The 50,621-nt window shown below is 63.4% G+C and carries 52 protein-coding genes and 7 pseudogenes (1 of these 59 only partly in view); 15 read left to right on the top strand and 44 right to left on the bottom strand.

The genetic code is table 11. From position 1 onward, the window contains the following. Positions 1-71 carry the 3' portion of a cytochrome bd-I oxidase subunit CydX gene (cydX, locus tag KQH60_RS13455; RefSeq protein WP_237576930.1) on the top strand. The gene continues 52 nt to the left of window position 1, outside the view, so 71 of the gene's 123 nt are visible here — the last part of the coding sequence; the start codon falls outside the window, past its left edge; its stop codon occupies positions 69-71. 108 nt (positions 72-179) lie between these two features. Here the strand turns inward: cydX and KQH60_RS13460 are convergent. The 7 genes and pseudogenes from KQH60_RS13460 to KQH60_RS13490 form a co-directional block, all read right to left on the bottom strand. Continuing rightward, positions 180-998, bottom strand: a pseudogene (locus KQH60_RS13460) (hypothetical protein). A 45-nt stretch (positions 999-1,043) separates the two neighbouring features. Continuing rightward, entirely contained in the window at positions 1,044-1,847 is an 804-nt protein-coding gene (locus KQH60_RS13465) for a MetQ/NlpA family ABC transporter substrate-binding protein (protein WP_237576931.1), read from the bottom strand. Between the two features lie 155 nt (positions 1,848-2,002). After that, on the bottom strand, positions 2,003-2,554 hold the full coding sequence (locus KQH60_RS13470; RefSeq protein ID WP_237576979.1) for an SCO family protein: 552 nt from the start codon (positions 2,552-2,554) through the stop codon (positions 2,003-2,005). A 116-nt stretch (positions 2,555-2,670) separates the two neighbouring features. Further along, positions 2,671-3,576 (bottom strand): heme o synthase, encoded by a 906-nt coding sequence (cyoE, locus tag KQH60_RS13475; RefSeq protein WP_237576932.1) that lies wholly within the window; start codon positions 3,574-3,576, stop codon positions 2,671-2,673. A 7-nt stretch (positions 3,577-3,583) separates the two neighbouring features. Then, positions 3,584-4,693: a heme A synthase gene (locus KQH60_RS13480; protein ID WP_237576933.1), complete on the bottom strand. Its 1,110-nt coding sequence runs from the start codon at positions 4,691-4,693 to the stop codon at positions 3,584-3,586. 41 nt (positions 4,694-4,734) lie between these two features. Next, on the bottom strand, positions 4,735-5,352 hold the full coding sequence (locus KQH60_RS13485) for a cytochrome C oxidase subunit I (RefSeq protein WP_237576980.1): 618 nt from the start codon (positions 5,350-5,352) through the stop codon (positions 4,735-4,737). Positions 5,353-5,458: 106 nt separating this feature from the next. Then, positions 5,459-6,160: an SURF1 family protein gene (locus KQH60_RS13490; RefSeq protein WP_237576981.1), complete on the bottom strand. Its 702-nt coding sequence runs from the start codon at positions 6,158-6,160 to the stop codon at positions 5,459-5,461. A gap of 72 nt (positions 6,161-6,232) precedes the next feature. Between KQH60_RS13490 and KQH60_RS13495 the strand changes: the two genes are divergently transcribed. Next, the gene (locus tag KQH60_RS13495; protein WP_237576982.1) at positions 6,233-6,442 is read left to right on the top strand and encodes a twin transmembrane helix small protein; all 210 of its coding nucleotides are present in this window, start codon (positions 6,233-6,235) and stop codon (positions 6,440-6,442) included. A gap of 68 nt (positions 6,443-6,510) precedes the next feature. Here KQH60_RS13495 and KQH60_RS13500 read toward each other — a convergent pair whose 3' ends face one another. The 6 genes and pseudogenes from KQH60_RS13500 to KQH60_RS13525 all read right to left on the bottom strand — a co-directional run bounded on the left by KQH60_RS13500 (position 6,511) and on the right by KQH60_RS13525 (position 12,400). Then, positions 6,511-7,368, bottom strand: coding sequence for a cytochrome c oxidase subunit 3 (locus tag KQH60_RS13500; RefSeq protein ID WP_237576934.1), 858 nt, complete (start codon positions 7,366-7,368; stop codon positions 6,511-6,513). Between the two features lie 74 nt (positions 7,369-7,442). Then, on the bottom strand, positions 7,443-7,670 hold the full coding sequence (locus KQH60_RS13505) for a DUF2970 domain-containing protein (protein WP_237576935.1): 228 nt from the start codon (positions 7,668-7,670) through the stop codon (positions 7,443-7,445). 228 nt (positions 7,671-7,898) lie between these two features. Continuing rightward, positions 7,899-9,509, bottom strand: a complete 1,611-nt coding sequence (ctaD, locus tag KQH60_RS13510; protein ID WP_237576936.1) for a cytochrome c oxidase subunit I — start codon at positions 9,507-9,509, stop codon at positions 7,899-7,901. A gap of 84 nt (positions 9,510-9,593) precedes the next feature. Further along, a pseudogene (gene coxB, locus KQH60_RS13515) lies at positions 9,594-10,778 on the bottom strand (cytochrome c oxidase subunit II); the annotation flags it as partial. Further along, entirely contained in the window at positions 10,772-11,185 is a 414-nt protein-coding gene (locus tag KQH60_RS13520; RefSeq protein WP_237576937.1) for a DUF2244 domain-containing protein, read from the bottom strand. The gene KQH60_RS13520 and the pseudogene coxB, both read right to left, overlap by 7 nt. 174 nt (positions 11,186-11,359) lie before the next feature. Next, positions 11,360-12,400: a methyltransferase domain-containing protein gene (locus tag KQH60_RS13525; protein WP_237576938.1), complete on the bottom strand. Its 1,041-nt coding sequence runs from the start codon at positions 12,398-12,400 to the stop codon at positions 11,360-11,362. 262 nt (positions 12,401-12,662) lie between these two features. On the opposite strand from KQH60_RS13525, the gene KQH60_RS13530 reads away from it, so the two are divergent. Together KQH60_RS13530 and trmL are read left to right on the top strand one after the other, a co-directional pair. Beyond that, positions 12,663-13,370 (top strand): ComF family protein, encoded by a 708-nt coding sequence (locus tag KQH60_RS13530; protein ID WP_237576983.1) that lies wholly within the window; start codon positions 12,663-12,665, stop codon positions 13,368-13,370. A gap of 76 nt (positions 13,371-13,446) precedes the next feature. Beyond that, positions 13,447-13,917 carry a tRNA (uridine(34)/cytosine(34)/5-carboxymethylaminomethyluridine(34)-2'-O)-methyltransferase TrmL gene (trmL, locus tag KQH60_RS13535; protein WP_237576939.1) on the top strand — a complete coding sequence of 157 codons (471 nt, stop codon included), beginning with the start codon at positions 13,447-13,449 and terminating at the stop codon, positions 13,915-13,917. 29 nt (positions 13,918-13,946) lie between these two features. Here the strand turns inward: trmL and KQH60_RS13540 are convergent, their stop codons facing one another. The 5 genes from KQH60_RS13540 to KQH60_RS13560 form a co-directional block, all read right to left on the bottom strand. Then, positions 13,947-14,132 (bottom strand): macro domain-containing protein, encoded by a 186-nt coding sequence (locus tag KQH60_RS13540; RefSeq protein ID WP_368669354.1) that lies wholly within the window; start codon positions 14,130-14,132, stop codon positions 13,947-13,949. 43 nt (positions 14,133-14,175) lie between these two features. Next, complete coding sequence (locus KQH60_RS13545) at positions 14,176-15,180, bottom strand: NAD(P)H-dependent glycerol-3-phosphate dehydrogenase (RefSeq protein ID WP_237576940.1); 1,005 nt, start codon at positions 15,178-15,180, stop codon at positions 14,176-14,178. Positions 15,181-15,270: 90 nt separating this feature from the next. Beyond that, positions 15,271-15,756 (bottom strand): protein-export chaperone SecB, encoded by a 486-nt coding sequence (gene secB, locus KQH60_RS13550; RefSeq protein ID WP_237576941.1) that lies wholly within the window; start codon positions 15,754-15,756, stop codon positions 15,271-15,273. Between the two features lie 147 nt (positions 15,757-15,903). Beyond that, positions 15,904-16,164, bottom strand: coding sequence for a glutaredoxin 3 (grxC, locus tag KQH60_RS13555; RefSeq protein ID WP_237576942.1), 261 nt, complete (start codon positions 16,162-16,164; stop codon positions 15,904-15,906). Then, the gene (locus KQH60_RS13560) at positions 16,161-16,583 is read right to left on the bottom strand and encodes a rhodanese-like domain-containing protein (RefSeq protein ID WP_237576943.1); all 423 of its coding nucleotides are present in this window, start codon (positions 16,581-16,583) and stop codon (positions 16,161-16,163) included. The genes grxC and KQH60_RS13560 overlap by 4 nt, the downstream gene beginning before the upstream one ends. 123 nt (positions 16,584-16,706) lie before the next feature. Here KQH60_RS13560 and gpmA point away from each other — a divergent pair, with 123 nt between their 5' ends. From gpmA to KQH60_RS13575, 3 genes are all read left to right on the top strand, one after another. Then, positions 16,707-17,453, top strand: a complete 747-nt coding sequence (gene gpmA, locus KQH60_RS13565) for a 2,3-diphosphoglycerate-dependent phosphoglycerate mutase (RefSeq protein ID WP_237576944.1) — start codon at positions 16,707-16,709, stop codon at positions 17,451-17,453. A 94-nt stretch (positions 17,454-17,547) separates the two neighbouring features. Further along, complete coding sequence (locus KQH60_RS13570) at positions 17,548-19,122, top strand: S41 family peptidase (protein ID WP_237576945.1); 1,575 nt, start codon at positions 17,548-17,550, stop codon at positions 19,120-19,122. Positions 19,123-19,222: 100 nt separating this feature from the next. Then, positions 19,223-19,996 (top strand): molybdopterin-synthase adenylyltransferase MoeB, encoded by a 774-nt coding sequence (locus KQH60_RS13575; protein ID WP_237576946.1) that lies wholly within the window; start codon positions 19,223-19,225, stop codon positions 19,994-19,996. 12 nt (positions 19,997-20,008) lie between these two features. Here KQH60_RS13575 and ptsP read toward each other — a convergent pair whose 3' ends face one another. The 7 genes from ptsP to glnK all read right to left on the bottom strand — a co-directional run bounded on the left by ptsP (position 20,009) and on the right by glnK (position 27,542). Further along, complete coding sequence (gene ptsP / locus KQH60_RS13580; RefSeq protein ID WP_237576947.1) at positions 20,009-21,754, bottom strand: phosphoenolpyruvate--protein phosphotransferase; 1,746 nt, start codon at positions 21,752-21,754, stop codon at positions 20,009-20,011. A gap of 245 nt (positions 21,755-21,999) precedes the next feature. Then, entirely contained in the window at positions 22,000-22,269 is a 270-nt protein-coding gene (locus KQH60_RS13585) for an HPr family phosphocarrier protein (RefSeq protein WP_237576948.1), read from the bottom strand. Between the two features lie 81 nt (positions 22,270-22,350). Beyond that, positions 22,351-22,869, bottom strand: a complete 519-nt coding sequence (locus KQH60_RS13590) for a PTS sugar transporter subunit IIA (RefSeq protein WP_237576984.1) — start codon at positions 22,867-22,869, stop codon at positions 22,351-22,353. Positions 22,870-22,940: 71 nt separating this feature from the next. Then, positions 22,941-23,891 (bottom strand): glutathione synthase, encoded by a 951-nt coding sequence (gene gshB, locus KQH60_RS13595; protein WP_237576949.1) that lies wholly within the window; start codon positions 23,889-23,891, stop codon positions 22,941-22,943. Between the two features lie 70 nt (positions 23,892-23,961). After that, a complete protein-coding gene (gshA, locus tag KQH60_RS13600) occupies positions 23,962-25,251 on the bottom strand; it encodes a glutamate--cysteine ligase (RefSeq protein WP_237576950.1) in 1,290 nt (429 codons plus the stop codon). Between the two features lie 378 nt (positions 25,252-25,629). Beyond that, positions 25,630-27,132 (bottom strand): ammonium transporter, encoded by a 1,503-nt coding sequence (locus KQH60_RS13605; protein ID WP_237576951.1) that lies wholly within the window; start codon positions 27,130-27,132, stop codon positions 25,630-25,632. Between the two features lie 71 nt (positions 27,133-27,203). After that, positions 27,204-27,542 carry a P-II family nitrogen regulator gene (glnK, locus tag KQH60_RS13610; protein WP_237576952.1) on the bottom strand — a complete coding sequence of 113 codons (339 nt, stop codon included), beginning with the start codon at positions 27,540-27,542 and terminating at the stop codon, positions 27,204-27,206. A 392-nt stretch (positions 27,543-27,934) separates the two neighbouring features. Between glnK and KQH60_RS13615 the strand changes: the two genes are divergently transcribed. Both KQH60_RS13615 and KQH60_RS13620 read left to right on the top strand, forming a co-directional pair. Then, positions 27,935-28,192 (top strand): accessory factor UbiK family protein, encoded by a 258-nt coding sequence (locus KQH60_RS13615; protein ID WP_237576953.1) that lies wholly within the window; start codon positions 27,935-27,937, stop codon positions 28,190-28,192. Positions 28,193-28,245: 53 nt separating this feature from the next. Further along, the gene (locus KQH60_RS13620; protein WP_237576954.1) at positions 28,246-29,778 is read left to right on the top strand and encodes a YifB family Mg chelatase-like AAA ATPase; all 1,533 of its coding nucleotides are present in this window, start codon (positions 28,246-28,248) and stop codon (positions 29,776-29,778) included. A 436-nt stretch (positions 29,779-30,214) separates the two neighbouring features. Here the strand turns inward: KQH60_RS13620 and KQH60_RS13625 are convergent, their stop codons facing one another. Next, the gene (locus tag KQH60_RS13625) at positions 30,215-30,760 is read right to left on the bottom strand and encodes a hypothetical protein (protein WP_237576955.1); all 546 of its coding nucleotides are present in this window, start codon (positions 30,758-30,760) and stop codon (positions 30,215-30,217) included. A 199-nt stretch (positions 30,761-30,959) separates the two neighbouring features. On the opposite strand from KQH60_RS13625, the gene KQH60_RS13630 reads away from it, so the two are divergent. Beyond that, a complete protein-coding gene (locus KQH60_RS13630) occupies positions 30,960-31,475 on the top strand; it encodes a TlpA disulfide reductase family protein (protein WP_237576985.1) in 516 nt (171 codons plus the stop codon). A gap of 275 nt (positions 31,476-31,750) precedes the next feature. Here the strand turns inward: KQH60_RS13630 and lipA are convergent, their stop codons facing one another. The 3 genes from lipA to KQH60_RS13645 all read right to left on the bottom strand — a co-directional run bounded on the left by lipA (position 31,751) and on the right by KQH60_RS13645 (position 33,949). Continuing rightward, entirely contained in the window at positions 31,751-32,767 is a 1,017-nt protein-coding gene (lipA, locus tag KQH60_RS13635) for a lipoyl synthase (protein WP_237576956.1), read from the bottom strand. A gap of 34 nt (positions 32,768-32,801) precedes the next feature. Continuing rightward, entirely contained in the window at positions 32,802-33,500 is a 699-nt protein-coding gene (lipB, locus tag KQH60_RS13640; protein ID WP_237576986.1) for a lipoyl(octanoyl) transferase LipB, read from the bottom strand. Positions 33,501-33,622: 122 nt separating this feature from the next. Next, on the bottom strand, positions 33,623-33,949 hold the full coding sequence (locus tag KQH60_RS13645; protein ID WP_237576957.1) for a DUF2917 domain-containing protein: 327 nt from the start codon (positions 33,947-33,949) through the stop codon (positions 33,623-33,625). Between the two features lie 157 nt (positions 33,950-34,106). Between KQH60_RS13645 and KQH60_RS13650 the strand changes: the two genes are divergently transcribed. Further along, on the top strand, positions 34,107-35,048 hold the full coding sequence (locus KQH60_RS13650; RefSeq protein ID WP_237576958.1) for a transcriptional regulator GcvA: 942 nt from the start codon (positions 34,107-34,109) through the stop codon (positions 35,046-35,048). A gap of 125 nt (positions 35,049-35,173) precedes the next feature. On the opposite strand, the gene KQH60_RS13655 is transcribed toward KQH60_RS13650, so the two are convergent. The 8 genes from KQH60_RS13655 to KQH60_RS13690 form a co-directional block, all read right to left on the bottom strand. Beyond that, entirely contained in the window at positions 35,174-35,443 is a 270-nt protein-coding gene (locus KQH60_RS13655) for a DUF493 family protein (RefSeq protein WP_237576959.1), read from the bottom strand. A 106-nt stretch (positions 35,444-35,549) separates the two neighbouring features. Beyond that, the gene (locus tag KQH60_RS13660) at positions 35,550-36,761 is read right to left on the bottom strand and encodes a D-alanyl-D-alanine carboxypeptidase family protein (RefSeq protein WP_237576960.1); all 1,212 of its coding nucleotides are present in this window, start codon (positions 36,759-36,761) and stop codon (positions 35,550-35,552) included. Between the two features lie 172 nt (positions 36,762-36,933). After that, entirely contained in the window at positions 36,934-37,578 is a 645-nt protein-coding gene (locus tag KQH60_RS13665; protein WP_237576961.1) for an alpha/beta hydrolase, read from the bottom strand. Next, a complete protein-coding gene (locus KQH60_RS13670; protein ID WP_237576962.1) occupies positions 37,575-37,919 on the bottom strand; it encodes a ferredoxin in 345 nt (114 codons plus the stop codon). Before KQH60_RS13670 ends, KQH60_RS13665 begins: the two co-directional genes overlap by 4 nt. A gap of 74 nt (positions 37,920-37,993) precedes the next feature. Then, the gene (locus KQH60_RS13675) at positions 37,994-38,647 is read right to left on the bottom strand and encodes an ABC-type transport auxiliary lipoprotein family protein (protein WP_237576963.1); all 654 of its coding nucleotides are present in this window, start codon (positions 38,645-38,647) and stop codon (positions 37,994-37,996) included. Between the two features lie 53 nt (positions 38,648-38,700). After that, a complete protein-coding gene (locus KQH60_RS13680) occupies positions 38,701-39,660 on the bottom strand; it encodes an MlaD family protein (RefSeq protein ID WP_237576964.1) in 960 nt (319 codons plus the stop codon). Between the two features lies 1 nt (position 39,661). Further along, positions 39,662-40,600 carry an ABC transporter ATP-binding protein gene (locus tag KQH60_RS13685; protein WP_237576987.1) on the bottom strand — a complete coding sequence of 313 codons (939 nt, stop codon included), beginning with the start codon at positions 40,598-40,600 and terminating at the stop codon, positions 39,662-39,664. Positions 40,601-40,634: 34 nt separating this feature from the next. Further along, positions 40,635-41,798 carry an ABC transporter permease gene (locus tag KQH60_RS13690; RefSeq protein ID WP_237576988.1) on the bottom strand — a complete coding sequence of 388 codons (1,164 nt, stop codon included), beginning with the start codon at positions 41,796-41,798 and terminating at the stop codon, positions 40,635-40,637. Positions 41,799-41,871: 73 nt separating this feature from the next. On the opposite strand from KQH60_RS13690, the pseudogene KQH60_RS13695 reads away from it, so the two are divergent. Beyond that, positions 41,872-42,789 (top strand): annotated as a pseudogene (locus KQH60_RS13695) (biotin--[acetyl-CoA-carboxylase] ligase); the annotation flags it as partial. Positions 42,790-43,035: 246 nt separating this feature from the next. Then, positions 43,036-43,893, top strand: coding sequence for a type III pantothenate kinase (locus tag KQH60_RS13700; protein ID WP_237576965.1), 858 nt, complete (start codon positions 43,036-43,038; stop codon positions 43,891-43,893). Positions 43,894-44,196: 303 nt separating this feature from the next. Here the strand turns inward: KQH60_RS13700 and rfaE2 are convergent, their stop codons facing one another. From rfaE2 to KQH60_RS13735, 7 genes and pseudogenes are all read right to left on the bottom strand, one after another. Beyond that, positions 44,197-44,676 (bottom strand): D-glycero-beta-D-manno-heptose 1-phosphate adenylyltransferase, encoded by a 480-nt coding sequence (gene rfaE2, locus KQH60_RS13705; protein WP_237576966.1) that lies wholly within the window; start codon positions 44,674-44,676, stop codon positions 44,197-44,199. A 4-nt stretch (positions 44,677-44,680) separates the two neighbouring features. Next, positions 44,681-45,559: a ferritin-like domain-containing protein gene (locus tag KQH60_RS13710; RefSeq protein WP_237576967.1), complete on the bottom strand. Its 879-nt coding sequence runs from the start codon at positions 45,557-45,559 to the stop codon at positions 44,681-44,683. Positions 45,560-45,813: 254 nt separating this feature from the next. Then, positions 45,814-46,824: a MerR family transcriptional regulator gene (locus KQH60_RS13715; RefSeq protein ID WP_237576968.1), complete on the bottom strand. Its 1,011-nt coding sequence runs from the start codon at positions 46,822-46,824 to the stop codon at positions 45,814-45,816. Positions 46,825-46,892: 68 nt separating this feature from the next. Continuing rightward, positions 46,893-47,249: a hypothetical protein gene (locus tag KQH60_RS13720; protein WP_237576969.1), complete on the bottom strand. Its 357-nt coding sequence runs from the start codon at positions 47,247-47,249 to the stop codon at positions 46,893-46,895. Between the two features lie 194 nt (positions 47,250-47,443). Further along, the gene (locus KQH60_RS13725) at positions 47,444-48,799 is read right to left on the bottom strand and encodes a PhaM family polyhydroxyalkanoate granule multifunctional regulatory protein (protein WP_237576970.1); all 1,356 of its coding nucleotides are present in this window, start codon (positions 48,797-48,799) and stop codon (positions 47,444-47,446) included. A gap of 132 nt (positions 48,800-48,931) precedes the next feature. Continuing rightward, a pseudogene (locus KQH60_RS13730) lies at positions 48,932-49,288 on the bottom strand (enoyl-CoA hydratase/isomerase family protein); the annotation flags it as partial. A gap of 122 nt (positions 49,289-49,410) precedes the next feature. Beyond that, positions 49,411-49,925: pseudogene (locus KQH60_RS13735) on the bottom strand (fumarylacetoacetate hydrolase family protein); the annotation flags it as partial. 64 nt (positions 49,926-49,989) lie between these two features. On the opposite strand from KQH60_RS13735, the pseudogene KQH60_RS13740 reads away from it, so the two are divergent. Further along, positions 49,990-50,160 (top strand): annotated as a pseudogene (locus tag KQH60_RS13740) (IclR family transcriptional regulator); the annotation flags it as partial. Positions 50,161-50,166: 6 nt separating this feature from the next. Then, positions 50,167-50,621, top strand: a pseudogene (locus KQH60_RS13745) (hypothetical protein); the annotation flags it as partial.

Raw genomic sequence — 50,621 nt, forward strand, 5'->3', positions numbered from 1 at the left:
TCATCAACGCGATGTGGCTCGAGTCGCATCGCGAAGCACAAAGACTTGCAGAGCCTAACACGAAGAAGTAACGCGCTGAAATGGCCGGTGGCGGCCGAAGGTTTTCACCAATCCCGTGCACCTCGCCCAAAGTCGCCGCCGCGGCCGCGACTTTGGGCGAGGCCAACACCTTTTTAAGCCTATTCGACAACGGCTTCTCCTTCGACGTACGTGGCCACGAGCGTCAGTTCGCGATCGATCACCACTAGGTCGGCCCATGCGCCCCGCTCGATGCGACCACGGTCGACCAGCCCCAAATAGTCCGCCGCATGACGCGATAGACGTGCCGACACGTCAGCGATCGGCAAACCGATCGAGACGAGATTGCGCAGCGCTTGGTCCATCGTCAGGGTGCTGCCCGCCAGCGTGCCATCGGCCAGCCGCCTAGACACTATACGAGCCAAGCGAATGGCCGAGTTGAACGCGCACCCCGCGCGTGGCGAGTTCGCGTACGATGTCCATGTGCCCGGCGATTTCGGGCGCCAGCGTGACGACGCGGATGGGGTCCAACGCCAAATACTCGATGACTTCGTCGAGCACCGCGACCGTGGCTGCCACCGGCTGGACACCGAGCTTGCCAGGATTGATGTACGGACCCTCCAGATGCACGCCCAGCAGTCGCGCGGCGCCCCCGCCTGCCGCTCGCGCGCTAAAGTACCCAGGCCGGCAATCACGGACTTCAGCTGCTCTCGTGGCGCGGTCATCGTCGTGGCCAGCAAGCTTGTCGTCCCATGGCGCGCATGGGCACGGGCAATCGTGTTGACCGCCGTGCCGCCATCCATCACGTCCGCCCCACCGCCACCGTACACATGCAGGTCGATAAAACCAGGCAGGATGTACGGCTGGTCATTGCGGGCGGGATCTGTGTGTTCGCCATCGATCGTCGCGATGCGTCCGTCGGCGAACTCTAATCGGCCGAGCAGCCAGCCGTCAGGGGGCAAGCTGTTTCCGCAGAGCATGAAAGCCGTGTACGGGCCTCTGGCAGCCGGCCGCGCGTTAGCGCCTTAAAACGCGGGCAGGATCGCGCCTTTGAATTGCGTCTTGAGGAACCTGCGAATGTCGTCGGACTCGTACACGGCCACCAGCTTCTTCACCCACGGCTGATCCTTGTCCTGCACGCGCACGGCGATCAGGTTTGCATACGGTCCCTTCAAATCTTCGAGCGCGATCGCATCCTTGGTCGGCGAGAAGCCGGCGCTCACCGCGTAGTTGTTATTGATCGATGCGGCAGCCAGGTCATCGAGCGAGCGCGGCATCTGCGCGGCATCCAACTCGACCAGCTTGATCTTCTTTGGATTCTCAATCACATCCAGCGGCGTCGCGTTTACGCCACCCACGCCCGCGCCGGCCTTCAGCTTGATGATCCCGTATTTCTGCAGCAGCAACAGCGCGCGGTTGCCGTTAGACGGATCGTTCTGGATACCGACTTTAGCGCCTGCCGGCAGGTCCTTCAACGACTTAAACTTCTTCGAGTAGAAACCCATCGGCGACACATAAGTCAGGCCCACGTTCACAATCTTGTAGCCGCGCTGCTTAATTTGGCTGTCCAGGAACGGCTGGTGCTGGAAGCCGTTCGCGTCCAGGTCGCCAGCATCGAGCGCGGCATTCGGCTGCACGTAGTCATTGAATTCGATGACCTTGATCTTCAAACCGTTCTTCGCCGCCACCTTCGCCACTTCCTGCCAGATCTGCGCGTCCGGGCCGCTCATCGTGCCCACGCGCAGCACCGGATCGGCTCGCGCAACGTTCGACAATGCAGCTGCCATCGCGACGATGGGCAGTGTTTTCAGTAGTGTTCTGCGTAGCATGAATACCCCACGTCAATTTTAAGAACACGATGGTCGCATGGCTACGCGGATGAAGTGAACTACCGAATACGCATACGCTTATGCTTTTACGGGAAAGATCATCGGGCTACCGCGGCTACCGACTGCTGACTCCAACTTTCGAGCGCCGGACCCGCCTAGTCGAGCAACAACTTGAGGTCATGCACCCATGGCCCGGGACCTTGGCCATCTCGCGCGTACAGGCGCAGCTTGCCGGTAGGATCGAACACGTAGCTTGCGGCAGTGTGATCCATCGTATAATCGGCACCGTCGTTGCCCGGCACTTTCGCGTAGTACACGCGAAACGACTGGGTCACCTTCGACAGCTGCGCGTCATTGGCAGGCCGCAGGCCGATGAATGACGGGTTGAACGCCGCGACGTATTGCGCGAGCAACGACGCACTGTCGCGCTGGGGGTCGAGCGTGACGAACAGCACCTGCACGCGTTTTGCCTGGTCGCCCAATTGCTGCATCGCTTGTGCGAGCTCGGCCATCGTCGTCGGGCACACATCGGGGCAGTGCAGGTAGCCGAAGAACAGCACGACCACCTTGCCTTTGAAATCGGCCAGTGTGCGTACGTGGCCGTTGGTATCGGCAAGCGCGAAGTCGGTGCCGAAGTGGCTCGCGCCGGTGATGTCGACGTTCGTGAATGCCGGCTTGTCGCCGCAGCCCCCCAATGCGAACGCCATGCTGGCCACTACTGCGGCCACCGCGCGTCGCAACTTGCCGAGGTTCGCGCGAGCCGCTTTGCATGGATTGGATACCATCCGGGTCGCCGCCCAATGTAAAAAAACGCGCGCTGACATCAAAAGCCGATCCAACTGCGCGCGTAGTGATCAATCAGCAACGCAACGAACAACAGCGACAAATAGACGATCGAATACCGAAATGTTTTACGCGCGATCTCGTCCGAATAGTCGCGATACATCTTCCACGCGTAGCTCAAGAACAATACGCCGAGCACGACCGCGCTGGCAAGGTATAGCACCCCGCTCATGTCGGAGACGAACGGCATGAGCGTAACGGCAAACAGCACGAGCGTGTACAACAGGATATGCAGCGCGGTAAAGTGCACGCCATGGGTGACGGGCAGCATCGGCAATTTCGCGCACTCGTAGTCCTGGCGACGATACAGCGCCAGCGCCCAAAAATGCGGCGGCGTCCATACGAAGATGATCAGCACGAGGATCCACGCGTCGCCCGGCACCGCGCCCTGCACCGCCGCCCAGCCCAGCGCGGGCGGCATCGCGCCCGAGGCGCCGCCGATCACGATGTTCTGCGGCGTGGCGGGCTTTAGCAGCATCGTATAGATGACCGCGTAGCCGATGAACGTCGCGAACGTCAGCCACATCGTCAACGCATTCGTAAACGTGTACAGCGTCCACATGCCCAGCCCACCGAGCACTGCGGAAAAGGTCAGGATTTGTGCCGGCGTGATCTCGCCGCGCGCCGAAGGGCGCCATGCGGTACGCCGCATCCTCGCGTCGATACGTTGCTCGACCAAACAATTGATCGCGAACGCCGCGCCAGCGAACAGCCAGATGCCGACCGTGCCGCCGACCAGCTTCTGCCACGGCACCCTGCCGGGCGTAGACAGAAACATGCCGATCACCGCGCAGAACACGGCGAGTTGGGTGACACGCGGCTTGGTCAACGCCAAATACTGTGCGATGCGGCTACCGGACGAGGGACGCAGTGTTGTACTGTCCATTCGTGAATCACGCGGTGACGGCGCTCGATTCCGCCGATGAGGCGGCAACGGCGCGGCTGGAGGCAATATGCCAGTTTAACATGACAACGAGCAACAGCAGGATCGCCGCGCCGCCGTTGTGCGCGACGGCGACGGGCAGCGGCCATTGCAGCACGATGTTGGACAAGCCGGTCAGGAACTGCAGCACCACGACCGCCAGCACGCCGTCGGCAAGCCGTGTCAGTGCCTTCACGCGCCGTATGCACCACGCCCATCCGAGCAGATAGGCGATCACAATCATCGCGAATGTGCGATGCGTCCAGTGAATCGCCACGAGTGCGTCCTGGGTAATCATCTCGCCATGGGCATTCAGGCCGAGGGACCGCCACAAGTGGAATCCCTGTGCGAAGTCCATTGACGGCATCCATTGCCCGTTACAGGTTGGAAAGTCGGTGCACGCGAGCACGGCATAATTCGTGCTCACCCAGCCACCGAGCGCAATCTGCACGAGCAGCAGCGCAAGGGCGACAAGCGCGGCCGCAAAGCTGCGGCCGGTGGCCGGCTCCCGCCGTGGTGCGGGCGTCATGCGCGCGGCGAACAAGCCGAGCGCCGCCAGCAGCCCAAGGCCAAGCAGCAAATGCGTGGTCACGATGACCGGCTGCAGCTTCAACGTCACGGTCCACGCGCCGAATGCCCCCTGCACCAACACCCACGCCAACAACGCAGTCGGCCACCACGGCGAAGCTGGCAAGGGCTGGCCACGCCAGCGCCGCATCCATGCGATCGCGGTCATTAGCACGATCAACAGCCCAATGGCCATCGCAAAATAGCGGTGGATCATCTCGATCCAAGCCTTCATCACGCTAACCGGTCCGCTTGGCATCGCCGCATAGGCAGCAGCGATCGACGCATGCGCGGCAAACGGCGACGAACTTGCATAGCAGCCAGGCCAGTCCGGACAGCCCAGGCCCGAGTCGGTCAAGCGCGTGAAGCCGCCGAACATCACCAGATCCAGCGTCAAGAACATCGTTAGCCAGGCAAGCTTGCGATAGCGGTCCGAGCGGACCCGCCACAGGATCCAGCTAAGAGGCAACAGCGCGAGCGCCGCGCCGATTAGCGCAAGTTCAATGACAAACATGGCAATTCTGTATGGACGTCATGAAAAAGCGGTCCGCCCGTTTAGCCGATTCTCGACCATTTGAGCAGTTTGGTTAGGTCATGCTTGATCCGCGACGGGTCCGGATCACGCGGAAAGCGCATCATCAAGTTCCCGTTCGGGTCGACCAAGTAAATGTGTGCGGCGATCGAATCACTGGCCCGATCCGGATCGGGCGGCAGCCACGCGGCGAGTTGCGCCGGCGGCACGATGAGTTTGCACGTGTCTGAATACGCGTTGGCAACGCGCTCCGGTATCGCGCCGTCGTCGGTCCGCAGCCATACAGTCCGTACTCGCTCACGTTCAGCACCTTGCGTCGCGCGCACTTGCCGCATGAAGTACAGCTTCTTCGCACAGGCGTCATCGCAGGCGCTCGGATCGACCGAAATCAACAGCCACTTACCTTTCAGCGAATCGAGCCGCATTGGATGACCGGTTTCGTCGCGCACGACGAGATTGTCCGGAATCGGCCGTTGCGGCTGGATTAATTGGCCGTAGCTGCCCGAGCCACCGGTGGACTTGAACACGTAGTACATCAAGTACGACGCGATAACGGGCGCGGCACAAACCGCGGCCAGCAGCAGCAGCATCCACCGCGCGCGCTGCCTGCCGCGGCGGGATGCGGGCACGCCGGTGGCCATCGGGCCATGGCGCTTACCCGGTACGTCGAGACCGGGTTTTGATCGAGAAGAATCCGTCAACGCTACACTCCTTCACACTTCGTTCACGACATCGGTTGGCACGCGACTACACGTTGCGGGCGGCGCGGCGCGCCGCATAGAGCCCGAAAGCAAGCGCCGCCAACGCCATGCCCCACCACTGCACCATATAGCCGTAGTTGCGCTCGACGCCGGTATCCGGCGCCGGCCAGTCACGTACCAGCCCGTCCGCCGTATCGTTGGTCTGTTGCAGCACGAATGGCTCCAGCGGCAAACCGATCTCCGCTGCGTACGATGCCACATCCAGGTTTTGGCGGATTAACTGGTGTGGCGCCGATCCACCTTGCCCAAGTTCGAACGCGCGCGACGCGTCTGCCCGAGCGACGCCTTCAATCGTCACAACGCCGGACGGCGTGCGATAGGGCGCGATCACGCCGCGCTGCTGCACGTTGCGAGGCAACCAGCCCCGATTGACCAACACATAGCCACCTGTCTCCAGCTTCAACGGCATGACGACATAGAAGCCAGGCTGGTCGTTGTACAGCCGGTTGTCCAAATAGACCGTCGAGTCCGGCACGAACCGACCGCGCGCCACGATGCGGTGGAACTCGACCTCCGCCAGGGCTGGCCTGCGATCGTCCAGCGATATCGGGCTCGCCTGCTCGAACCGCTCGATACGCGCCTGCAGCGCCTCTTTCTGGTGCGCGCGGTCGCGCTGCCAGAAACCGAGTCGCACCGTGACCGCGACGACGATCAGCACGATCAGCGCGGGCCAGAAGCGAATTTTCAGCATGCGGGCTCAACTCCGCCAGACACCGAACGGGGTGAGATAATATTGAAACAGTCTTTTCCGGCCTTCTTCATGCATATCCTCGTTGCAATCGCGTTCGCGCTGATCATCGCCAGCATGGCATGCGCACTGTACTTTATGATGCACGATCGCGGCACGACCAAGCGCATGGTGTGGTCGCTGGCTACGCGCGTCGGCCTGTCGATTTCACTGTTCCTGTTCATCCTGCTTGCGCATTGGATGGGCTGGATCGAATCAACCGGCATTCCATACGGGCGATAAGCTTCTTCACTTATCGCATAAAGTAAAACGCCGCCCTCGGCGAGGGCGGCGTTTTGTCGCAGCGGGCACTACATCCAGTAGACGACCACATACAGTCCCAGCCACACAACGTCGACGAAGTGCCAGTACCACGCGGCGCCTTCAAATGCAAAGTGGTGATCCGGCTTGAAATGGCCCCGGATCAGCCGCACCAGCACAACGGCCAGCATCAGCGCACCCATTGTCACATGGAAGCCGTGGAATCCGGTCAACAGGAAGAACGTCGAGCCATAGACACCGGAGGTCAGCTTCAGATTCAGTTCGTTGTACGCGTGAAAATACTCATACCCTTGCATAAACAGGAAGATCACGCCGAGCAGGACCGTCGCAGCCAACCACACGATCGCCTTGTTGCGGTGATCGTCGCGCAACGCATGGTGCGCCACCGTCAGCGTCGCACCGGACGTGAGCAGCAACGCGGTGTTGATCGTCGGGATTGGCCACGGATGCATCGACTTGAAGTGCGCCACCAGGTTCGACGGGCCGTTGTTCGGCCACACCGCGGCAAAGTCAGGCCACACCAACTTCGCGTCGAGGTTGCCTAGGTCGTGCAGCGCGAATTGCCGCGCGTAGAACAGCGCGCCGAAGAACGCCGCGAAGAACATCACTTCGGAGAAGATGAACCAACTCATGCTCCACCGATACGACGTGTCGACACGTTTGCCATACAGCCCTACTTCGGACTCGCCGATCGAGTCGCCGAACCAGTGCCATAGCACGAACAGCAACCATACCAGACCAAGTGCGAACGTGAATGGCGCGAACGACACGCCATTAATCCAGCCGGCAAGCGAGCCGAGCATGGCCAGCAAGCCCACCGCCGCGGCTATCGGATGCTGCGACGGATTCGGTATGAAGTAATACGGGCTTTCATTTTGTCCGCTCATTGTTGATTCTCCACTTCAGTCCAGTTCTTTCTTGATGGCCCTGTCTTGTTCGCGCAGCATGCCGGCCAACGCCGTCAGGAAGCCGTTTGTGTCACCCAATGGATGATCACCAGCAAGATCCCGATGAACACCGCGGCGCAAGCCAGACCCGCGACGATCAGATGCAATGGGTTCAGGCCCGCCAGATCCCGTTCATGGTCCTTGCCCTTGCGTACGCCGAAAAACGACCACAACACCGCGCGTATCGATTGAGCGAAACTCGCGGCGGCGCGTCGCTTTAAGTCCTGCTGTCGATCAGGCATCGTCGCCCTCCCGCTTGTTTACGCGACCCAATGCTTGAGCACGACACTCACGAAGAAGACGACAACGATGCCAATCAGCACGGTCAGCAACCGCAGGTTGGCCGCGCGCTGCCGCGCCGGCATACGTCTTCTTTGTGAATTGCTTGCCATCATTTTGAGCCCCGGCTTGCGCCGGGGCCTGTCATGCCTGCCGCGCCGTCAGTGCAACACAGTGGCGCGACCAGCGGGTTATTCGACCCTCGGCGGCGTTTCAAACGTATGAAACGGCGCCGGACTCGGCACGGTCCATTCAAGGCCGACCGCGCCATCCCACGGCTTCTCGTCCGCCTTCACGTGCTCGCCATGGCCGCGATAGGCAGGCAACGCGACCGCCAGCAGGAAGTACACCTGCGCCAGTCCGAAACCGAAGGCACCGATCGTGGCGATCTGGTTGAAGTCGGTGAATTGCGCCGGATAGTCCGCGTAGCGGCGCGGCATACCGGCCAGTCCGAGGAAGTGCATCGGAAAGAACGTGATGTTGAAGAAAATCATCGACGCCCAGAAATGGATCTTTCCGCGTGTCTCGTTATACATCCAGCCGGTCCACTTCGGAGACCAGTAATACCATCCGGCAAACAGCGCGAACAGCGATCCGGCAACGAGTACGTAATGGAAGTGCGCGACCACGTAATACGTGCCATGAAGCGGGACATCGAGCGGCGCCATCGACAGGATCAATCCGGTAAAGCCACCCATCGTGAATACGAAGATAAAGCCGATGGCAAACAGCATCGGCGCCTCGAACGAGAGCGCGCCACGCCACATTGTCGCGACCCAGTTGAACACCTTCACGCCAGTGGGCACCGCGATGAGCATCGTCGCGTACATGAAAAATAGCTGGCCGGTGACCGGCATGCCCGTCACGAACATGTGGTGCGCCCATACCATGAACGACAGGATCGCAATCGACGCTGTCGCATACACCATCGAGCTATAGCCGAACAGCGGCTTGCGCGAGAATGCCGGTACGACCTGCGAGATGATCCCGAACGCCGGCAGAATCATGATATAGACTTCGGGGTGACCGAAAAACCAGAAGATGTGCTGATATAGCACCGGATCACCGCCGCCGGCTGGATTGAAAAACGCCGTACCAAAATGCCGATCAAACAACAACATCGTGATCGCACCGGCCAATACCGGCATCACCGCGATCAACAAGAATGCGGTGATCAGCCAGGTCCAGCAGAACATCGGCATCTTCATCAGCGTCATGCCGGGCGCGCGCATGTTCAGGATCGTCACGATAATGTTGATCGCGCCCATGATCGACGACGCACCCATGATGTGCACCGCGAAGATGCCCAGATCCATGCCCGGCCCCATTTGCACTGACAGCGGCGCATACAACGTCCATCCCGCGGCGGTCGCGCCGCCCGGCGAGAAAAACGAGCCGACCAGCAGTACCGCGGCAACCGGCAGCAGCCAGAAACTGAAGTTATTCATCCGCGCAAACGCCATGTCGGCCGCGCCGATTTGCAGTGGCACCATCCAATTCGCAAAGCCGACAAACGCTGGCATGATTGCGCCGAACACCATGATCAGCCCGTGCATCGTCGTGAGCTGATTGAAGAACTCGGGCCGCATAATCTGCAGGCCTGGTTCAAACAACTCCGCGCGGATCAGCAGCGCCATCACCCCGCCCGACAGAAACATCACGAACGAAAAAATCAGGTACAGCGTGCCAATGTCCTTGTGATTGGTCGCGAACAACCAGCGCCGCCAGCCATGCGGTTGATCGTGCGCATGGTCGTGTGCGTGATCGTGACCTGCCGCGACGTCGTGTCCGATCGTTGACATAACACTTCTCCTAAAACGAATTCCGGGGCCGAATCAACGGTTGCATGCGGGACATCAGGTGCCGTTGCCGGCTGCCACAACGGCGGGCATTTTGCCGCTGCGCGCGTGTGCAACTTGCCGTGGTTGCAATACCACACCATTGTGGTTGCCCCACGTATTGTTCACAAACGTAATGACCGACGCAATTTCGACGTCGTTGAGCGTCGGGCCCCATGCCGGCATTTGTCCCTTTCCATTCAGCACAACGTTCAAGTGTCCAGCAATCGGGCCTTTGACGACCGTGCTGCCGTCAAGCGCTGGGAACGGCCCAGTGCCCTTGCCGCTCGGTTGGTGGCAAACCGCGCAGTTGGCCGCATACACCTTTGCACCCTGCTCCTTCAGTTCATCCATCGTATACGTTTTGTTCGGCTCGTTTGCGGACGCGCTCATTTTCTTTTGCTCGTCGGCGACCCATTTCGCATAGTCTTCCGCACTCTTGACTTCAACAACAACCGGCATGTACGCGTGCTCTTTACCGCACAGCTCGGTGCAAAAACCACGATATGTACCGACCTTTTCGGCCTTAAACCAGGTTTCGCGCGTAAAACCGGGAATCGCGTCCTGCTTGACACCGAACGCAGGCACATACCAAGAGTGCACGACGTCCGCGGCCGTCGTGATAATCCGAATTTTCTGGCCCACCGGTACAACGAGCGGATTGTCGACTTCCTGCAGATAGGTATCGGAAATCGGCTCTTTGCCATTGATCATTGAGCGTGGCGTCGTCAGTGTCGACAGGAAGCTGATGCCCTCGCCCGGCCCCTTCACGTAGTCATAACCCCATTTCCATTGGTAGCCGGTGACCTTGATCGTCAAATCCGCGTTGGATGTGTCTTTCATTGCGACAACCGCCTTCGTCGCAGGCAGCGCCATCAGCACGACGATCAGGAACGGCACGACGGTCCAAATAATTTCGACGGTGGTGCTTTCATGAAAGTGGGCAGGTTTAAAGCCTTTCGATTTGCGGTGCACGATAATCGAATAGCACATCACACCAAACACGCCGACGAAGATCACCGCGCAAATGATCAGCATCAGCGTATGCAGACCGTAGAGCTCCTCGGCGATCTTGGTAACGGGCGGCTGAAAATTCAGTTGGTTAACCGCCGGGCCACCCGGCATGTCATTGACCGCCTGAGCCGTGCCTGCAACGAGCCACGTACTCGCGGCAAGCATGCCCACGAGGGCTCGCTTGATTGTTTTCATAGCTTCCTTAACCAAAATTACCATTCAGACTCGCCTCTCGCCCCACTGCCCCGGTGCCCACACGGCGCGCACTGCTTGAGCCACGCGCGCAACTCACGCTCGAACTCGGCGCGACGCTCGAACGCAAGATGCCGCCCAACCGATACCGACACCCGACCCGATGCCACGGTCACGCATTGGCGCGGCTCGCCGCCCGACTCGATCCGGACCCAGCAAGGGTTGAACTCGAACTGCGTGATGCTGCCGGCGCTCACCCGTCGGATCAAAAGACGGTCCGGGTACAGACGAATGTATTCGTAATCGACCGCATGGCGCGCGTAAATGATGAACGCAACACCCGCCGCGAGGAGTTCGATGCCCGTAAAAGGCAGCACCCGCCACGCGCCGCTGAGCGCGACGGCCAGACCAATATTGCGGCCCCTAAGTGACAAACTGACGCATTATAGGCGGGTTCATGGCCATCCACAAGCAACGCCAAACCGGCTCGAACCTTTGCCCGACAAGCCTCTGCGCCATTTTGACGCAGTTTGCGATAGTCATTTTCAGCAGCGATTTCCGAGTTAACGAAGTACCGTTCTTGCCGCCTACGCGCGCATACTGAGGCATCAGGAAGACGTCCTGCGCACACCGCGCGACATATGGCCGATCTCATCGACGCGCACGATGCCATGGCCTTCAGGCGTCACGCGAGCCATGGCCTTCCACGCATGACCGTAGACCACCTCGAAGGTGAGCGGTATCGTGCCGTCGGGCTGCCGTTGTGCTTCCAGCGCGTCGAGCAGACGGCGATACGTGCCGCGCGACATCAGGCCACGTGGCACGTCGCCGCGCCGCGTACCTTGCGGCGGCATCGCCCCCCAGCGGCGCACATCTGCCAGCAGCGATTGCGGGGACGAGTACGTGATAGTGAGCGTTTCCATGTCCATCACCGGAATCTCGAAGCCGCTGGCGACCAGCATGTCGCCGCAGTCATGCATGTCGACGAAGTCGAGCACGTGCTGCGCCGCGCCGTCATCCGCGAGCGCCCATGCACCACGCAACTCGCGCAGCGTATCAGGACCGAGCGTGGAGAACATCAGCAGCCCGCCAGTTTTCAGTACCCGCTGCCACTCGGGAAACACTTGATCCGGACGCGCATGCCACTGCAGCGCCAAATTTGACCATAGCAAGTCAAAGCACTCCGGCGCAAACGGCAGCGCGCCGAAGTCGGCCTGCACCCGGTCGCGCGGTTGAGCACGGCCCGACGCGAGATGACGCAATGCGGCCGGCAGCAGGCGACGCCAGCCGCCTGCTGAGGCGGGCTGCCCGGACGCCGCGTCGGCGCCGCCGCTACCCGACGAGTGCGCGGCGACGAGCATCGCACGCGAGAGGTCCGCGCCATAGACGCTGGCCTGCGCAAAGCGCGCGCGCAGCGCCTCGAGGTCCTCGCCCGCGCCACACCCTGCGTCGAGCACCCGCGCCGGCTGCAGCTTGATGTACTGCAATCGCTCATGCATGCGCTGCGCAATCTCGCGCGGCAAGAACGCTACGTCGCGGAATTGCGCAGCACGACGATCGAAACTTTGCCTGAGCTGACGCAATCCGGTGGCGCGCTGCGCGCCCGCATCGGTGTCTTGGTCCGCCGGACGGTCGTGATCGGTTGGCATGAGCATAGGCTTGCGGGAAGGGCCGCAGTATACTCGTTCGACCGCCCTGAGCCAGTCTCCCGTTCCGTTTTTGATGAAACAGTCTACCCCGTTGCCCACGCCGGCCCGCGACCGGACACCCGTCAACGATCACCGCACCGTCAACGATCACCGCAGTGACCGACGACGCAGCCACGCGTGGCCCGCCGCGACGGCGGTACGCGTCGCCCACCCAAGCCGCCCCTCCGGGGCGCCGCGCGCCGGCCGCTGGCAGCGCCGCTGGATAGCCGCGCTGCGCGGCTTATGCCACGGCACTTGGCGTCATGCACTGCCGACGCAGTGCGCGCTCTGCGGCAATGTGTCGCACGACGTACTGTGCGACGCCTGCGATGAAACTTACTGGAATGAGGCACGGCTGCGCTGCCCGCGCTGTGCGCTGCCACTACCACGTAACGTTGCAACGCACTGCTCGTTTTGCGCCCAGGTACGACCCGCGTTCGACGCCACCGTGACGCTTGCCGACTATGCGCCACCGCTCGACCAGTTAGTGGCCGACTTGAAATTTCGCTCTCGCATCGAACTTGGACACGATTTTGCACGCCGGCTGGCACTCGCGTCGCAAGACCTGCTCGAGTTGCCCGATGCGTTGATCGCCGTGCCACTTTCAGCGTCAAGGCTTTCATCGCGCGGCTACAATCAGGCTTGGGTGATCGCACGCGCGCTCGCCCAGCGCCTCGGCGTGCGCGCCGATCCGCGCGCCGTCGTGCGTGTGCGCGACACTGGGCAACAAGCGCTGCTCGGTGCAACCGCCCGGCACGCGAACCTGGCTGGCGCGTTCGCGCTGCGCAAGACGGTCCGCGACCAGCACGTGGGCATCGTCGACGACGTGATGACATCCGGGACGACGCTCGATTCGCTCGCGCGCATGCTCAAGGATGCCGGCGCACGACGCATCACCAATTTCGTCGCGCTACGCACGCCGCGCGCGTAATCGGCGTCAAGCGGCCACAATCACGACCGGCGGTCGTCCATTGACGCCCACGCCAGCCACCTCATTGACCCATGCCATGTTCAACGTCGTTCTAGTCGAACCCGAGATTCCGCCGAACACCGGCAACATCATTCGCCTATGCGCGAATACCGGCGCCACGCTGCACCTGGTCGAGCCGCTGGGCTTTCCACTGGACGACGCGAAGATGCGCCGCGCCGGCCTCGATTATCACGAATACGCGAAGATGCGCGTGCACCGGGACTGGAACGCACTGCTCGCCACAGAGCAGCCCGACCCAGCCCGGATGTTCGCATTCACGACCCGTGGCGCATCGATGTTCGGGGACCGCGCGTGCCATCCGGGCGATTGGTTTGTATTCGGCGCCGAGACGCGAGGCCTGTGTGACACAGTGCTGCAGCACTTTGCCGCCGACCAGCGCGTACGCCTGCCGATGCGCGCCGGCAACCGCAGCCTGAACTTGTCCAATACGGTGGCCATCGTAGTGTTCGACGCGTGGCGGCAGCATGGCTTCGAGGGCGGCGCCTGAATGGCGCGATAGTCGTCGCCGGTTGTCTCTTAGCGCGCGAGCTCCGCCTCGTAAAGCCGCAGCATGGCCGCGCGGTGAATCACGCCATCGACCCCGCCCCCGCCGAGCAGCAACGTATTGGCCGCGTTGACGATCGCGTCAGCCTTCAGGGTCGTGATATCGGCTTGCCGCGCTTGGAGCACGCAACCACCGATCAACAGTGGTGCTGACTGCATGATAGCCTTCTACGTGCCGTGCCCGACAAACGAGCGCCACCGTTCAGCGCGCCTCGGCCTTCACATCCCGCCGCAACAGCGCGTCGACCGCGGCGCGGGGTGCCACGCCGTCGAACAGCACGCCGCAGACGGCTTCGGTGATCGGCATCTCGATCCCGTGCTGCCGCGCGATGGCCAATACCGCGCGCGCGCATCGTACCCCTTCAGCGACATGCCCCAATGCGGCCAAGATCTCACCCAGCGCGCGTCCGGCCGCCAGTTGGAAACCCACGGTACGGTTGCGCGACAGATCGCCGGTCGCGGTCAGGATCAGATCACCCAGCCCAGTCAGACCGGTAAAGGTATCGTACCGTCCACCGAGCGCGACGCCGAATCGCGTCATTTCCGCCAGCCCGCGCGTGATCAGCGCAGCCCGCGCGTTCAGGCCGAGCCCGAGCCCGTCGGCAATGCCGGTGGCGATCGCCAGCACGTTCTTGACCGCGCCGCCCACTTCGACGCCGACGACATCGTCTCCAATATAGACGCGCATCGAGCCATGATGGAACGCCTCGACGGTGCGCCGCTGGCATTCGGCGCTCACGCTGGCGATGGTCAGCGCGACGGGCAGGCCCTGGGCCACTTCCCGCGCGAAGCTTGGGCCGGACAGTGCACCGCAACTCGGGTGCGCGCCTAGCACATCGGCCACAAGTTGATGCGGCAGATGCATCGTGTCCACATCGAAGCCTTTACACAACCAAACAAGGTGTGCTGGCACGTGGCCCGCATCGCGCATCGCGGTGCAGGCGGCGACCAGCCCCGCGACCGGCGTGCCCAGCACGCACAGCGCATCGTGCGCAAACGCATGCCGCAGCGCGATCCCCAGGTCGGACTCGTAGCCCAGCGCGGGGTCCAACGTGATGCCTGGCAGGTAACGGCGATTCTCGCGCGCAGCGGCAAGGTCGGCCACGAGAGCCGGATCGCGCGCCCACAACAGCGTGTCATGACGCTGCGCGAGGTGACTGGCCAGCGCGGTGCCCCATGCACCGGCGCCGAGTACGGTCACTTTCATTGCCGGCACCTCGCACCCGCCATATCGTTGCAATCCATCCAGATACTCGATTCCACTGCGATCGGCCGTGCGTCGATCATCTGCACCGCATCAGTGCGTGGTCGCGGCGCCTTCGTTGGCCGCGCCGTTGCCTGGCTGGCCATGGACCTGCGCCAGGCGCTGCTCGTACAGTGCCTGAAAGTTGATTTCAGCCAGGTGGATGGGCGGAAAGCCGGCACGGGTGATCGCATCGGCGATGTTTGAGCGCAGGTACGGAAAAATAATCGTCGGGCAGGCGATGCCGATTAGCGGATCGATCTGCTCGTTCGCAATATTACGTATATCGAAGATGCCGGCTTGCTTGGCCTCGATCAGGAAGGCAACCTTGGTGGCGACCTTCGCCGTCACGGTGCCCGTCACGATCACCTCAAACACACCGTCAGCAAGCCGCTCCGCCTTGACGTCGACTTCGACCTCAACACCGGGCATTTCCTGTTCCAGGAAGATCGCCGGCGAATTCGGCTGCTCGAGCGACAAATCCTTCAAGTAAATGCGCTGGATATTGAAGAACGGCTGGTTGTTCTGCGGGTCGGACATGAACTTTCCTTCGGTGAAAGGGGCGGGTGCGCACGGCATCGAACCACCGCACGTCGCCCAAATGGCGCGGCCCAGCGAACGGGGCGCGTGTGTAACGGCCTGCCGGCGCCGCAGGGCGTCGGCAAAGGTCTTATGCTCAAACGGGCGTCAGACTGCCTCGAGCAGCGGCAGCAGCCCACCGGCACGGTCGAGCGCGGACAGGTCATCATAGCCGCCGACGTGGGTCAGGCCGATGAAAACTTGCGGCACGGTACGCCGGCCGGTGCGCTCCATCATTTCGGCCCGACGTTCAGGATCACGATCGATCAGCACTTTCTCGATGTGCTCGACGCCGCGCGACCTCAACAGGCGCTCGGCCATCTGGCAATATGGACAGACCTGCGTGCTGTACATTACCACCTTGCTCATTTCGCCGCTCCTTGCTTGATGACCGGCATGCCGGACTGCCGCCACGCGTTGACACCGCCTTGCAACGTGAACACTTCCGCGTAGCCGGCTTCCTTCAGCACATCCCGCGCCCTAGTTGATGGCCCGCCATTTTGGCAGACTAGCAGCACTGGCGTGTTCTTGTTCTTGACCACCTGCGCGACTTTACTCTTCAACTCGTCCAACGGCAGATGACGTGCCTGCGGCAGGTGGCCCTGCGCAAATTCATCGGCACCGCGCAGGTCGATGACGATCGCATTGCGGCGGTTGATCAGTTGCGTGGCATCCGCGGCGGACAAGCCGCGGTCGCGCCGCGTGATGACCGGCCACAGCAGCAGCCCCCCGGAGATGAGGGCGATGGCGATCAATACAAGGTTAGCTGGCTCGGTGAAAAACTTCACGGATGGAATTCGCACAAAGAAGATAATCTGACATTATAAAATATCCGTCCGATGCACTGACGCGCGCCGTTGGATCGGCGTGCGCCGGCGGCTTACCGCTTCCTGACTACCGTTCACATTGACATGTACAAGCTCGTCCTCATCCGCCACGGCGAATCAACGTGGAACAAGGAAAACCGCTTCACTGGCTGGGTTGACGTCGACCTCACCGACAAAGGCGCGGCTCAAGCCCGGCAAGCCGGCGTGCTGCTCAAGCAGGCCGACTACACGTTCGACATCGCGTATACGTCCGTGCTCAAACGCGCCATCCGCACGCTGTGGCACGTGCAGGATGAAATGGATCTGATGTATATCCCCGTCGTGCACGCGTGGCGCTTGAATGAGCGGCACTACGGCGCGCTGTCCGGGCTGAACAAGGCTGAAACGGCAGCCCAGTATGGTGACGAACAGGTGCTGATATGGCGGCGCAGCTACGATACGCCACCGCCGGCGCTCGAACCGTGCGATCCGCGCGCGCCGTACGATGACCCGCGCTACGCTAAGGTGCCGCGCGAGTCGCTGCCGCTCACGGAGTGCCTGAAGGACACAGTCGCGCGCGTGCTGCCGATCTGGAACGAATCGATCGCGCCGGCCATCAAGTCGGGCCGCAACGTGCTGATCGCCGCGCACGGCAACTCGATCCGCGCGCTGGTCAAATACCTGGACGACATCTCGGACATCGATATCGTCGGACTGAACATCCCGAACGGCGTGCCGCTCGTCTACGAGCTGGACGAAGCGCTCAAACCCATCAAGCACTACTATCTAGGTGACGCGGAGGCGATCGCCCACGCACAGGCCGCGGTCGCGAACCAGGGTAAAGCGGCCTAATTTTCCGAACCGTGCCGCCGGTGGCTTGTACAACGGCGGTTATACTTGCTCTCCGATTAGCGCGCCCCAACACGCCACCGCAACTGTTCACTTTATGCGCAAGACTCTGAAGAACGCAGGTCTGATCGCCGCCGGCCTCGTGACCGGCATGTTCGCCACGCTCCAATTCTCGGCGTCTGCCGAGACCAGCATGACTGCGCCACTGCCGCTAGATCAGTTGCGGCTGTTCGCCGAAGTGTTCGGCCAGATCAAGCACGAGTACGTCGAGCCGGTTGACGACAAGAAGCTGTTGACCGCGGCGATCAAGGGCATGGTGTCGAGCCTAGATCCTCACTCATCGTACCTGGACAAGACTGACTATCAGGAACTACAGGAACAGACCAAGGGGCGCTTTGCGGGGCTGGGCATCGAAATTTCGCAGGAGGACGGCCTGGTGAAGGTCATCTCGCCGATCGAGGATACGCCGGCGTTTCGTGCCGGCATCCGCTCAGGCGACTTGATTACGCGGGTCAACGACAAGCCAGTGCGCGGCATGACGCTGGACCGGGCGGTCAAGCAGATGCGCGGCGAGCCGGGCACCAAGGTCACGTTAACCATCTATCGCAAGAGCGACGAGCGCACGTTCCCGATCACTGTCACCCGCGCGATGATCAAAGTGCAGAGCGTGAAGGTCAAGATTGTGCAGCCAGGCTATGCGTGGGTGCGCATCACGAGCTTCCAGGAGCGCACGGTGCCGGACTTGGCAGCCAAGCTCACAGACATCGCACGCCAGCAACCACAGCTCAAGGGCCTGATCCTGGACTTGCGCAACAACGGGGGTGGCCTGCTGCAAAGCGCGGTCGGCGTGGCCGGCGCGTTCCTGCCCCCGGATTCGGTGGTCGTGTCAACCAATGGCCAGATCGCCGATGCCAAGCAGACCTATCGCGACACATTCGATAACTATCGATTATCGACCTTTAACAGCGACCCGCTGAAGAACCTGCCTGCGATCTACAAGACGGTGCCGATGGTGGTGCTGGTCAACGCGTACTCGGCATCGGCCTCCGAAATTGTCTCCGGCGCACTGCAGGACCAGCATCGCGCGCTGATCATGGGCAAAACCACGTTCGGCAAGGGGTCGGTGCAAACGGTGCGTCCGATGACCGCCGACACCGCGCTGCGCCTGACGACCGCGTACTACTACACGCCGAGCGGCCGTTCGATCCAAAATAAGGGTATCCGTCCCGACATCCCGATCGACCAGTTCGCGGACGGCGATCCGGACGATGCCCTGGTCACGCGCGAGGTCGATTATTCGAATCACCTGGCCAACACGCAGGACCCGAACGAGAAGGCCGAGCAGGAAAAACGCGAGCAGAACCGGCTCGATCAATTGCGTCAGCTTGAGGAGCAGAATTCGAAGAAGACGCAGGAACAGCGCGAGAAGGAACGCAGCCGTCCACCGATTGAATTCGGCAGCAGCGATGACTTCATGCTGCAGCAGGCGATGCACCAGCTCAAGGGCGAACCAGTGCAAGTTTCCAAGTCGCTGACCGAGCGCAGGATGGCCGAAAGCAAGCCGCCCCGCTCCGCGTCCGCGCCGATTGCGGTGAAGCCCGCGCTACCCGCGGTGCCGGGTACCGACAAAGCCCCGGCATTGGCGCCTGCCGGCGCTTCCGCGCCACGCTAGTCCTCTCGGGCGCGCGTTATCGGCCGGCATCGCGCGCGCCGGCGGCGTGTCGGCGGTGATGTGGCCGACATGCCGCGTATGAACTCTGATGAATGTTGCAATGAACGACGACCAACTGCTGCGTTATTCGCGTCACATCCTGCTCGACGAAATCGGTATCGAGGCACAGCAGCGCTTTCTGCACGCGCACGTGTTGATGATCGGGGCTGGCGGCCTCGGTTCGCCAGCCGCAATGTACCTCGGTGCAGCGGGCGTCGGCACGCTGACGCTGGTCGATGCCGACACCGTCGATCTGACCAACCTGCAACGACAGATCCTGCATTCGAGCGACACCGTTGGACAGGCCAAGGTCGCGTCGGGACACGCAACACTCGCACGCATCAATCCCGACGTACGCGTGAACGCGATCCACGCGCGCGCGGACGACGCGCTGCTGCAGCAATGGGTGCGGCGCGCCGACGTCGTGCTCGATTGCAGCGACAATTTCGCGACCCGTCATGCGGTGAACCGCGCATGCGTCCGGCATCGTGTGCCGCTGGTATCCGGCGCGGCGTTGCGCTTTGATGGGCAGATCAGTACGTTCGATGCGCGCGATCCGGCCTCACCCTGCTATGCGTGTGTGTTCGCGCCAGATCAACCGTTCGATGAAGTCGCATGCTCGACGATGGGCGTGTTCTCTCCGTTGGTCGGCATCATCGGCGCGATGCAAGCGGCCGAGGCGCTGCGCGTAATTGCCGGAATCGGCCGCACGCTGGTCGGACGGCTGATGATGCTCGACGCGATGACGATGGAGTGGCAGACGATGCGTATCGGCCGCCAAGCCGATTGCCTGGTTTGCGGCGTGCCGCATCGCGGCGCTGACGCCGCGCCGTAGTGCGCCGCCCCGTTATGCCTGCAGCAACCGGTCGAGCGCTGCCTGGATTTCTGTCGGCTCGTATGACGCCAGCACGTCCTCGACTGGCTTTTCCAGACTCTTCAACTGTGCGCGCAGCACCTCCTGCTTGACCAGCAGCAACTGGCTCGGATGCATCGAGAACTCGGTCAGCCCCATCCCGAGCAGCAGCCGCGTCAGTGCCGGATCGCCGGCCATTTCCCCGCACACCGACACCGGCACACCGACTCGCCTGGCTTCGCGCAGGGTCATGCCGATCAGTTGTAGTACCGCGGGATGCAGCGGGTCATACAAGTGCGCGACCGCGTTGTCCGCGCGATCAATCGCCAACGTGTATTGAATCAGGTCGTTGGTGCCGATTGACAGGAAGTCAAGCCGCTTCAGGAACAGAGGCAACGCGATCACAGCGGCCGGGATCTCAATCATCGCGCCGACCCGCACGTTCGGATCGTATGCCAGGCCCGCATCGTCGAGCTGGTGCTTGGCCTGCGCGATCAGGTCCAGCGTCTGGTCGATCTCGCGCGCATGAGCGAGCATCGGCACGAGAATCTTCACCGGCCCGAACGCCGACGCACGCAGGATGGCCCGCAACTGCGTGAGAAACATCTGCGGCTCAGATAGGCTCCAGCGGATCGCACGCAACCCAAGCGCCGGATTGGACGCCGTCTCGAACTCGTCGCGCGAATCGAGCGGTTTGTCGGCGCCCACGTCGATCGTGCGAATCGTCACCGGCAAGCCGTTCATCGTCTGCACGACGCGTCGATACGCGTCGAATTGCTGTTCTTCTTCCGGCAACGCGCCACGCGGGTTCATGAACAGGAATTCGGTGCGAAACAGCCCGACGCCGACTGCGCCAGCATTCAACGCGGCGAGTGCATCGTCGGGCAACTCGATATTGGCCAGCAGATCGATCTTCGTGCCGCACACGGTCTGCGTCGGCGAAAACTTCAGCCGCTGCAGCTTGCGTTGCTCAAGCAGCTTTTCGCTTTGTCGATACGTATACTCCTCCAGCACGATCGGCGCCGGGTCCACGATCACCACGCCACGGTCGCCGTCAACGATGATCATGTCGTCCTGTCGGATCAGCGAACTGGCCTGCTGCACACCTACCGCCGCTGGGATGCCCAGGCTGCGCGCGACAATCGCCGTATGCGACGTGCGCCCGCCTAGATCCGTGACAAACCCGCGAAACGTCTGCGTCTTAAATTGCAGCATGTCAGCCGGCGCGATATCGTGCGCGACCACAATCATCTCATCGGTGCCGTGCCGCACGTCGTTGGCCGCCACGGCGGCGGCCGGTGATCCGGCCAACGCCTTGAGCACACGTTCGACGACCTGCTCCAAGTCCGCCTTACGCTCGCGCAGGTACTCGTCATCGATGTCATCAAAGTGCTTGGCCAGGCGCTCCAGTTGCTCGGTGAGCGCCCATTCGACGTTGTAGTGCCGCACGCGGATCAACTCGATCACCGCCTCGACCAGCATTTCGTCGTGCAGAATCAGCGTGTGGACGTTGAGGAACGCGCCCATCTCGCTGGGCGCATCTGCCGGCAGCTCGGCACGCAACGTATCGAGTTCGTCGTGGACAGCCTGCTGCGCCGCGACGAAGCGGGCCACCTCGGCCTCGACATGGTCGGGCTCGACTAGATAATGGGCAACGTCCAGCGCGGCAGGCGCAATCAGGTACGCGCGGCCAATCGCGATGCCTCGAGATACAGGGATTCCATGCAGCGTGAACGACACGCGCGCCTCCTCTAGTTGTGTTTGGGCAATGGGGAAGCATCGCAGGCGCGTGCTAACCTGCGCTGGGCGCTATCACGCCTGCCCGGCAAATGTCTGACGCAGACTCAGACCGGCGCGCCCATTATAGGTTCTGCCCTGTTTGGCTGCAGCCCGCGGTGCAGCATCGGGCAATGCGTCGCGATGTCGCAGCGCGGGATCGCGACACGCGTCGATACTGCCGGGCCGCCCGCGCCGATTTCTTGGCATTACTGACCTTCGCCAAACTTGTCCGCAATCAGCGCGAGGATCGCATCCATCGCCGCCTGCTCGTCGGGACCCTCGGTCTCGATGGTGATCGTGCTGCCAATACCCGCCGCGAGCATCATGACCCCCATGATGCTCTTTGCGTTGATCCGTCGGCCGTTGCGCGCCATCCAGATCGCGCACCGAAAGCTGCCAGCCAGTTGCGTCAGCTTGGCCGACGCCCGCGCATGGAGCCCTAATTTATTGACGATCGTTGCTTCTCTTTGAATCATGTTTTGGTTGGGATTGAAACGATGGAGAGCCTTCGTCGGGCGGGCGCAGGCCCGGTGTGGCAGCGCACGCGCGCGGGCCGCTCAGCCCGTCGAGCCGCATGGCACGCTCGTCGCGGGGTCCGCCGGCAGATCGGGGCCACACGGCGGCAACGCACTGCCGTGGGCGGCCGACGCCATTTCGGCGCACGGCAGGCAGGCCGCTGTGGCAGGCGTGCCCGGCACGACGCCGTGGATGCCCTTCGCGCCGCCTTGCAGCGCCTTGTCCGCCAACATGTCGATCGGCAGCGTCCGGTAGCACACCGCGCGCACCAACATCGGCAGATTGACGCCGGCCACCACCCGCACGTGCGGCAACGCCGCCAGTTGGGCCGCAATGTTAGCCGGTGTCGCACCGAACATGTCAGTCAAGACCAGTGCACCATTGTGCTCGGTCACCCGCTGCAGTTGCGCGTGCGCGTCGGCCAGCGCCGCCACCGGGTCGCGCTCCGGTGTCACGTCCAACACGCCGATGCGCGGCGGCAGACTGCCATAGAAATGTGCAACACAATCCCGCAACGCCGATGCCAGTGGCGCGTGGGCAATGATCAAGATGCCAGCCATGTCAGCCTGCGTCAAAATCGCCATGAACTTCAATAGTTTATCAGGCTGGCACAGATCGTCCCGACCTCGCGTCAGCCAACCGCGCGCTCCAGCGCGTCGACGAACATCGCCGCGACATCGAACCCTGTTTGTTCGGTGATCTCGCGAAAACATGTCGGGCTCGTCACGTTAACCTCCGTGAGCCAATCGCCGATCGCGTCCAGGCCGACTAGCAGCAGGCCGCGCTCGGCCAGCACCGGGCCGAGCGCCGTGGCAATCTCTCGGTCATGCGGCGTCAACGGCTGCGCGCGGCCCACCCCACCAGCGGCCAGGTTGCCGCGGATTTCGGTGCCCTGCGGGATCCGCGCCAGCGAATAGGGCACCGGCTCCCCGCCGATTAGCAAGATCCGCTTGTCGCCGTCCTTGATCTGCGGGATATACCGCTGCGCCATCACAGTGCGCGCACCATTGTCGCTGAGCATCTCGATCGTCGAACCCAGGTTCATGCCGTCCTCGCGTATCCGGAACACACCCGTGCCACCCATGCCATCCAACGGCTTGAAGATCACGTCGCGGTGCTCGCCGTGGAATGCCCGCAGCCGTGCCGCGTCGCGCGTGACCAGTGTGGGCGCGGTGAACCGCGCGAACTCGCCGATCGCCATCTTCTCGGAGTGGTCGCGGATCGCGCGCGGCTTGTTGAAGATGCGCGCGCCGTGCCGCTCGGCGATCTCCAACAGCCAAGTCGATGTCACATACTCCATGTCGAACGGTGGGTCCTTGCGCATCAGCACCGCACCGAACGTGCCCAGGCCGCGATTCTCCGCGAGTTCCGCGTCGTACCACTGACCCGGGTTCGTGTAATCGCCGACGATCGAGAAACGCCGTACCGTAGCCTCGACGCCGCCGCCCACATACGCGACGTGCCGCGGCTCGCACGCATAAAGCACATGGCCACGGCGCGCGGCCTCGGCCATCATCGCGTACGTCGTGTCCTTATAAATCTTGAACTGCGGCAGTGGGTCGGCAATAAAGAGAATGTCCATGGGTCGTTCCGGCGGCAAGCGGCTATCCAGCGTGCATTATCGCGCAGCGGATGCCCGCGTGCGCCAGCGCTCACACGAGGATCGCCTCGGGGTCGGTCTTCTCCAATTCGACCGATGCAGCCAGCAGTGCCAAGCGGGCAACAACACCGTACATGTAGAAACGGTTCGGCGGTGCGGCGCCGGGCTTGGCGTGCACGTCCGGCAGCGCCGTATGCTCGAAGGCCAGCGGCACGAAGTGCATGCCCGGTGCGTTCAGATTTTGATCCGGCGCACGACCCGCATGGACGCGATAGAAACCGCCGACCACGTAGCGATCAATCATATAGACGACCGGCTCGGCCACCGCCTCGTTCACGTGCTCGAACGTCTGCACGCCTTCCTGGACAATGACGTCGTGCACCTGCAGCCCTTCCTTGACGACCGCCATCCGGTTGCGCTCGCGCTTGTTCAGCCCGGCAAGCTCCGATGCATCGTGCACGATCAGCACGCCCATCCCATAGGTGCCCGCATCGGCCTTGATCACCACGTACGGCCGATCCTCGATCCCGTACTCGCGGTACTTCTTCGCCACCTTCTTCAGCACCGTGTCCACCGCGTCGGCCAGCGCCTCGTCATGCGAGCGCTCTGTAAAATCGATGTCCGACACGCGAGTGAAGTATGGATTGAGCATCCACGGATCGACGCCGATGAGCTTGGAGAATTTCTTAGCCACCTCGTCGTAGCAGCCAAAGTGGTTCGATTTGCGCCGCACCGCCCATCCGGCATGCAACGGCGGCAGCAGAAACTGCTCGTGCAAGTTCTCCAGCACAGACGGGACACCGGCCGACAGGTCGTTGTTCAACAAGATCGAGCAGGGATCAAAGTTCTTCAACCCGAGACGGCGCGCCGAGCGCTCCAGCGGCTCGACTACCAGGCCCTGGCCGTCGGGCAGCGGCAGCGTGACAGGCTCGGTGACGGTTTCATCCAGCGTGCCTAGCCGCACGTTTAGCCCCGCTTGGCGCATGATCGCGGCGAGCCGTGCCAGGTTGTCCAGGTAGAACGCGTTACGCGTATGGCGCTCCGGGATAAGTAGCAAGTTCTTCGCGTCCGGGCAGATCTTCTCGATGGCCGCCATCGCGGCTTGCACGGCGAGCGGCAGCACTTCAAGGGGCAGGTTGTTGAAACCGCCCGGAAACAGGTTCGTGTCGACCGGCGCGAGCTTGAAGCCGGCATTGCGCAGGTCCACCGAGCAATAGAACGGTGGCGTGTGCTCCTGCCATTCGAGGCGGAACCAGCGCTCGATCGCGGGCGTAGCGTCCAAAATCCGCCGCTCCAGGTCGAGCAGCGGACCATTGAGCGCGGTGACGAGGTGCGGAACCATGGGAACTCGAGGCTTACAGGCTCAAAAAAGTGATTGTAGAGGGTTGCTTCGTTCAAGTGGGGGTGTTTTACCCCGTTGCAAGGTCCGCGTCAGCATCGCGCGCACCCCTATGCCCGCTTTCACGACAGGGTGAAGACGGTTCGACGCGTCCCTATACTGCTTGATGCATCCAAGATACCGCGCGATGCGTTCCCAATACCGTTCAATGCTCCCGAAATACCGTTCGATGCAACTTAAATACCGCTCAATACGGCCGATGTCCAATCGAGCGAGGCGGATATAAAAATACCCGCCTCGCGGCGGGTCAAACGCTGTATCCCTTCTCACTGCTGCGCGATGGGCCTGCTACGGCGTGCCCACCACCGGCACGCCGCAGGCTCATTCGACGTGCTCGCCGTGAAGCACCACATCCAGCCCCTCGCGTTCGGCCTCCTCAGTCACGCGCAGGCCAATGACCGCGTCGATGACTTTGAGCAGGCCGAACGACACAACGCCGCTGTAGATCAGCGTGGTGGCCACGCCCTTGAGTTGCAGGATCACGCTGCCGTCGGCGCCGCCGATATCCTTGAGCGCGAACACGCCGGTAAGCACCGCGCCGATGATTCCGCCAACGCCGTGTACGCCGAATGCGTCGAGCGAATCGTCATAGCCCAGCTTGTTCTTGAGCCACGTCGCCGACAGAAAGCACAGCACGCCGGCCAAGATGCCGATGATCAGCGCGCCCGACACGCCGACGAAGCCGGATGCGGGGGTCACCGCGACCAGACCTGCCACCGCGCCGGATGCAATGCCCAACACAGACGGCTTGCCTTTGCCAATCCATTCCGTGAACATCCACGCGAGCGCCGCGGCCGCCGCGGCGACCTGCGTGGTCACCATTGCAAAACCGGCTCGGCCGTCGGCGGCGAGCGCCGAGCCCGCGTTGAAGCCAAACCAGCCCACCCACAACATCGCCGCACCGACCAGCGTCAGCACTAGATTGTGCGGCGCCATCACCTCGCGGCCGTAGCCGACGCGCTTGCCCAATACCAGCGCGCAGACCAACCCGGCAATACCCGCATTGATATGCACGACCGTGCCACCGGCAAAGTCAAGGATGCCTGCTGCGGATAGCCAGCCGGTCGGCTCCCACACCATATGCGCGATCGGCGAGTACACCATGATCGACCACAGGGCCATGAACACCAGCATCGCCAAAAATCTCATTCGGTCCGCGAACGCGCCACAGATCAATGCCGGCGTGATGATCGCGAAAGTCATCTGATAGGTCATGTAGACTGATTCGGGGATCGTCGTGGCCAGGTGGCTCACTGTCAGCGTGACGCCCTTGTCACCCCTGACGAAGCTCATGCCCGACAGCAGCATGCGGGAGAACCCGCCGATGAACGCGTTACCAGGCGTGAAGGCCAAGCTGTAGCCGAGCACCACCCAGATAATCGTCACCAGACAGGTGATCGCAAAGCTCTGCATCAGGGTCGCGAGTACGTTCTTCTTGCGCACCATACCACCGTAGAACAGCGCAAGCCCTGGGATCGTCATGAACAGCACGAGTGCCGTGGAGGTCAGCATCCATGCGGTGTCGCCGGAGTTGATCTTCGATGCGTCAAGCACCATGGGTGCCGTCGGTGCGGCGGGCACGCTGGCCGCCTGTTCGGCGCGGACGCCCATAGCTAACACAGCACCCGACGCTTCGGCAGCGGCCGCCACCGGGGCAAAAACCGGCGCCGCGCTGGTAGCACGGGCCGTATTCGTCGCGCTAGACGTGGGCGCGGACGCCGCAACGGCACTCAAGGCGCCGTCGGCCAACGCCGGCGCCGGGAGCCCGATGCCGGCCGCCAACAGCGACATGACGATCAGGAACGTCCTCAAAGTCTTACGCATAGTGGCTCCTCTTGTTCCTTGCCCTTCATTCAAATTCGTTTGCAGGCGCTGCGCGGCCCCGGCATCTTGCGTCAAAGCGCATCGGCGCCCGTCTCCCCAGTACGTATGCGAATCACCTGCTCGATTGGCGTGACAAAAATCTTGCCGTCGCCAATCTTGCCGGTATGCGCTGCCTGCTCGATCGCCTCGATCGCCTGCTCGACGATGTCGTCGGTCACGGCGGCCTCGATTTTGACTTTAGGCAAAAAATCAACGACATACTCGGCGCCGCGATACAGCTCGGTATGCCCCTTTTGGCGGCCAAAGCCCTTGACCTCGGTCACCGTAATGCCCGAGACGCCAATCATTGACAGCGCCTCACGGACCTCATCGAGCTTAAACGGCTTGATGATCGCGGTAATGAGTTTCATGGAATCCTCTCAGTGGTTGGCTTCTTGCGCTGGGGCCACTTATAGCAATTACCATGCCGAATGCCGCGCCTGCGGGCTGTAAGCGGCCTGAGCGTGTCGCCGTGGCGCGTCGCGGACACTGCGTCAAGCGAGGCTCGACCGGATGGCCAACGCCGCACTCGCCGTGGCAGCGCAGCGTGGCAGACGTGCTAGAGTCTTTCCATTGGCTGCGCAAACGACTGGCACGCATCCAAACGGCCCGCAGTGAGTTGCACCAAAAGTAGGCATCTAGCCAGTTTTTGCACTAAGTCCGCGCATTCGTGCCACCATCCGCGCCGTGCATCGCGCCGCGATAGCGGCAGCCAGGGGTCAAGCACGCGCTTTGTGCAACATTTTAGATTGAGGAAATGACGATGAAACAGCCAAACGACGTGTTCAACGATTTGCAGGCCCGCGTCAGCAAAATGCTGAAACACTCGCCGGCAAAGGATGTCGAGCGCAACGTCAAAGCGATGCTGTCGCAAGGCTTCTCCAAGCTGGACCTGATCACGCGCGAGGAATTCGACATCCAGGCCCAGGTGCTGGCCCGCACCCGGCTCAGGCTCGAGGAACTGGAGCGGCGTGTGGCCGAGCTCGAGCAGAAGCTGTCCGCGCGCGCGGACAGTGTGTAGCGCGCAAGCTCTCGGACATCCCGATCGGTGGCGACATGCCGCAGGGATAAGCCATGTCGCTAGCCGTGGTCCGCAGCCGCGCGCCGTTGCACGCGCTCGCGCCCGAAGTCACTGTCGAAGTCCATTTGGCAAACGGCCTGCCGTCGTTTGCGATCGTCGGGCTGCCTGATCTGGAAGTGCGTGAGAGCCGTGAGCGAGTGCGGGCCGCATTAACCCATTGCGGTTTCGACGTGCCCGTGCGGCGAATCACCGTCAATCTGGCCCCGGCGGACTTGCCGAAGGAATCCGGACGCTTCGATTTGCCGATCGCACTGGGCATCCTGGCCGCGAGCGGGCAATTGCCGTGCGATGCACTGACCGGCCGAGAGTTCGCCGGCGAGTTGTCGCTCAGCGGCACGCTGCGGCCGGTCCGGGGCGCGTTCGCGATGGCGTGCGGCACCGCGAGACAAGCTGGCCCCGACGCGGCGTGCCCGGAACTGTACGTGCCGTTGGGCAATGCGGCGGAAGCCGCGCTGGCGCCAGGCGTGGCCGTGTTCGGGGCCGCCGACTTGGCCGCGCTCGTCGCGCATCTGAAGGGCGGGCCCGACGCGCGAATCGAGCGCACGCAGCCGTGCGACGTGGCCGTGCCCACGCAACTCGCACTGGATATGGCCGATGTGATCGGCCAACCTGCCGCGCGCCGGGCGCTGGAGATTGCCGCCGCCGGCTCGCATCACATGCTGATGGTGGGACCGCCCGGCGCCGGCAAGTCGATGCTGGCGCAACGTCTGCCGGGCATACTGCCACCGATGTCGGACGACGACGCGCTGGCCTGTGCGATGCTGCTGTCCGCCAGCGGCCGTGGCTTTACGGCGGCAGACTGGCGGCGCCGTCCGTTTCGCGCACCGCATCACAGCGCGAGCGCCGCCGCGCTGGTCGGCGGCCACAACCCGCCGCGTCCCGGCGAAATCACGCTGGCGCACCTGGGCGTACTGTTCCTCGATGAGCTGCCCGAGTTCAGCCGCGCGGTGCTGGAGACCCTTCGCGAGCCGCTCGAAACGGGCAAGATCACGATTTCTCGGGCTGCTGCGCAAACCGACTTTCCCGCCGCGTGCCAACTCGTTGCCGCGATGAACCCATGCCCTTGCGGCTTGCGTGGCGATCCGCTAGGACGGTGCCGTTGCACGCCTGACCAGATCGCCCGCTATGTCGGCAGGCTGTCTGGACCTTTGCTCGACCGGATCGACATCGTCATTGACGTGCCTTCGCTGTCGGCCGCCGAACTCGCCCGCCGCACCGGCGCGCGCGGCGAAGCGAGCCACGCGGTCGCGGCGCGTGTGCAGCAAGCGCGCGAACGTCAATTGGCACGCCAGCATAAGGCCAACTGCGCGTTGAATGCCGAGGACCTTAATCGCTGGTGCTTACTCGATCCGCGCGGCGAAGCGTTACTCCAGATCTGCGGCGAGCGTCTGGGGTGGTCAGGGCGTGCCTTTGACAAGGTGCGCCGCGTTGCGCGCACCATCGCCGACCTTGATCTAAGCGATGACGTGCTTGTTGCTCACGTCGGCGAGGCGGTGCAATACCGGCGTGCGTCGATCACTGTCTGATCCTGCCCGCGACTCTCAACCGCACGCCGATCGCGTGCGGGCACATAGTCTACTACCCTAGGCACGCCAGCATGTGGAATTCAGCACGAAAGTGAAACGTCGGACGAAAACGAGCCTTGACTTATACACATCTGTTTGGATAGTGACACCGCTTCTGGGCCGAATCCGCCAGATCTCCGACGGTTTACCGCAAGCCCATGAAAATAAAGGAAATGCATCGACGGCCTGGAATCACGTCAATCTCGCTGCAGGCGGTGTCGCAGCGTGCTCCCGAGCCGTAACCCGGGTACTTTTCAACAAAGTTATCCACAGGACATGTGGACAGTATGAAAAACCAATAAGAATCGCGTGGTTAGTGCCTATAGCTCGTTTGAAACATCAACACAGGGACGCGGCGCAACAGCGAGGATTCCCAGCTATTGAAAAAAAACAGACCTTAATCCACCGTCAACGACGCAAAGAACTGTTCTAGCTGCACCGGGTCGGGCTCGCGCGAGGACACGACCGCCGCCTGGTACACGCGCCGATCGCGCGCGACAAACTGCGCATGGATCGCGCGCTGCCCCTGTGTTTGCCTATGGGCCACCGGACCGGCCACATCCATCGCGATGCGCGATTCACCCCCGGCGCCATAGCTGCCCGGAATTCGGACCACGTGCAACACGGGCTGCGCCCCCACGTTGCGCGCCAAACCACTTTGCAGGTACGTGAGCACTTGCGCACGAAGCACGGGATCATCGGCGGGGAGCGCCACAACGCCAACGGCGAACATCGCGTCGCCGACCGTCGCCGTTTGCATCTGCATCTTCAGCGCGTGCCCGGCAATCGTGAGCACTCGCTCGTCAAGCAACGGCTTGGCCGGCAACATCACCGTGTAGCGCCCCTCGTCATTGCGCACCGTGCGCCAGTCAAATTGCGGTGAACAAGCGACGGTCAGCAGCGAAATAGCCCAGATTACCCAGCATAAACGTCGGTTTAACATTGAATCAGCCTCCGTCGCGCGGCCACGGCCAGAGATCAGTGCGGCATGGCGCAAAAACGACAATTATCGCCGACGCGCCGATCGGGCCGCAGCGGGCACGCGTGCCTCACGGGTACCGCGAATCAGCGATAGAATGTCGGCTATCATTGCTATGCTATCCGGCGGCGCCACCGGCGTCGCGTCAGCCGAAAAAACGCCGATGAGCCCGTCCGCCACTTCCCGCCCATCCCGCTCATGGATCGCAGCCGCGCTCGTTGCCATCGCGCTGGTCGTGGGTGCGTATTTCGCTTTCGGCACGCATAAGCAGGCACCCGTTGCAAGCTTCACGCTGCTGTCCGGCCAGAAGCTGAGCACCGCGGACCTGAAGGGCAAAGTCTATCTGGTCAGCTTCTGGGCGACCAGTTGCGACACGTGCGTGAAGGAAATGCCTCAGATGGTCGACACGTACAACCGGTTCAAAGACCAGGGCCTCGAATTCGTTGCCGTCGCGATGCAATACGATCCGCCGATGTACGTGGCCAACTATGCGCAAACGCGGCAATTGCCGTTCAAGGTGGCGATGGACGATGGTTCCGCCGCCAAACAGTTTGGCAACGTCCAGTTGACACCGACCACCTTCGTGATCGGTCGCGACGGCCAAATTTTGAAACAGTATGTCGGTCCGCCGCAATTCGCGGAACTCGATCAGCTGCTGGAAAAAGCGCTGGCAGCCTGACGACAGGCCCACATCGGCAACTTGACGATAGGCTAACGTCGGCGTCTGAAGATAGACTCACGTCGGCAGCCTACGACAGGCCAACGCTGGCAATCCAGCGGACTGGACAATGATGGCGAGACCAGACGGCAAAGCCGGCGCAGGCAACCAGACGGGACCGGCTGGCGCTGCCCGGAGACGACACACCCCGGCCGAAGCTAGGCGACGGATCGCCGCAGGTTTCCGCGTCCTGGTGGCCCTGCCCGCTCCCTCGGTTCGCGACGACGCTCGCACCCTCAGCCCGCCGCGACGACGCCCGCGCCCTGCGCCTGTACGTCCGCGTGATAGCTAGAGCGCACCATTGCGCCGACGGCCGCGTGCGTGAACCCCATCGCATAGGCTTCTCGCTCGTACATCTTGAAGGTGTCCGGATGCACGTAGGCACGCACCGGCAGGTGGTGCTCCGACGGTTGAAGGTACTGGCCGATCGTCAGCATGTCGACATCGTGTGCCCGCAAGTCGCGCATGACCTGCAGGATCTCCTCCTCGGTTTCGCCGAGCCCGACCATCAGCCCCGACTTGGTCGCGACGTCTGGATGCAGCGCCTTGAAGTCCTTCAACAGCTTCAATGAATGTGCATAGTTGGAACCCGGACGCGCTTCTTTGTAGAGTCTCGGCACTGTTTCGAGATTGTGGTTCATCACGTCCGGCGGCGCCGCGTTGAGAATGGCCAGCGCGCGGTCCAACCGGCCTCGGAAGTCCGGCGTCAGGATCTCGACCCGGGTTTGCGGCGACAGCTCCCGCACCTGCCGGATACACTCGACAAAGTGCCCGGCGCCGCCGTCGCGCAAGTCGTCGCGGTCCACGCTCGTGATCACGACGTAGCGCAGCTTGAGCGCGGCGATGGTACGCGCCAGGTTCACCGGCTCGTCGGCGTCCAGCGGATCCGGTCGCCCGTGCCCGACGTCGCAGAACGGGCAACGGCGCGTGCACTTGTCGCCCATGATCATAAACGTCGCCGTCCCCTTGCCGAAGCATTCGCCGATATTCGGGCAACTGGCTTCCTCGCAGACCGTGTGCAGGTTGTGCTCGCGCAAGATCTGCTTAATCTCGTAAAAGCGGGAATGGCCAGTCGCGGCCTTCACGCGAATCCAATCCGGCTTTTTCAACTTCTCGATCGGCACGACCTTGATCGGGATCCGCGAGGTCTTGGCCTGGGCCTTCTGCTTCGCGCTTGGATCGTAGGCGGCGGAAGAAGCATGCGCTGCGGACGCGGCGAGGGTAGCGGATGGGTCGGGAACAGCAGTCGTCATGTCGAAATCCAGTGCAGTGGCGGCCGCATCCTGCTCAGCCGGCCACGGGGTTGCCCCTTTCGCGTGCTGCATCGGGCGATGCGGCGACGGCGACCGGCGGCAGGTTGCCGGTCAGCCGCTCGGCGAGTGCTCGCGCCACATCGTGCCAGTGCGCCGACACGCCGAGCGAAGCCATGTCGATCGTTTCAAGACCGACGTAGCCACATGGGTTAATGTCGCGGAATGGCTGCAAATCCATCCGCACGTTAAGACTCACGCCATGGTACGAACAGCCATTGCGGATTTTCAGGCCAAGCGCCGCGATCTTCGCGCCAGCATGGCGATGCGCGAATCCGTCGGCGACATAGATGCCCGGCGCGCCGGCCCGCCGTTCACCGACTAGATTATACGCTGCCAGCGTGTCGATCACCGCCTGCTCAATGCGCGTCACCAGGTCACGCACCCATAGCCGGCGGCGCCGCAAATCGATCAGCAGGTATGCGACAACTTGGCCCGGCCCGTGGTAGGTGATCTGCCCGCCGCGATCGACTTGGACCAGCGCGATACCATGATGCGCGGCCAGCAGATGGGCCGGATTGCCGGCTTGGCCCAGCGTGTAGACCGGCGGGTGCTCGACCAGCCAGATTTCATCCGTAGTAAGCGGCGTGCGTGCGGCGGTGAACTCGCGCATCGCGTCGAAGCTCGCTTCGTAGGGCTCGAGGCCACGCCAGCGCACGACGACATCGTTGGACATCGCCGCCAACGCGACAGGTTCAGTGCTGGATTTAAATGACGGCGCGGGCATGATCCCGTCAGTTTACCGAAAAGTGGACCCGCCCGTACCCGCGACAATCAGACTGGTAGCCATCCGGTCTATCAGACTGACAACCATCCGGTATGCCAGCCGAACCGGCTGGCGGACAGTCGGCGCGACCACCATGACGCAATACGTTGGGTATAGTGAGGGTGCAGGGTCACGGTCACCCGCGCGGTGCGCGTGCCTTCGGTGCCGAGCCACATTAGCTCGCCGGGCCGCAGCGGCAGCGATTCGCCCGGGCCCACCCAATAGTCGTGCTCGTCCGCGCTACGGGTGATCCAAACGCGCTCGCCTTCGATGGTGAGCGCCACGCCCCGGCTCACGCGCAGCGGCACGGTCTGCCCGGGTTGAACCTCGAACGTGATGCTTGAATAAAGGGGTTTCATCGTACCCTCCTGCCCTCGCCCGAAATGCACCAGGATGACTAGAATCGTAGCGATAGCCGATGACGGCGCAAAACGATGTTTTTTCGCCGTCTTGTGAGCATAATTAACAAAGGCGGCAGCACCGCGACGCGCGCCACGCACCGGAGAGGAAAGCGCCATGGACCTGCGTCACTTGCCCAACCTAGGCACGTTGAAGGCTTTTGAAGCCGCAGCCCGGCTAGAAAGCTTTTCGCGTGCCGCTCAGGAACTGTTCGTGACGCACAGCGCGATCAGTCACCAGATCCGCGCGCTGGAGGCCGAACTCGGCATGCCGCTGTTCAAGCGTGATGGCAAGCGGATCAGGTTGACCCATTGCGCTCACCGCTATGCGGCCCAGGTACGCGCCGCACTGTTCGACATTGCCGCGGCCACCGATGCGGTTCGCGCCGGTGACCGGGAACGCCGGCTTGTGATCAGCGTGCTGCCGTCGTTTGCCGCACGCTGGATGACGCCGCGGATCGGACGATTCATCGAGCGGCACCCGGAAATCGACGTCGAACTGTTGTCCACCAACGCGATCACGCACTTTAATCGAGACGATGTCGACGTGGCGCTGCGCTTTGGCGGCGGCAACTATCCGGGGCTGTTCGTCGAGCCGTTGCTCGATGAGGTCTTTTTCCCGGTATGCACGCCCGACTTCAACGGCGGCCGGCTGCCGAAAACGCCGGCCGAGCTGGCCGGCTTGACACTGCTGCGCAACGACGACGAGATGTGGGGTCCATGGTTCCAGGCGGCGGGTCTGAGCGGCTGGAGCGAGCCGCGGCGCGGGGTGCTATACCACGACTCGTCGATGCTGCTGCAAGCCGCGCTGGAGGGCCAGGGCATTGCGCTGGTGCGCCGCTCGCTTGCGATGCAAGAGGTGATCAACGGCCGGCTCGTGCGACTATTCGACATAGACGGCCCCAGCCCGGGGACGTATTGGGTCGTCTGTCCACCACCGCTGTTGGAGACACGTCGGGTCACGGTGTTGCTCGAATGGCTGCGCGAGGAGGCCGGGCGCTTTCGCGCCCTGTACGCGCAATGCCCGAGCGGCCTACCCATTTCCACGGCCGCCGAGTAAGCGCTACAGCCGTGCCACGCGACGCGCCACGGGTGCAGCCGCGCGACGGCTGCACCGGGCGCCGTGCTGCATCACGACGGCGCGACACGCGCGGCGATTGTCCACGCACGGCGCTCGCCCGGTCGTCATAGCACGACCTTCACCATCGGGTGCCCGGTCAACGCACGATAGAGGTCGTCGAGTTGCGTACGGCTACTCACACGCACCGTCACCGTGAGGCCGACGTAGTTACCACCGCTGGACGGCCGGCTCTGGACCCGGCTGTCGTCGAACTCGACATCGAATTGCCGGACCACCTCGACGATGGCCTGCTGGAACTGCGGGTGCGCCTTGCCCATCACCTTGATCGGGAAGTCACACGGAAACTGCAGCAGCGATTCGTTGGATGAGTTCATGGCAGCCTTCTTCCAATCATGACAGCGTTCCTTCGATCCTCGGTTTCATGCGGCGCACGGCGCGCGGGGTACGCCGGCCTCGGCGGCCAATCGCCTGGTCCTCGGCTTACTTCTTGTTGGCCAGCATCAGCAGCGACGAGTCCCACAGACGCCCAAAGATGCCGGCCTGCGGTACGGCCTGCAGCGCCACGGCCGGGAACTGCGTCAGGACCTTGCCGTCGGCGATGACCTTCACCGTGCCCACCACCTGCCCGGCGGCGATCGGGCCGACCAGCGGATCTTGGCGCTCGAGCACCGGCTTGATCTTCTCGCCCACCCCCTTCGGGACCGTGATGTACTGGTCGCTCTTGACGCCAACCGGTACCGCGCTCTGCTGACCCTTGTACACGCGCGGCGAATCGATGACCTGGTTGGCCTTGTACAGGCGCACCGTGTCATACGCCGCGTAGCCGTAGTTCAGCATCTTTAAGCTGTCCTGCGTGCGATCGTGCTCCTTGGGCTCGCCCATCATCACGCTCACCAGCCGGCGCGACGCGTCTGGCACCCCGGGCAGCGGCCGTTTTGCGGTGGCGATCAGGCAGTAGCCGGCCGCCTTCGTATGGCCGGTCTTGAGCCCGTCCACGGTCGGGTCGATCCATAACAGCCGGTTGCGGTTCGGCTGCTTGATTTTGTTGTACGTGAAATCCTTGACCGCGAAAATCGAATAATACTCAGGATAGTCGCGAATCAGATGCATCGACAGCACGGCCAGGTCGGCCGCGCTCGTGTAGTGCTGGGGGTCCGGCATGCCATTCACGTCGGCGTAATGCGTGTTCTTCATGCCCAGCTTCTGCGCCGCCTCGTTCATCATCTGCACGAAGTGCGCTTCGCTGCCCCCAACAAGCTCGGCCAGCGCGATCGTCGCGTCGTTGCCCGACTGCACGATCATCCCGTACACCAGGTCGTGCACGGTCACCGGCTTGTTCGCCTCAATGAACATACGCGACTCGTCCGTGCCCACGCGACGCACCGCCTCGCCCGGCATCACGGTCTGGTCCATCGAGATTTTCTTGGTCTTCAACGCATCGAACACCAGGTACGCGGTCATCAACTTGGTCAGCGAAGCGGGCTCGACCCGCTCGTCGGCGTTGGCTGACGCAAGCGTCTGCGCGCTGCTGGCATCGACGAGCACCCACGAGCGCGCATTGACGGCCGGAGGCGGCACTTGCGCAAGCGCGTCGGCGGGAACGAGGAGAGCGGAAGCGGCCAGTGCGGCAGGCAGCACGCACGCGAGCGTTGCCGCGCGGGCGGCAACGGTCGGGACAAAGGTCAAACGCATAGCAATCGAATCGACGTTAAACGGGGGAGTTCGGGAAGCGGCCCACTACGGCGGCCCGCGGCGCAAGCCGATTGGACTAGCGAGCGAATCAGGCGTTCGTGTCCACGCGGCGAACCAACACCGGCTCGGCACGGGTGATGCGCCAACCGCTTGTGCGGCGACGCGACACCCATTATACGCGCCAGCGCTCGGCGATCACCCGCTTCAGGATGTGCAGCTTGCGATGGAAAAAATGCTCAGCACCCGGGATCACCACGACTGGCAGTTCCTGCGGCCGCGCCCAGTCGTAGACTGACGCAATCGGCACCGTATCGTCGAGTTCGCCGTGAATCACGATGGTGTCAAGCGGCACGTCAGCGACCTGCCAACGGCTCGCCGCGGTCCCGACGAATACCATGCGCTCGATCGCGTCGCCGCGTTCGCGCAGTCGCTGCGCCACGTGTGATAGCACGAATGTGCCAAACGAGAAACCCGCCAGCACCAGCGGCACACCGGCCAGCCCCAACAGCGTGCGCGCGTGGTCGATCACCGCAATCAGGTCATCTTGTTCGCCGCGCCCGTCATCATGCTCGCCTTCGGTGGCACCGACACCGCGGAAGTTCGGTCGCACCGTCACGTAGCCGAGTTGCACCAACGTGCGTGCCAGTGTCTGCGCGACCTTGTTATCCAACGAGCCGCCGAACAGCGGATGCGGATGTGCGACCAACGCCAGCCCGCGTGGCGCGCCCCCTGCGCCGCCACGCTCCGGACGATCGATCGCGATCTCGATCCTGCCGACCGGACCGTCGATTCGATATTTTTCCGTTTGCGCGTTCATCCGCTCACGCCTCCGCCGCGCGGCATGTCGACCAGCAGGCGCTCGACGATCCGGCCGCCGACCAGATGCGAATCAATGATCTCATCAATATCTGCTTCATCGACATAGGTGTACCACGTCGCATCAGGGTACACGACCAACACGGGACCGAGCTCACAGCGGTCCAGGCACCCCGCCTTGTTAATGCGCACCCTGCCCTCGCCAGCAAGGCCCAGCGCCTTGATACGCCGTTTCGCGTATTCCTGCATCGCTTGCGCGCCGCAGTTTGCGCAACTCGGGCGGTCGCCGGGATCGCGCTGGTTCAAGCAGAAGAAAACGTGGTGCTTATAAAAAGAAGTCATTGAAAGCGGTCCCGCGATCGGCATTGAGTCGATTATAACGACGAGGCAGCCGGCACGCCGTGCGCCCGCGTCACTTAGCGCGCGAGCACCGGCTGGCTGGCCAGCCAGTCAGCCAGTTGCGACAGCGCAGCGTCGCTGGCCTGCGCGAGGGCGCGCACGCCGCCGATCGCGTCGGCGGACGGCGCCGGCGCATCGGCGCGGAACGTCGCCTGCATGAACTGTCCGTCCCGCCGCATCAACGTCGCACGCAACGCGACGACGCCGCGGCTCGCGCCAGGCTTGTCGAAGATCTGCTCGAAGTCCAGCAATTCAACCCTCAACACCGGCGCCAACACCGGGTCCCCGGGCGAGACCACCGCGCCGCGTGCGCCGAGCAGCGCGCGCAAACGTTGCGTCAGCAACTGTGCTGGCGTCGCAGCCCAGCGGCTGAACGCGTAAGTGCGCGGCTGCCACGCATGCGCATAGGCGAGTCGATAGACGATGCCGTTCGAATCCAGGCCCACCGGCGCGCCAATGTCGACCAGCTTAAACGGACCGAACGCCGACGCCGCAACGCCGGCGCGAGTTGCCGCCCCGCTCAGGCTCATCGGACCGGAGGGCACCGCACTGGCCGACGCGCCGAGATCATAATGGGCCGCCGGCGACGCGCGGTGTGCAGCCGTGCCGCATCCGCCGAACGTGATCGCGCCCAGTAATACCGCAAGCGAACCAATAATATGTGATGACATCGATAATCCTTGTCGAATGGACGCCCGCCGTGCAGTACGGCAACGTGCATACGTCAGCGCGAGGAGCTGGACGACCACGAGAAGCCCGGCTCGCCGGGCCCCGGCTCGGGTGGCGGCGCACCGAACAGCAGTGCGCGCGGATTCGCGTTGATCGCGCCTGCCGCGCTGTTGACCGACCGCATGGCCTGCTTGACGCCGTCGGTCAGCGCATTCACGCGGGGCAACGTCTCGTAGCCGACTCGCGCGCTCAGTTCCTGCATCGATGTATTCAGTTGCGCCAATGCCACACCCGCCTGCTCGGCCGCCTGGCCCATCCGGTTCAGATTGACCGCCACGGACCCATTGGGATTGGACAAGCTGGTCGCCAGCACGTTGACCGAGCCCATCGTCCGGTTCAACTCGTCGATCGTGTTCGGCAGCTTGCGTGTCACCGGCTCCAGATGCTGCGTGAGCGCGGCCACGCCGCTGGCCGCATCCTGGATGCTGCGCGCGGTGGCCCAGTATTGCTGGCGCTTCGGCTCGTCGGTCATCTGCTGCAGGTTAACCGCAATTTTCTCCATCTGATTGAGCAACGCCACGCCACGCCGCTGCAAATCGTCGAACACGCCAGGCCGCATCGGGATCTGCGCGACGTTCTCGTCGGACGAGGTCACGGGATGCGGATCGTCGCCGGTATCATCCAACTGGATAAAGCCCAGCCCAGTCACGCCCTGAAAGCCGAGCGACGCGAAGCTCGAGTGGGTCAGCGGCACGCGCTTGTCCACGAGAATCCGGATCACGATCCGGCCGGGGCGGTGCGTGTCGAAGTGAATGTTCTGCACTTTGCCGACCGCCAGTCCGCGATAGCGCACCGCCGCGTCAGCGCGCAAGCCGGTTACGTTCGTCGTGGCGACCAGGTCATACGGGACGCGCTCGGTGCGGTCCATGCTAAACCACGCGATCGTCAACGCGATCGCCACCAGCAGCACGATCGTAAATAGCCCGGCCCAGAATGCATGTGACTTATTTTCCATCTCAGCTTCCCTCAACGCCGACGCCCGGTCGGCGACGCTCGGCGTGATCACCGCAATGCCCGCGCCGAGCCGCGTGCTCGACTTCGAGCAATGCGTCGTCGGGTATCGGCTCGAGCGCGGCCGCCGGCAGTTGGGCACGGCGCGACGCTGGCAGCGCCTGCAGTGCGCGGCGGCCGCGCATGCCCAAAAAATACTCGCGGATGAACGGGTGGTCGACGCCAGCGGCCTGCTCGAGCGGCGCCGCGACGATCACCTTGCGATCGGCCAGCACCGCCACGCGCGTGGACAACGACACCATCGTGTCTAGGTCATGCGTGACCATCACCACCGTCAGGCCGAGTGCGCGATGCAGCGTCGCAATCAACTCGACGAACGCCTCCGAGGCCTGGGGGTCCAGGCCGGCAGTCGGTTCGTCCAGGAACAACAACTCCGGCTCCAACGCCAACGCACGCGCGATACTGACGCGCTTGACCATCCCACCGGACAGCGCGGCCGGCATCTGGGTCGCGTGCCGACCCGACAGCCCGACCATTTCGAGCTTCAGCATGACGATATCCGACAATAGCGCCGGCGGGATCTTGCCCAGTTCGCGCAATGGCTGCGCGATGTTGTCGAATACCGTCATCGCGGAAAACAGCGCACCATGCTGGAATAACATGCCCGAACGGTTGCGCAGCAATTGCGCCGCGTGCTCGCTCATCGTCGCGGTATCCTCGCCGAAGATGCGAATCGTGCCCGCGTTCGGCGCCTCGAGCCCGAGGATCTGCCGGATTAGCGTCGTTTTGCCGGAGCCGGAACCGCCGACCAGCGTTACGATCTCGCCGCGCCGCACCTCCAGGTCCAGATGCTCGTGGATCACCGTGCGGCCATAGCGCTTGGTCAGATCGGTTACCTCGATGACAGGCTCGGCCACCGGCGGTACACCGTGAGCAAGGGCCATCAAGGTCAGCGCGTGCGGTTGGGTCATCGGCGCCTCACGATAACCCGATCCGTTGAAACAGGATCGCGAACACTGCGTCGGCCAAAATCACGACCGTGATCGAGGACACCACCGACATGGTCGTTCCTTCGCCTAAGCTTTGCGAATTGGGCTTGATGCGCAAGCCGAAATGGCAGCCGACCAGCGCGATTAGCATGCCGAACGCCACCCCCTTGCCCAACCCGATGTACAGGTTCGCCACCGGCACCGCGTTCGGCAACGAACGGACGAAGAAACTCATATCGATATTGAGCACCCGTTGCGCGGCCAGCATCCCGCCGGTCAGCGCGATGGCGTCGGTCCACATCACGAGCAGCGGCATCGCGACACCCAGCGCGATCACCCGCGGCAAAATTAACCGCAGCCCATGCGAGATCCCCATGACGCGCATCGCATCCAACTCCTCGGTCACGCGCATCACGCCCAACTGCGCAGTGATCGCCGAGCCAGAGCGGCCGGCCACGAGAATCGCCGCAAGCACCGGGCCAAGCTCCCGAATGATCGACAGCCCGAGGATGTTGACGATGTATGCGTTCGCGCCGAACAACCTGAGTTGTTGCGCAGACAGATACGATAGTACGATGCCAATCAGAAAGGCGACCAACGCGGTGATCGGCAGCGCCTGCGCGCCGGCCGCATAGACGTTCGCGGAAATTTCGCGCCACGGGATTCGGCGCGGCTCGCGCAGCAGCCTGCCGCCATCCATCACTAGGCCACCGAGTAGTGTGATGCCGTCGCGCAGGTGCCCGGCGAAACCGAACATCGCGAGTCCAAGCCGCGTGATGGGATCGATTGCCACCGCCGGCTTGGCAGGCTCGCGCGTTGCATCCAGCAGCGTAATCCGATCGAAGATCTCGCGCTGCGTACCGGTCAGACTGATGCCGGACGGCAAACGCCGTCCCCAAATCTGCCACAGCGCTTGTGCGCCGACATGGTCCAGCCGCTGGACTTGCGACAAGTCCCACAGCGTGTCGGCCCGAGCCGCCGCGTCACGCATCGTGCGCAGCTTGGCCGCGATGCCGCCACGCCGCTGATCCAACGCCAGCGAGAGTGCGGTCCATTGGCCGCCCAGGCGAATCGCCGTACCCGACGGCACGGACCGGCCCTGGCTCGTTTTCACGGCATCGATAGTGAGCAGCGGCGGCGTCTCGAAATCCAAAGCGGGCACGGCATAGGGTCAATGTAGCGTCATTGTATCGAAAGGCGCGGCACGGCCTCGCTACAATAGCAAGATGTCCGATCCTTCTTTCCCCCTTGATCCGCCCGGCATCCCGGGCAAGGCCGCTGCCAGCGGCGATTCGCGGCCGACGGCGGCCCGCCGCATCGAACGCGAACGGCTCCTTGAGTTGCTCGATCCATGGCCTTCGCGCTGGGCGCTTGAGATAGTCCACGAGACTGGCTCGACCAACGCGGATCTCGCCGCGCGGCTGAAGGGAGCACGCGGCGTGCCGTTCGAGCCGAGCGTGCGCGTTGCCTATTCGCAGACGGCGGGACGAGGACGGCGCGGCCGGCCGTGGTTGGCCACCCCGGGCAATGCGCTGCTGCTCTCGCTTGGCTACTTGATGCCGCGTGCGCCGAACCAGCTCGCCGGGTTGAGCCTGGCGCTCGGCGCGACGATTGTAGCGGGACTGCGCACCCTGCCGCTGGATAGCAGCAGACGGCTCTCGCTCAAGTGGCCAAACGACATCCTGTTGGACGGCACGAAGTTGGCCGGCGTGCTCGTGGAAACCGTATGGAGTACGCGCGACGCCACCGCCCTGGTGATTGGCGTGGGCCTGAACGTCAGTGGCGACGATGAGCTGGAGCAACAGATCACGTCGTTGCACGAAACGCTGCGCGCCACGCTGCCGACCCTGCCTGGTGCGCTCTGCCGCGCGTGGCCGCACGCTGCGCTCACCCCCGTGCTCGGCGCGGTGCTCAATGCGCTGGCAGTCGGGCTGGAGCGCTTCGGCCGGCATGGCTTTGAGCCGTTCCATGACACCTGGATCGCCGAGCATGCGTATGCGGGTCAGGAAGTTGTGGTCCTGGAGCAGGGCGACGAAATGGCACGCGGCATCGCATACGGCGTTGATGAACAAGGACAATTGCTGATACGCACGCCACAAGCAATCCGGGCAATCGCCACGGGCGACGTGTCACTGCGGCTTGCCGCAAGCGCCGATGTGCCGGCGCAGCCGGCGCCCAGTATGTCTGCTTGCGGTGCGCGCACGGGCGGGCTGCCGACGGCTGCCGAATCCACTGCGGGACTGCCTCCATCCGGACTGCCCCCATCAGGATTGTCCACCGGCGGCGAGCCCAAGTCTGACACCCCCGTCGCCGAGCTCCCGGGCGCCGGCAAGCTACCCGCCACCGAACGCGCGCGTGATCAGCCGCACAACAACGACGCATAAGCCACCATGACCGATCCTGACCTTACCGGCGCGGCCGGCCACCGCCTGGTGATCGACGCGGGCAATAGCCGCACCAAATGGGCACTGGTGCGCGCCGATGGCCGTCTGTGGCAACTCGGCGCGTTCTCGCACGAAAACCCGCTAGACGACGCGCAGGGCGACGTCGCCACGCGCGCGACAGGATTGCAGTGGGACGACTTGCCGACACCCGCCGATATCTGGATCTCCAACGTTGCGGGCCAGCACGTCGCCGCGCGCCTGTCGGCGATGCTCGATGCGCGCTGGCCCGGCATCGCACGCACGACCATCGTATCGCGCCACTCGCAGTGCGGAGTGACCAACGGATATGGCGAGCCGGCACAACTGGGCACCGATCGCTGGGCCGGCATGATCGGTGCTCATGCGGCCTACCCGCATGAGCATCTGCTGATCGTCACGCTCGGTACCGCGACAACGATTGAGGCGCTGCGCGCCGACGGCATCTTTGTGGGCGGCTTGATTGCACCGGGATGGTCATTGATGATGCGCTCGCTCGGCGAGCATACCGCGCAATTGCCGACGCTGACGCCAGCGGGCGCACGCTCCGCGCTAGCCGGCAAGCCGGGCCTGGCGTTCGGCACCGACACGCCCGCGTCGCTGTGCGCCGGATGCGCGCTCGCGCAAACCGGCCTGATCGAGCATGCTTACTTAACATGGCGTGCCGAACTCGGTGGCGCGCCAGTACGCATGGTGCTTGGCGGCGGCGCCGCCGACGCGTTGGCGCCGGCGCTGACCGTGCCGCACACGCGGCACGATCATTTGATCCTGTCTGGGCTCGCGCTGATTGCGCAGGACGAGGTGGCGGCGCACAAGCACGAGGCCTGACACAGCGGCCCCTGACATGCAAGCACGGGGAAACGCAGAGGCTGCACGGGTTGATTGCAGGATTGATGGTGGCGAGCCTACTCGGATTCGTGACGCTCAGCGGCACGTTCGACCCGGCTCCGGCCGCTAGCCCCAGGGAGCCGTCTCATCGGAGCAGCTAGGTACGTCCGGATGCGATGCGCGCACAGCCACTTGCCCCGGCATAGCCGCAGCCACTGTCACTGCCCCAATCACTGTCACAGCCAGTGTGATCGGTGGGCCAAGCCGGGATGCAAAGATAGCCGCCTGCGCGCTCAGCCGTAATCAGCGGGCGCGTACGCGCTGTAGCAGCTTCGTCGTCGAGCGATCGTGCTCGAACGGAATCGCCAGTGCGCGGCCACCCCAGCTGCGCACCAGTGCCGATTCCGGCAGCTTGTCCATATCGTAGTCGCCACCCTTGACCAAGATGTCCGGGCGCAACGCGCGAATCAACTCGATCGGCGTCGACGCATCGAACATCACGACGTAATCAACGCTTTCCAGCGCGGCAAGCAACGCCATGCGGTCCGCTTCCGTATTGATCGGGCGATCGTCGCCCTTACCGAGTTGCCGCACCGACGCGTCGCTGTTGACGCCCACCACCAGGCACGCGCCCAACGCGCGGGCGTCGTCTAGATACGTCACATGCCCACGATGCAGGATATCGAACACACCATTGGTGAACACGACCGGCGCGCCGAGCGAGGGCCGACGCGCGAGCAGCCTCTGCCACTTGACGATCTTGCGCTCAAACGAAGCCGGCATTGGCCTACGCCGGCTGCTCTGTGCCGCCCACGTTGGTATCGCGCTGCAGTCGCGCCGTCAACTCCTTGCGGTAACGGTTCAACTCCTGTGCCGTCGTAAACGTACGCTCGAACAGCAGCGACAGGTTGTGCAAGATCCGCTCGATCACCTTTTTTTCCCACGTGTCGTCGAATCGGATCTGTTCGTCTAGCCAGCGCTCAAGCCATTCCGGGTCGGGCAGTCGCGATTGCACGGTGTCCCGCGGGAACAACTGCCGATTCACGTGTAGATTCGTCGGATGCAGCGGCTTTTCGGTGCGCCGGGCCGACGCCATCAGCACACCGATCTTCGCGAACGCGGCGCGCGCGGAGTCGCCGGCCGTGGCCAGCGCCTTCTTCATATACCGAAGGTAGGCGCCGCCATGCCGCGCTTCGTCGCGTGAAATCGTCTCATAGATGTGCTTGATTACTGGCTCCGTATGCCACTCGGCCGCACGCCGGTACCAGTGGTTCAACCGGATCTCGCCGCAGAAATGCAGCATCAGCGTTTCCAGCGGCGGCGCCGGATCGAACGGGAAACGCACCGCGTGCAACTCCTGCTCGGTCGGCACGAATTCGGGGCGAAAGCGCCGTAGATATTCCATTAATACCAGCGCATGCTTTTGTTCCTCGAAGAACCAGACGCTCATAAACGCGCAGAAGTCGCTGTCGTTATGGTTGTCGCGCAGAAACATCTCCGTCGCCGGCAACGCGGACCATTCGGTGATCGCGTTCATCTTAATCGTGTTCGCCTGTTCGTCAGTCAGCAGCGACCTATCGAACTTGTCCCACGGAATATCCTTTTCCATATCCCAGCGAACCGATTCGAGCGAGCGGTAGAGTTCCGGATAAAGCATGGTTTTCATGGTGCCACCCTATCAACCTGAAAAGCGTAGACTGCGTTGCGCGCCCGTCATCGATATCGTGCGCCGCATGGTTCGACCGGGCCGACGGGCAAACGCAGGATTTTACGTGAGTGCGGCCCGCCCGGGTGCGGAAAAATGCCGCAGCGGGCGGCGCCTTCCGAGAGAATCCACGTTGCCGCGAAGCGGCCGCGCAGCATCTGTTATCCATTTCGTGTTTGGCAGTTGCGCGGCGTCAATATGCGGCGTTCAGGCAATTATAATAGCACGCGATGTCGCCGCCACTGCGCGACTGCGCCATCGATGTGCGTCATGGACACCAAGTGTTGGATTCCCTGTCGCGCGAGGCGGCGCGGGACGTTGCCGCCGCAGGTCCACAGTTGCACCTGCGGCGGCAGCCGCGTCTGCAGCTCGTCGGCTGCGCGCGCGGCCGACGCGGCGTCGGGTGCGGCCGCCATCGACAACACGACCATATCGACATCGCTGGCGCGCGCCGCGTCGGCGATCTCGTCGAGCGATACGCCGGCACTCATCACCGCACAGCGACAACGGGCGAGCACAAACAAGACTTCCATCATCGCCAGTTGCACATCATGCGCCGCGCCCGGGACCGCCGCCAGCAGCGCGCAAGGCCGGCCCCGCGCGCCATCCGTGAGCAACCTCACCGCACGTCGGAAAACATCCTGCAGCACCTGACCGAGCGCTGGCGCATGCGTAGCGCGCGGCGATCCGCCCACCGACGCGTGGCCCACCCGCGCGCCAAGCGGGATCGCGATTTCGTCGATGAAGCGCTCGATGCCCACGCGCGCCAGGCGCCACATCAATTCGTCGCGCAGCGCCGTCCAACGCTCCGTATCGATTAGTTCGAGCAGCGGCGCCAGGTCCACGTGGCGTGACACCGGCGTGCTCTGGCGCACCATCTCACGCAGAACCGGCTCGGGGTGCGGCAGCACGTTGCCCGGGCGATGTCCGACGTCCAGCAACTGCTTCACGAGCCGCAGCTTGCGGACCTGCTCGGCCGGATACAGGCGCTCGCCTCCCGTGTTGCGCAGCGGTCGAGGAAAACCGTATCGGCGCTCCCAGACGCGCAACGTGTCCCTCGTCAAGCCGATTTCATGAGCGAGGGCACCAATGCCGACTGGCGATGGCGACGGCTTGGGCACGCCGGTATCGTCCTCATGCATCCGGCCATCCGCGCCGTCGACATGCGCTGGCCCGAAGTCTGCTGCGTCTGCCGTTTGCCCATCGGCGGAAATGTGCTTGGCCATAGGTGTCGTGAAGCCTCGCCGGCGCGGCGCGGCCCCTTGCTATTCAAACGTGGCCGCCAATCCTAACCCTAATTCACGCTTTTGGGGACAGAAGAAAGTGTTTTAAAAACGATAAATTCGCCGCTATACGCGGACAAATCCCGGACAATAAGCCGAGATGGATTCATTTGATCTGCATGCACCGGCCACGTCACAGGGCACGACGGTGGAGGGTCTACAGGAAAAGCCGCAAAAAACGCGGCCCGTGCATCGTGCGGCTGCAACCCGTCGCGATAGTCAAGTCTGATCAGTTCGCGCGAAGAGCGCGTCATTCCATCCACGCGCCGCCAGTCGTTACGCGTGGTCACCGCATCGGGCAGGTGCATGGCCAGGCGGCTTACGTGCTCTACCGGCTCGATGTCCGCGCCAAGCGCGTCGAGAAACACGCTGACCCTGGCCTATCGGCCGATCTGCGCCAGGCTCGGATAGCCGGCAGCGTAGGAGCGTCCGGCATCGATGTGGTGCTATTTGACAGCCCGGCTGCGGCGCTCGCGCACGCCGGCCGCCGGCATCGTCCCTTGGTGCGCTTGCGGGCCGTCAACGGCCTGTGGTCCGCGCGACGCTACTGCCAGTGGCGGCCTTATTGCTTGTCGCGGCCGTGTCCTCCCGTGGCGTTACCACGGGGGGCGGCGTTGCGAGCCGTCGGGACCTTGCGACCCGTCGTCGTCGCCAACTCGCTGTGCGTCGCAGCAGGTTTGTCCTTCGCAGCGGGCCGGCCGTGCTTCGCCGAGCCGCTGTGCGTCGCCGACTTACCTGCCGCCGCCGACGTGCCGCTTTCCGCCATGACCCCGCCCTTGGTCGTCGATCCGCTTGCAGCGGCTGCCGCGCGCTTGGACGGCGCACGGGCCGCCGTCGAGGATCGGGCCTTTGCAGTAAATTGGCCCACTCCCGCCGAAGCGCCTGGCGACGAACGCCCCAGCCCCTCGTTGACCCGCTGCCGCATCGCTTCCTCGACCTCGTCGGCGGACACCGATGCACCGGACATCCTATGCGGTACAGCCGCGATCCGGACAATCTGCTCAAACTGCGTCTGCAGCAAGTTCCACCAGGCTGACGCGTCGAGCGGCTCGCCGGCCCTGGACGCGGCCGCGCGCTCGCCGGCATCGGCCGCCGCGGCAGCGCCGGCGGCTTTGCCCCGCGACGTACCCGGCGCACGGCGATCCGCTGGCGCACCACGCTGCGTATCAGGCCCCCACTGTCCGACAACCGGTTCGCCCGCGGGTGGCGCCTGGGCCCCGTGCGCCGCCGGTGCGTCCCGTTGCGGCGAGGCCTCACCAGGGGCGGCCGGGTCCGCGTCCGCAGGTCCAGTGGCGCCGGCCGCGCCTTCCATCGCGCCCTTTACTGCACCGCTCGCGACATCGTAGAACGCCCTTGCGAACGCAAATGGATCCACTGCCGCCGCTTGTTTCAGGGGATCGTCAGCCGCAGACGCCGTGTGCGAGCGGGTCCGCCGGGCGTCGTCCGCTCCTCCATTTGTTTTGTCCGCTTGACCCACTGCGTCCGGCGGCGACCATCGTGCGCCGCGCGCATCGCCACTTATGCCGGACTCGCCCGACGGACGGCTTGCGTTGGACGTGCCGTCCGGCGCGGGCATCATCGACGCCTGCGTGAATGCGCTAAACGCGCGCAGCGTCGCCAGCGTCGAGCGTTGAACCTGCAGCGCCTGGATCGTCGACTGCAGCATTGATAAGTTGAGCTTGAGCCACTGTTCGACCGCCCTAAGGTCGGTGATGCGCTTATCGAGTTCCTCGACGCTCATTAACGGCGCGACGATATCCGGCCCGAGCCCGAGCGGTGACGACGCCGGAGCGCCGCCGTGTGCAAAATCGCCCGGCACGCCCATCAGCTTGAGCAGACTGTCGAACATCTCATAGCCGGCATTCGGCGAAAACTGCGGGAATGACAAAAACGGGGTATTGCCACCTGAATCGCTCATTGATCCTACCTCCCTTTGCTACCCAGCCATGATGGACATCGCCCGGTCAGAACGGCGCACCGTCCGCAAACCGTGGCACGCAGCGCTCACGCAACGAACGAATGCCTTCGTGCACGTCCTGCCCGCCGAAGCCGAAGAAACCACCGGCTTGCTGCAATTGATCAGGTTGTAGACGAGGTCACGCGCCTCGCGCCATATCCGCGCGCGCACCTGGAAGTCGTTGGCTATCTGCTCGACCAGTGCCACATCGCCACCGCAGGAGAATCCTTTGCCCTCGCCGCGGATGATTGCCACCCGTGTGTGTGGATCGGTGTCAATGTCGCGCCAGATGTCCGCCAACTCGCAATGCATCCGTTCATCGGCGGCAGCCAACGCGCTCTTGTTGACTCCTTTGCCGCTCATGATTACTTCGAGTATCCCGTGCTCATGTCGGCGCAACTTCAGTGCTTCGTAGCGGGCGTAGCGCAGGTCGTTCGGAAAATCGTTCATCGGCCTGTCCGGAAGCGGGCAGCGCGCCCAGTAGTCTGAACACTAGCAGACGCCCGCCACAATGGGAGAGGAAGTCGAGGTGTGATCGTACCGTTTTTCTTGCTTCTGGTTGTCGCCGGCGCCACGTCATTGACCAGCGTCAGCAGCCGGATACCACGCTGCGCGACCTGCAGCGTCGCACCCATCGGCACGTCCCCGGTGATCATGGCCACCTCGGCCTTGAAATCGATCCCATAGTCCTCGCTCGGACAGACGATGTCGTCGGTCGGGCCGACGACATCGTCGCTGCCGCCCTAGTACATCAACGGATCGGCCCCAAGTTCCGGCGGCCTTTTCATCCCACGCGCGCGCCGCACGAATTCAATGTGGTTCACGTAGGCGGAGCCATCCGCCCATTGGAACGCTCGGGGCACCGGCGCCCTGCACTGGGCTGGCTCGAACGCAAACGCATGCCGCACGCGGCTCTGATTTAATGCATCGTACAGCTGCGCCAGCTGCGGTGCATGAAACGCCAGTCGTCCAGCACACGCTGTAGCGTCGGCGCGATTGCATCGGCGCTCGTCGCCGTGCGCAAGTCGCGCGATACGACAAGGCGTTGGCCGTCGCGCGAACCGTCCTTAAGCGTGACAAGTTGTATAGGGCTTGTAATTACGTATAGGGGAATGTATTTTGCGGTGGTTAATATCTAACGGCAAAACCGTTTTGATGCGACTGGAGCGCTGGCCCTCGCGCTAATCGCGCTCGGATAGGAAGGCACTTTCGATACCCGCTGGCGCGGCGAAATCGACTTGTCGCTGCGCGACTTCGCGCAACGGCTGTCCAATGAACTAGGGTACGACCGCGCACGCAACGCGTCGTGCCCGCCTGCTTGAGTATCCATGGCGGAATTGTCTTCGCGCGCCGCACCACGACAGCCCCGCACGATCGTTGCCGGCCACCCATGCCGCCGGCATGCGCGCGGACCCGCCACGCGCTGGGTCGTCGCCCTGACGCTGGCATTGCTCGCCCACGCGCTAGCTGGCCTATGGCTGGAGCGCATGCCTAGGCTGAATCCCGCCCCGACGCTGAGCGAGATCCCCGTCCAGGTCGTCGTGCTAACACCGCGGCCGATCGACTCGGCGACACAGCACGAACACGCCGCGTTGGTGGCCGGTGGTGCGCCACGCGCGGCTTCGCCCCTGTCGCCGTCCAGCGCGGCAGCTCCGCCGCCCAGCAATGTCTTGCAAGCGGTGGTGCCACAGCCGAGCGCGTCTCGCGCCATGCGCGTCGGCATCGCTAACCCGCCGCCCGCCCGCACCCCGCGCGCGAACAATGACACCCGCCCCCGTACGCC

Origin of the sequence: Mycetohabitans sp. B8 (assembly GCF_021991875.1) — a bacterium.
Lineage (GTDB): Bacteria > Pseudomonadota > Gammaproteobacteria > Burkholderiales > Burkholderiaceae > Mycetohabitans.

Excerpts from the sequence above, each read along its gene's own strand:
- KQH60_RS13525 (WP_237576938.1), bottom strand. The coding sequence starts at position 12,400 with ATGCCAACCGATCACGACCGTCCGGCGGACCAAGACACCGATGCGGGC.
- KQH60_RS13545 (WP_237576940.1), bottom strand. The coding sequence starts at position 15,180 with ATGAAAGTGACCGTACTCGGCGCCGGTGCATGGGGCACCGCGCTGGCC.
- KQH60_RS13630 (WP_237576985.1), top strand. The coding sequence starts at position 30,960 with ATGAGCCCGTCCGCCACTTCCCGCCCATCCCGCTCATGGATCGCAGCC.
- KQH60_RS13605 (WP_237576951.1), bottom strand. The coding sequence starts at position 27,132 with ATGCGTAAGACTTTGAGGACGTTCCTGATCGTCATGTCGCTGTTGGCG.
- KQH60_RS13470 (WP_237576979.1), bottom strand. The coding sequence starts at position 2,554 with ATGGCGTTCGCATTGGGGGGCTGCGGCGACAAGCCGGCATTCACGAAC.
- KQH60_RS13665 (WP_237576961.1), bottom strand. The coding sequence starts at position 37,578 with ATGAACGCGCAAACGGAAAAATATCGAATCGACGGTCCGGTCGGCAGG.
- KQH60_RS13585 (WP_237576948.1), bottom strand. The coding sequence starts at position 22,269 with ATGATTCAAAGAGAAGCAACGATCGTCAATAAATTAGGGCTCCATGCG.
- KQH60_RS13715 (WP_237576968.1), bottom strand. The coding sequence starts at position 46,824 with ATGGCCAAGCACATTTCCGCCGATGGGCAAACGGCAGACGCAGCAGAC.
- KQH60_RS13685 (WP_237576987.1), bottom strand. The coding sequence starts at position 40,600 with ATGGCCCTTGCTCACGGTGTACCGCCGGTGGCCGAGCCTGTCATCGAG.
- cyoE (WP_237576932.1), bottom strand. The coding sequence starts at position 3,576 with ATGGACAGTACAACACTGCGTCCCTCGTCCGGTAGCCGCATCGCACAG.
- glnK (WP_237576952.1), bottom strand. The coding sequence starts at position 27,542 with ATGAAACTCATTACCGCGATCATCAAGCCGTTTAAGCTCGATGAGGTC.
- ctaD (WP_237576936.1), bottom strand. The coding sequence starts at position 9,509 with ATGTCAACGATCGGACACGACGTCGCGGCAGGTCACGATCACGCACAC.
- KQH60_RS13710 (WP_237576967.1), bottom strand. The coding sequence starts at position 45,559 with ATGAAAACCATGCTTTATCCGGAACTCTACCGCTCGCTCGAATCGGTT.
- gshB (WP_237576949.1), bottom strand. The coding sequence starts at position 23,891 with ATGGACATTCTCTTTATTGCCGACCCACTGCCGCAGTTCAAGATTTAT.
- trmL (WP_237576939.1), top strand. The coding sequence starts at position 13,447 with ATGTTCAACGTCGTTCTAGTCGAACCCGAGATTCCGCCGAACACCGGC.
- lipB (WP_237576986.1), bottom strand. The coding sequence starts at position 33,500 with ATGTCCAACGATGTCGTCGTGCGCTGGCGTGGCCTCGAGCCCTACGAA.
- KQH60_RS13485 (WP_237576980.1), bottom strand. The coding sequence starts at position 5,352 with ATGGCCACCGGCGTGCCCGCATCCCGCCGCGGCAGGCAGCGCGCGCGG.
- KQH60_RS13625 (WP_237576955.1), bottom strand. The coding sequence starts at position 30,760 with ATGTTAAACCGACGTTTATGCTGGGTAATCTGGGCTATTTCGCTGCTG.
- KQH60_RS13570 (WP_237576945.1), top strand. The coding sequence starts at position 17,548 with ATGCGCAAGACTCTGAAGAACGCAGGTCTGATCGCCGCCGGCCTCGTG.
- KQH60_RS13540 (WP_368669354.1), bottom strand. The coding sequence starts at position 14,132 with ATGCAGTCAGCACCACTGTTGATCGGTGGTTGCGTGCTCCAAGCGCGG.
- KQH60_RS13675 (WP_237576963.1), bottom strand. The coding sequence starts at position 38,647 with ATGTCATCACATATTATTGGTTCGCTTGCGGTATTACTGGGCGCGATC.
- KQH60_RS13670 (WP_237576962.1), bottom strand. The coding sequence starts at position 37,919 with ATGACTTCTTTTTATAAGCACCACGTTTTCTTCTGCTTGAACCAGCGC.
- KQH60_RS13700 (WP_237576965.1), top strand. The coding sequence starts at position 43,036 with ATGACCGATCCTGACCTTACCGGCGCGGCCGGCCACCGCCTGGTGATC.
- KQH60_RS13575 (WP_237576946.1), top strand. The coding sequence starts at position 19,223 with ATGAACGACGACCAACTGCTGCGTTATTCGCGTCACATCCTGCTCGAC.
- KQH60_RS13655 (WP_237576959.1), bottom strand. The coding sequence starts at position 35,443 with ATGAACTCATCCAACGAATCGCTGCTGCAGTTTCCGTGTGACTTCCCG.
- KQH60_RS13480 (WP_237576933.1), bottom strand. The coding sequence starts at position 4,693 with ATGTTTGTCATTGAACTTGCGCTAATCGGCGCGGCGCTCGCGCTGTTG.
- secB (WP_237576941.1), bottom strand. The coding sequence starts at position 15,756 with ATGTCCGACCCGCAGAACAACCAGCCGTTCTTCAATATCCAGCGCATT.
- gshA (WP_237576950.1), bottom strand. The coding sequence starts at position 25,251 with ATGGTTCCGCACCTCGTCACCGCGCTCAATGGTCCGCTGCTCGACCTG.
- KQH60_RS13645 (WP_237576957.1), bottom strand. The coding sequence starts at position 33,949 with ATGAAACCCCTTTATTCAAGCATCACGTTCGAGGTTCAACCCGGGCAG.
- rfaE2 (WP_237576966.1), bottom strand. The coding sequence starts at position 44,676 with ATGCCGGCTTCGTTTGAGCGCAAGATCGTCAAGTGGCAGAGGCTGCTC.
- KQH60_RS13725 (WP_237576970.1), bottom strand. The coding sequence starts at position 48,799 with ATGAGCGATTCAGGTGGCAATACCCCGTTTTTGTCATTCCCGCAGTTT.
- KQH60_RS13500 (WP_237576934.1), bottom strand. The coding sequence starts at position 7,368 with ATGAGCGGACAAAATGAAAGCCCGTATTACTTCATACCGAATCCGTCG.
- KQH60_RS13660 (WP_237576960.1), bottom strand. The coding sequence starts at position 36,761 with ATGCGTTTGACCTTTGTCCCGACCGTTGCCGCCCGCGCGGCAACGCTC.
- KQH60_RS13590 (WP_237576984.1), bottom strand. The coding sequence starts at position 22,869 with ATGGCTGGCATCTTGATCATTGCCCACGCGCCACTGGCATCGGCGTTG.
- KQH60_RS13620 (WP_237576954.1), top strand. The coding sequence starts at position 28,246 with ATGTCGCTAGCCGTGGTCCGCAGCCGCGCGCCGTTGCACGCGCTCGCG.
- gpmA (WP_237576944.1), top strand. The coding sequence starts at position 16,707 with ATGTACAAGCTCGTCCTCATCCGCCACGGCGAATCAACGTGGAACAAG.
- KQH60_RS13465 (WP_237576931.1), bottom strand. The coding sequence starts at position 1,847 with ATGCTACGCAGAACACTACTGAAAACACTGCCCATCGTCGCGATGGCA.
- KQH60_RS13495 (WP_237576982.1), top strand. The coding sequence starts at position 6,233 with ATGCATATCCTCGTTGCAATCGCGTTCGCGCTGATCATCGCCAGCATG.
- KQH60_RS13650 (WP_237576958.1), top strand. The coding sequence starts at position 34,107 with ATGGACCTGCGTCACTTGCCCAACCTAGGCACGTTGAAGGCTTTTGAA.
- KQH60_RS13615 (WP_237576953.1), top strand. The coding sequence starts at position 27,935 with ATGAAACAGCCAAACGACGTGTTCAACGATTTGCAGGCCCGCGTCAGC.
- KQH60_RS13680 (WP_237576964.1), bottom strand. The coding sequence starts at position 39,660 with ATGGAAAATAAGTCACATGCATTCTGGGCCGGGCTATTTACGATCGTG.
- grxC (WP_237576942.1), bottom strand. The coding sequence starts at position 16,164 with ATGAGCAAGGTGGTAATGTACAGCACGCAGGTCTGTCCATATTGCCAG.
- lipA (WP_237576956.1), bottom strand. The coding sequence starts at position 32,767 with ATGACGACTGCTGTTCCCGACCCATCCGCTACCCTCGCCGCGTCCGCA.
- KQH60_RS13505 (WP_237576935.1), bottom strand. The coding sequence starts at position 7,670 with ATGCCTGATCGACAGCAGGACTTAAAGCGACGCGCCGCCGCGAGTTTC.